Origin of the sequence: Bhargavaea beijingensis (assembly GCF_900101985.1) — a bacterium.
Taxonomy (GTDB): Bacteria; Bacillota; Bacilli; order Bacillales_A; family Planococcaceae; genus Bhargavaea; species Bhargavaea beijingensis.
The window spans coordinates 57,672-102,275 of sequence record NZ_FNAR01000010.1 but is presented as its reverse complement, the minus strand read 5'-3'; the positions used below and the strand labels follow the sequence as shown (position 1 = coordinate 102,275).

General features: G+C 57.4%; 46 protein-coding genes (1 of these 46 cut by a window edge). 37 read left to right on the top strand and 9 right to left on the bottom strand.

The features are described from left to right. Together BLT01_RS09200 and BLT01_RS09195 are read left to right on the top strand one after the other, a co-directional pair. The coding region (locus BLT01_RS09200; RefSeq protein WP_281241505.1) for a sporulation initiation factor Spo0A C-terminal domain-containing protein at window positions 1-273 on the top strand (273 nt) is incomplete at its 5' end. 162 nt (window positions 274-435) lie between these two features. Then, window positions 436-1,155, top strand: coding sequence for a glycerophosphodiester phosphodiesterase (locus tag BLT01_RS09195; RefSeq protein ID WP_176765101.1), 720 nt, complete (start codon window positions 436-438; stop codon window positions 1,153-1,155). A gap of 18 nt (window positions 1,156-1,173) precedes the next feature. On the opposite strand, the gene BLT01_RS09190 is transcribed toward BLT01_RS09195, so the two are convergent. Then, complete coding sequence (locus BLT01_RS09190) at window positions 1,174-1,413, bottom strand: DUF2627 family protein (protein WP_092097381.1); 240 nt, start codon at window positions 1,411-1,413, stop codon at window positions 1,174-1,176. A gap of 130 nt (window positions 1,414-1,543) precedes the next feature. Here BLT01_RS09190 and BLT01_RS09185 point away from each other — a divergent pair, with 130 nt between their 5' ends. The 10 genes from BLT01_RS09185 to BLT01_RS09140 all read left to right on the top strand — a co-directional run bounded on the left by BLT01_RS09185 (window position 1,544) and on the right by BLT01_RS09140 (window position 15,303). Further along, window positions 1,544-3,559 carry a sigma 54-interacting transcriptional regulator gene (locus tag BLT01_RS09185; protein ID WP_092097380.1) on the top strand — a complete coding sequence of 672 codons (2,016 nt, stop codon included), beginning with the start codon at window positions 1,544-1,546 and terminating at the stop codon, window positions 3,557-3,559. A 34-nt stretch (window positions 3,560-3,593) separates the two neighbouring features. Continuing rightward, window positions 3,594-4,691 carry a branched-chain amino acid dehydrogenase gene (bcd, locus tag BLT01_RS09180; RefSeq protein ID WP_092097379.1) on the top strand — a complete coding sequence of 366 codons (1,098 nt, stop codon included), beginning with the start codon at window positions 3,594-3,596 and terminating at the stop codon, window positions 4,689-4,691. A 45-nt stretch (window positions 4,692-4,736) separates the two neighbouring features. Next, a complete protein-coding gene (gene lpdA / locus BLT01_RS09175) occupies window positions 4,737-6,164 on the top strand; it encodes a dihydrolipoyl dehydrogenase (protein WP_092097378.1) in 1,428 nt (475 codons plus the stop codon). A 20-nt stretch (window positions 6,165-6,184) separates the two neighbouring features. Then, the gene (locus BLT01_RS09170; RefSeq protein WP_092097377.1) at window positions 6,185-7,192 is read left to right on the top strand and encodes a thiamine pyrophosphate-dependent dehydrogenase E1 component subunit alpha; all 1,008 of its coding nucleotides are present in this window, start codon (window positions 6,185-6,187) and stop codon (window positions 7,190-7,192) included. Next, window positions 7,192-8,175 (top strand): alpha-ketoacid dehydrogenase subunit beta, encoded by a 984-nt coding sequence (locus BLT01_RS09165; RefSeq protein WP_092097376.1) that lies wholly within the window; start codon window positions 7,192-7,194, stop codon window positions 8,173-8,175. Before BLT01_RS09170 ends, BLT01_RS09165 begins: the two co-directional genes overlap by 1 nt. 20 nt (window positions 8,176-8,195) lie before the next feature. After that, complete coding sequence (locus BLT01_RS09160; protein WP_092097375.1) at window positions 8,196-9,536, top strand: dihydrolipoamide acetyltransferase family protein; 1,341 nt, start codon at window positions 8,196-8,198, stop codon at window positions 9,534-9,536. A 344-nt stretch (window positions 9,537-9,880) separates the two neighbouring features. After that, complete coding sequence (locus tag BLT01_RS09155) at window positions 9,881-11,572, top strand: methylmalonyl-CoA mutase family protein (protein ID WP_092097374.1); 1,692 nt, start codon at window positions 9,881-9,883, stop codon at window positions 11,570-11,572. Then, a complete protein-coding gene (gene scpA / locus BLT01_RS09150) occupies window positions 11,569-13,725 on the top strand; it encodes a methylmalonyl-CoA mutase (RefSeq protein ID WP_092097373.1) in 2,157 nt (718 codons plus the stop codon). Before BLT01_RS09155 ends, scpA begins: the two co-directional genes overlap by 4 nt. Then, window positions 13,722-14,792: a methylmalonyl Co-A mutase-associated GTPase MeaB gene (gene meaB / locus BLT01_RS09145; protein WP_092097372.1), complete on the top strand. Its 1,071-nt coding sequence runs from the start codon at window positions 13,722-13,724 to the stop codon at window positions 14,790-14,792. Before scpA ends, meaB begins: the two co-directional genes overlap by 4 nt. Window positions 14,793-14,862: 70 nt before the next feature. Next, the gene (locus BLT01_RS09140; protein ID WP_092097392.1) at window positions 14,863-15,303 is read left to right on the top strand and encodes a BrxA/BrxB family bacilliredoxin; all 441 of its coding nucleotides are present in this window, start codon (window positions 14,863-14,865) and stop codon (window positions 15,301-15,303) included. Window positions 15,304-15,363: 60 nt separating this feature from the next. On the opposite strand, the gene prli42 is transcribed toward BLT01_RS09140, so the two are convergent. After that, on the bottom strand, window positions 15,364-15,459 hold the full coding sequence (gene prli42 / locus BLT01_RS15215; RefSeq protein WP_176765100.1) for a stressosome-associated protein Prli42: 96 nt from the start codon (window positions 15,457-15,459) through the stop codon (window positions 15,364-15,366). Between the two features lie 128 nt (window positions 15,460-15,587). Here prli42 and mce point away from each other — a divergent pair, with 128 nt between their 5' ends. From mce to rnz, 5 genes are all read left to right on the top strand, one after another. Next, window positions 15,588-15,998, top strand: a complete 411-nt coding sequence (mce, locus tag BLT01_RS09135) for a methylmalonyl-CoA epimerase (protein WP_092097371.1) — start codon at window positions 15,588-15,590, stop codon at window positions 15,996-15,998. Between the two features lie 8 nt (window positions 15,999-16,006). Next, window positions 16,007-17,554, top strand: a complete 1,548-nt coding sequence (locus BLT01_RS09130) for an acyl-CoA carboxylase subunit beta (protein WP_092097370.1) — start codon at window positions 16,007-16,009, stop codon at window positions 17,552-17,554. Between the two features lie 64 nt (window positions 17,555-17,618). Beyond that, window positions 17,619-18,740 (top strand): M20/M25/M40 family metallo-hydrolase, encoded by a 1,122-nt coding sequence (locus BLT01_RS09125; RefSeq protein ID WP_092097369.1) that lies wholly within the window; start codon window positions 17,619-17,621, stop codon window positions 18,738-18,740. 131 nt (window positions 18,741-18,871) lie between these two features. Further along, window positions 18,872-20,083, top strand: a complete 1,212-nt coding sequence (locus BLT01_RS09120) for a DNA polymerase IV (RefSeq protein ID WP_092097391.1) — start codon at window positions 18,872-18,874, stop codon at window positions 20,081-20,083. Window position 20,084: 1 nt separating this feature from the next. Continuing rightward, the gene (rnz, locus tag BLT01_RS09115; RefSeq protein ID WP_092097368.1) at window positions 20,085-21,026 is read left to right on the top strand and encodes a ribonuclease Z; all 942 of its coding nucleotides are present in this window, start codon (window positions 20,085-20,087) and stop codon (window positions 21,024-21,026) included. Between the two features lie 209 nt (window positions 21,027-21,235). Here rnz and namA read toward each other — a convergent pair whose 3' ends face one another. Beyond that, complete coding sequence (namA, locus tag BLT01_RS09110) at window positions 21,236-22,258, bottom strand: NADPH dehydrogenase NamA (protein WP_092097367.1); 1,023 nt, start codon at window positions 22,256-22,258, stop codon at window positions 21,236-21,238. A gap of 46 nt (window positions 22,259-22,304) precedes the next feature. After that, window positions 22,305-23,114: a pyrroline-5-carboxylate reductase gene (proC, locus tag BLT01_RS09105; protein WP_092097390.1), complete on the bottom strand. Its 810-nt coding sequence runs from the start codon at window positions 23,112-23,114 to the stop codon at window positions 22,305-22,307. A gap of 391 nt (window positions 23,115-23,505) precedes the next feature. Between proC and BLT01_RS09100 the strand changes: the two genes are divergently transcribed. The 7 genes from BLT01_RS09100 to BLT01_RS09070 all read left to right on the top strand — a co-directional run bounded on the left by BLT01_RS09100 (window position 23,506) and on the right by BLT01_RS09070 (window position 30,737). Then, on the top strand, window positions 23,506-24,453 hold the full coding sequence (locus BLT01_RS09100; protein WP_092097366.1) for an MBL fold metallo-hydrolase: 948 nt from the start codon (window positions 23,506-23,508) through the stop codon (window positions 24,451-24,453). Then, window positions 24,440-25,195 (top strand): SDR family NAD(P)-dependent oxidoreductase, encoded by a 756-nt coding sequence (locus tag BLT01_RS09095; RefSeq protein ID WP_092097365.1) that lies wholly within the window; start codon window positions 24,440-24,442, stop codon window positions 25,193-25,195. Before BLT01_RS09100 ends, BLT01_RS09095 begins: the two co-directional genes overlap by 14 nt. 139 nt (window positions 25,196-25,334) lie before the next feature. Further along, window positions 25,335-25,874 carry a hypothetical protein gene (locus tag BLT01_RS09090; protein WP_092097364.1) on the top strand — a complete coding sequence of 180 codons (540 nt, stop codon included), beginning with the start codon at window positions 25,335-25,337 and terminating at the stop codon, window positions 25,872-25,874. A 4-nt stretch (window positions 25,875-25,878) separates the two neighbouring features. Then, complete coding sequence (locus BLT01_RS09085) at window positions 25,879-26,439, top strand: hypothetical protein (RefSeq protein WP_092097363.1); 561 nt, start codon at window positions 25,879-25,881, stop codon at window positions 26,437-26,439. A gap of 140 nt (window positions 26,440-26,579) precedes the next feature. Next, window positions 26,580-27,806 carry an argininosuccinate synthase gene (locus BLT01_RS09080; protein WP_092097362.1) on the top strand — a complete coding sequence of 409 codons (1,227 nt, stop codon included), beginning with the start codon at window positions 26,580-26,582 and terminating at the stop codon, window positions 27,804-27,806. Further along, on the top strand, window positions 27,803-29,194 hold the full coding sequence (argH, locus tag BLT01_RS09075) for an argininosuccinate lyase (protein ID WP_092097361.1): 1,392 nt from the start codon (window positions 27,803-27,805) through the stop codon (window positions 29,192-29,194). The genes BLT01_RS09080 and argH overlap by 4 nt, the downstream gene beginning before the upstream one ends. Window positions 29,195-29,483: 289 nt before the next feature. Then, a complete protein-coding gene (locus BLT01_RS09070; RefSeq protein WP_092097360.1) occupies window positions 29,484-30,737 on the top strand; it encodes a Y-family DNA polymerase in 1,254 nt (417 codons plus the stop codon). A 254-nt stretch (window positions 30,738-30,991) separates the two neighbouring features. On the opposite strand, the gene BLT01_RS09065 is transcribed toward BLT01_RS09070, so the two are convergent. Next, window positions 30,992-32,416, bottom strand: a complete 1,425-nt coding sequence (locus BLT01_RS09065; RefSeq protein WP_092097359.1) for a vWA domain-containing protein — start codon at window positions 32,414-32,416, stop codon at window positions 30,992-30,994. A 110-nt stretch (window positions 32,417-32,526) separates the two neighbouring features. On the opposite strand from BLT01_RS09065, the gene BLT01_RS09060 reads away from it, so the two are divergent. From BLT01_RS09060 to BLT01_RS09045, 4 genes are all read left to right on the top strand, one after another. Further along, on the top strand, window positions 32,527-32,859 hold the full coding sequence (locus BLT01_RS09060) for a YolD-like family protein (RefSeq protein WP_092097358.1): 333 nt from the start codon (window positions 32,527-32,529) through the stop codon (window positions 32,857-32,859). Window positions 32,860-33,177: 318 nt separating this feature from the next. Beyond that, window positions 33,178-33,888 carry a cytochrome c biogenesis CcdA family protein gene (locus BLT01_RS09055; RefSeq protein ID WP_092097357.1) on the top strand — a complete coding sequence of 237 codons (711 nt, stop codon included), beginning with the start codon at window positions 33,178-33,180 and terminating at the stop codon, window positions 33,886-33,888. 51 nt (window positions 33,889-33,939) lie between these two features. Then, on the top strand, window positions 33,940-34,269 hold the full coding sequence (locus tag BLT01_RS09050; protein WP_092097356.1) for a thioredoxin family protein: 330 nt from the start codon (window positions 33,940-33,942) through the stop codon (window positions 34,267-34,269). Further along, window positions 34,262-34,777, top strand: a complete 516-nt coding sequence (locus BLT01_RS09045; protein WP_092097355.1) for a CcdC family protein — start codon at window positions 34,262-34,264, stop codon at window positions 34,775-34,777. Before BLT01_RS09050 ends, BLT01_RS09045 begins: the two co-directional genes overlap by 8 nt. 44 nt (window positions 34,778-34,821) lie before the next feature. On the opposite strand, the gene BLT01_RS09040 is transcribed toward BLT01_RS09045, so the two are convergent. Next, the gene (locus BLT01_RS09040; RefSeq protein ID WP_176765102.1) at window positions 34,822-35,262 is read right to left on the bottom strand and encodes a DUF2621 domain-containing protein; all 441 of its coding nucleotides are present in this window, start codon (window positions 35,260-35,262) and stop codon (window positions 34,822-34,824) included. A 117-nt stretch (window positions 35,263-35,379) separates the two neighbouring features. Here BLT01_RS09040 and BLT01_RS09035 point away from each other — a divergent pair, with 117 nt between their 5' ends. The 5 genes from BLT01_RS09035 (at window position 35,380) to BLT01_RS09015 (ending at window position 37,502) form a co-directional block, all read left to right on the top strand. Next, window positions 35,380-35,601 (top strand): DUF1659 domain-containing protein, encoded by a 222-nt coding sequence (locus tag BLT01_RS09035; RefSeq protein WP_092097354.1) that lies wholly within the window; start codon window positions 35,380-35,382, stop codon window positions 35,599-35,601. A 39-nt stretch (window positions 35,602-35,640) separates the two neighbouring features. Next, complete coding sequence (locus tag BLT01_RS09030) at window positions 35,641-35,859, top strand: DUF2922 domain-containing protein (RefSeq protein WP_092097353.1); 219 nt, start codon at window positions 35,641-35,643, stop codon at window positions 35,857-35,859. 82 nt (window positions 35,860-35,941) lie between these two features. Next, window positions 35,942-36,070, top strand: coding sequence for a YvrJ family protein (locus tag BLT01_RS09025; protein ID WP_008298335.1), 129 nt, complete (start codon window positions 35,942-35,944; stop codon window positions 36,068-36,070). 99 nt (window positions 36,071-36,169) lie between these two features. Next, a complete protein-coding gene (locus tag BLT01_RS09020; protein ID WP_092097352.1) occupies window positions 36,170-36,766 on the top strand; it encodes an SCO family protein in 597 nt (198 codons plus the stop codon). Between the two features lie 49 nt (window positions 36,767-36,815). Next, entirely contained in the window at window positions 36,816-37,502 is a 687-nt protein-coding gene (locus BLT01_RS09015) for a lytic transglycosylase domain-containing protein (protein ID WP_092097351.1), read from the top strand. 48 nt (window positions 37,503-37,550) lie between these two features. On the opposite strand, the gene BLT01_RS09010 is transcribed toward BLT01_RS09015, so the two are convergent. After that, window positions 37,551-37,802 (bottom strand): GlsB/YeaQ/YmgE family stress response membrane protein, encoded by a 252-nt coding sequence (locus BLT01_RS09010; RefSeq protein ID WP_092097350.1) that lies wholly within the window; start codon window positions 37,800-37,802, stop codon window positions 37,551-37,553. A 574-nt stretch (window positions 37,803-38,376) separates the two neighbouring features. Between BLT01_RS09010 and acnA the strand changes: the two genes are divergently transcribed. From acnA to BLT01_RS08995, 3 genes are all read left to right on the top strand, one after another. Continuing rightward, complete coding sequence (gene acnA / locus BLT01_RS09005) at window positions 38,377-41,109, top strand: aconitate hydratase AcnA (RefSeq protein WP_092097349.1); 2,733 nt, start codon at window positions 38,377-38,379, stop codon at window positions 41,107-41,109. Between the two features lie 159 nt (window positions 41,110-41,268). Continuing rightward, window positions 41,269-41,694: an acyl-CoA thioesterase gene (locus BLT01_RS09000; protein ID WP_092097347.1), complete on the top strand. Its 426-nt coding sequence runs from the start codon at window positions 41,269-41,271 to the stop codon at window positions 41,692-41,694. After that, window positions 41,694-42,011, top strand: coding sequence for a hypothetical protein (locus BLT01_RS08995; RefSeq protein WP_092097344.1), 318 nt, complete (start codon window positions 41,694-41,696; stop codon window positions 42,009-42,011). Before BLT01_RS09000 ends, BLT01_RS08995 begins: the two co-directional genes overlap by 1 nt. 14 nt (window positions 42,012-42,025) lie before the next feature. Here BLT01_RS08995 and BLT01_RS08990 read toward each other — a convergent pair whose 3' ends face one another. Together BLT01_RS08990 and plsY are read right to left on the bottom strand one after the other, a co-directional pair. Then, complete coding sequence (locus tag BLT01_RS08990) at window positions 42,026-42,322, bottom strand: HesB/YadR/YfhF family protein (protein WP_092097388.1); 297 nt, start codon at window positions 42,320-42,322, stop codon at window positions 42,026-42,028. Window positions 42,323-42,358: 36 nt separating this feature from the next. Beyond that, window positions 42,359-42,961 carry a glycerol-3-phosphate 1-O-acyltransferase PlsY gene (gene plsY, locus BLT01_RS08985; protein WP_092097341.1) on the bottom strand — a complete coding sequence of 201 codons (603 nt, stop codon included), beginning with the start codon at window positions 42,959-42,961 and terminating at the stop codon, window positions 42,359-42,361. A gap of 264 nt (window positions 42,962-43,225) precedes the next feature. On the opposite strand from plsY, the gene parE reads away from it, so the two are divergent. Further along, window positions 43,226-44,604 carry the 5' portion of a DNA topoisomerase IV subunit B gene (gene parE, locus BLT01_RS08980; RefSeq protein ID WP_092097387.1) on the top strand. Its footprint extends 586 nt past the window's final position, so 1,379 of the gene's 1,965 nt are visible here — the first part of the coding sequence; it begins with the start codon at window positions 43,226-43,228; the stop codon falls past the right edge of the window.

Here is a 44,604-nt window from a genome sequence, read left to right as displayed (position 1 = left end):
GAAGCGATCACGATGGTGTACCACGATGTCGACCTGCTCGGTTCTGTCACAAAAGTCCTGTATCCAGAAATCGCCGAGAAGTTTAACACGACGCCTTCCCGTGTGGAAAGGGCGATCCGCCATGCAATCGAAGTCGCCTGGAATCGGGGGAACTATGAAGTCATTTCGAAAATGTTCGGCTATACGGTCCACCATATGAAGAGCAAGCCGACCAATTCGGAATTCATTGCAATGGTCTCTGACCGGCTCCGCCTGGAATTCATGACCGCTTAAAAGAAAACCGCACTCATACCGGCACTTGCCGATCCGAGCCGTCCGTAACATCCGGACGGCTTTTTCCGTTTTATAGAGATAGCAGGGGTTGCAAGGACAGAGCCGTTTTCAATCTTGACTTCAGGGGAAAAGGCGGATAGGATGCGAGAAAGGATGAAATACATGAGAAAAGTATATGCGCATCGGGGGGCTTCCGGGTACGCGTTCGAAAACACGCTCAGGGCATTTGAGAAAGCGGTCGGTATCGGGGCGGACGGCATCGAAACCGACCTCCAGCTGACCAAGGACGGTGTGCCGGTCATCATCCACGATGCCGACTTATACCGGGTCACCGGCATGCGAAAGTTTATTACAGAATTGACACTTGAAGAGTTGAGGGAACTGAATGTCGGCCGGAACCGGTGGAAGCGGCTGTTCGGCAAGCCGGTGATGACGTTCCGTGAATTTATGAAGTGGGCAAACGCAGCCGGGACTCCTCCTCTCAACCTTGAACTGAAAGAAACGTTCCTGGACCGTCCTGAAGCAGTTGAACAGGTGGTCTTGGCAGTAAAAGGTTACCCGGATGTTCATTTTTCCTCTTTTCATTACCCACTGCTGATGCGGGTGAAGCAGACCGATCCGGGTGCTGAGACAGCGCTGATCGTGACCAGGAAATCACGCTGGGACCAGCTCGGGGTATATGAAAGCGCGGACGGATTCCACATTCATAAACGCCTCTGGTCCGGAAAATACCTCAACGCTATCGAGCGGGAAGGAAAATTCGCCCGAGTCTATGCCGTTGACGGAACTGAACCGTTCATCCCGAAACCTGAATCCTTCATCCGCGGATGGATCACCGACTTTCCGGACGCGGTCAAAAAAGCGATGCAAAAAGGTTCCTGACACAAAGTCAGGAACCTTTCAGCTTTTCCTTTTAAAACGGTCTTTCGGTATTTTGCCGTTCCGCTGATCCCTTCTGAACAGGAATCCTGCGAAAAATCCGATGCAGAGAATCAGGATGACAAGTCCGAACAGGAATTGGAGCCAGACGGGGAATCCGGATGCACGGACGCCGAACAGCGCATCACGCATCAATTTGATCCCCCATGCAGCACCGATGCCCGGAATAAGCAGAACGATGAAGGCGGCGAGCCGCTGCATGATGATCTCTCCCTTTCTATCGAGTTTATTTTCCTTTTGGAGATGAGGATTGTCAAGGAGACTGCAATCGGGTATGATGAAGTTGATTATGCAAATCATTGCACAAATCTCACGAAGGGCCTGAAGGATTTTGCAGAATGTACTGGTCGTAGGGGCCGGCGCTGGCGGCACCGCCATTTTAAAGCTTCTTCTGCAACTGGATTACATGAATGTCGCAGGAATTGTTGATCCGAATCCGGAAGCCCCTGGAATCCGGCTGGCAGAGGTAAACGGCATTCCGCACGGCGAAAACTGGCGCCCTTTCCTTTCAAATGATCTCCATATGATTTTCGACGTAACAGGCGAGCAGGGTGTTTTCGGCGAACTTCTTAAGGCCAGGCCGGCCCATGCCGTCCTGATTCCCGGGACCATCGCCAAACTGCTCGTCAGCCTGCTTGAGGAAAATTCCGATTACATTGAGCAGCTCCGTTCGGAAACAGCACGAAACAAAATGATTTTTGATTCTCTCGACGAGGGCATGATCGGAATTGACAAAGACGGAATGATCCGGTTCTTTAACCGGAGCGCGTCCCTCATTACCGGCACGCCGGTGCGAAGCGCGCTCGGCCGCCACATCCTTGACGTCATTCCGGACAGCAATCTCCCTCATGTCGCCAAGACCGGGATTCCGGAACTGAATCGGGAGCTGACCCTTTCAAACGGTACCCGTGCCGTGACGTCCAGGCGGCCGCTCAGCGATCCTTCCGGCAACCGGGCCGGTGCATTTGCTGTTTTCCGCGATGTTTCCGGTGTGGTCGAACTCGCAGAGGAAATCACGAACCTGAAAGAGATCCAGTCGATGCTGGAAGCGATCATCCATTCAAGCGACGATGCCATTTCCGTCGTGGATGAACATGGTCGGGGTATCATGATCAACCCGGCCTACACCAGGCTCACCGGACTTACGAAGGCGGATGTCATCGGGAAGCCGGCCTCGGTCGATATTACCGAGGGTGAAAGTATCCATATGAAAGTGCTTGAAACCGGACGGCCCATCCGCGGGGTCAGGATGCGAGTCGGCCCTGCGGCCAGGGAAGTCGTCGTCAACGTGGCACCGATCCTTGTGGGCGACAAGCTGAAGGGAAGCGTCGGCATCATCCACGACCTGACGGAAATGCGGGAGCTTGCCGATGAACTCGATCATGCACGCCGGATCATCCGCTCGCTTGAGACACGGTACACGTTCGAGGACCTGGTCGGGGATTCGACGGAAATGCAGCTGGCGATCCAGCAGGCCAGGCTGGCTGCCACACTGCCGCTCCCGATCCTCTTGCGGGGGGAATCGGGGACAGGCAAGGAAGTGTTCGCACAGGCCATCCATCACGAAGCGGGGCGCGGGAACTTTGTCCGTGTCAACTGCTCGGCGATCCCGGAAGAACGTTTGTCGAGGGAACTTTTCGGTTCCGAGGAGCTCTCGGCGGACGGGAAAAACGAAGTCACCGAAGGCCTGTTCGAAGAGGCACATGGCGGCACTTTGTTCATCGATGAAATCGGCGAACTGCCCCAAGATGTCCAGGTGACCCTACTGAGGGTGTTGGAGGAACACGAATTTTACCGGACAGGCGGCAGCCGGCCCGTCCCTGTTTCTGTCAGGGTCATCGCCGCCACCAACCGGAACCTCGAGAAATTCATGACGGAAGGGAAGTTCCGGGAAGATCTGTTCCACCGGCTGAACCGGATGCCGATCCACATCCCTCCGCTTCGCCAGCGAAGGGGCGACATCAAGCTTCTGGCGGAAAAACTGCTCCCGAAGCTGAATCAGGACCTTGGCCGCGCCGTCACGGAGATTTCCGAGGACGCCGCCTCCCTGCTCAGGCATCACAACTGGCCGGGCAATGTGCGGGAGCTTGAAAACATCATCAGCCGGGCGCTGATCTTCATGCAGCCGGCAGACAAAACACTCGGGAAACCCGACCTTTCCGCTGTTTTTCAGGCAGAGGGGGGCGGGGCGGCGGGCACTCTGGCCGAACAGCTGGATGCCCATGAAAAATTAATTTTAAAGGAAGCGCTTACAACTTGCGGGGGGAACAAGTCCGATGCAGCCAAGCAGCTCGGGATCTCGGTCCGCACGCTTTACTACAAGCTTGAGAAGCACCGGCTCGTTTGAGACCGGGTACATGATCATAAGGAGGAGAAAGAAGATGGAACTGTTTAAATACCTCGAGGAAAGCGATTATGAACAAGTGGTGTTCTGCCACGATAAAACGTCCGGCCTGAAGGCGATCATCGCCATCCACGACACCACGCTCGGCCCGGCACTCGGAGGTGCCCGGATGTGGACGTATGCGACGGAAGAGGAAGCAGTCATCGATGCGCTCCGCCTGTCAAAAGGCATGACTTACAAAAACGCAGCAGCCGGCCTGAACCTTGGCGGCGGCAAGACCGTCATCATCGGCAATCCGAAAACGGATAAAAATGAAGAGATGTTCCGTGCATTCGGGCGCTACATACAGGGGCTGAACGGACGATACATCACGGCAGAGGATGTCGGCACGACAGAGGAAGACATGGACATCATCCACCAGGAAACGGACTTTGTCACCGGTATCTCCCCGACCCATGCCGGTTCTTCGGGTAACCCCTCCCCGGTCACGGCCTATGGTGTCTACCGCGGGATGAAAGCTGCTGCAAAGGAAGCGTTCGGAACCGACTCCCTGGAAGGAAAGACGATCGCCGTCCAGGGCGTCGGCAATGTGGCATTCGCGCTCTGCCGCCATCTGCATGAGGAAGGCGCGAAACTCATCGTGACGGACATCAACGAAGAGTCTGTTCGCCGCGCAGTGGAAGAATTCGATGCGGAAGCGGTCGGCATCAACGACATCTACGGCGTGGAGTGCGACATCTATGCGCCTTGCGCGCTCGGCGCGACCATCAACGACGAAACGATCCCTCAGCTCAATGCGAAAGTCATCGCCGGCTCTGCGAACAACCAGCTGAAGACACCGGAACACGGTGACCGCATCCATGAAATGGGCATCGTTTACGCACCCGACTACATCATCAACGCAGGCGGCGTCATCAATGTGGCCGATGAGCTGGAAGGGTACAATCCCGAACGGGCGATGAAGAAAGTCGAGAAGATCTATGACACGATTGCAAAAGTCTTTGAGATCTCGAAGCGCGACGGCATTCCTTCCTATGCTGCGGCTGACCGCCTTGCAGAGGAACGGATCGCCAACGTTGCAAAATCGCGCAGCCAGTTTCTCCGGAACGGCAAGGATACACTCCACCGCCGCTGATGGCTGACCGATTCCGCACCATTAAAGGATAAAGGAGGCCATCCAATGGCTCTTGAATATGATGTCGTCATTCTCGGGGGAGGGACCGGCGGCTACGTTGCCGCCATCCGTTCCGCACAGCTGGGGCTGAAGACGGCGGTCGTCGAAAAAGGGAAACTGGGCGGCACATGCCTGCACCGCGGCTGCATCCCATCCAAGGCGCTGCTCCGCAGTGCCGAAGTCTACCGGCTTGCCAAGGACGAGTCGGAATCATTCGGTGTGATGACCGGAGAAGTGACGCTTGCATTCGACCGGGTGCAAAAGCGCAAGCAGTCGATTGTCGACGGTTTGCACAACGGCGTTCGCGCTCTCATGAAAAAAGGGAAAATCGATGTCTACGAGGGAATGGGCAGGATTCTCGGGCCATCCATCTTCTCGCCGATGCCGGGGACCATTTCGGTCGAATATGAAGACGGAAGGGAAAACGATATCCTTATTCCCCAGAACGTCATCGTCGCCACCGGCTCCAGGCCGCGCACATTGCCAGGACTGGAAATCGACGGCACGGGCATCCTCACATCCGATGAGGCGCTTGCCCTCGAAAAACTACCCGCTTCCATCGTGATCATCGGAGGCGGTGTCATCGGGATCGAGTGGGCTTCGATGCTGAACGATTTCGGGGTGGACGTCACGGTCATCGAGTACGCGGACCGGATTTTGCCGACCGAGGACGCGGACATTTCCCGCGAGATGGAGAAGCTTCTGAAAAAACGCGGCATCCGATTCGCCACGTCGGCCGAAGTGCTTCCCGACACCCTGAACAAGCAGGAAGGCTCCGTCTCCATCGAGGCGAAGGTCGGCGAAGGGACGGAAACGTTCACCGCGGAAAAAATGCTGGTCTGCGTCGGACGCCAGGCCAACACGGAAGGCATCGGCCTGGAAAACACCGATATCGAGCTTGACCGCGGTTTCATCAAAGTCAAGAACACCTACCAGACAAAAGAGTCCCATATCTATGCGATCGGGGACGTGATCGGCGGCCTCCAGCTGGCCCATGTGGCGTCCCATGAAGGGATCTCCGCGGTCGGGCATATCGCGAGAACCGACGCGCATCCGGTCGACCCTGACATGGTGCCGCGCTGCATCTACTCGAGCCCGGAGGCGGCTTCTGTCGGTATTACGGAACAGCAGGCCAAGGAGCGCGGATTCGATGTCAAAGTCGGCAAATTCCCGTTCAAGGCGATCGGGAAGGCGCTTGTCCACGGGGAATCCGACGGCTTCGTGAAGATCGTCGCCGACAAGGCCACCGACGACATCCTCGGCATCCATATGATCGGGCCGCATGTCACCGACATGATCTCCGAGGCGGGCCTCGCGAAAGTCCTCGACGCCACGCCTTGGGAAGTCGCGTCCCTTGTCCACCCGCATCCTTCCTTGAGCGAAGTGATGGGTGAAGCGGCACTTGCCGTCGACGGCAAGGCCATCCATATGTAATCAAAGGGGGAAACCGAAAGATGACCAACAACCGTCATGAACAGCTGGGACTCTCCAATGAAGATGTCCTGCGCATGTACGAGACGATGCTGACCGCACGCCGGCTGGATGAGCGGATGTGGCTTTTGAACCGATCCGGCAAAATCCCGTTCGTCATTTCCTGCCAGGGACAGGAGGCCGCTCAAGTCGGCGCCGCATTCGCGCTGGATACGGAAAAAGACTATATCGCACCGTACTACCGCGACATGGGCGTCGTCCTCCATTTCGGCATGACGCCGAAAGACCTGATGCTGAGCGCGTTCGCAAAAGCCGAAGACCCGAACTCCGGAGGCCGGCAGATGCCGGGCCACTTCGGCCAGAAAAAGAACCGCATCCTCACCGGATCTTCTCCGGTGACCACACAGCTGCCGCATGCAGTCGGCGTGGCTCTGGCGGGCAAGATCAAGAAAAAGGATTTCATCACATTCGTGACGCTCGGCGAAGGCTCCTCCAACCAGGGGGACTTCCATGAGGGCGCCAACTTTGCGGGAGTCCACAAGCTGCCGACCATCATCATGGTGGAAAACAACAAATATGCCATCTCCGTTCCTGTCGAGAAGCAGCTAGCCTGTGAACATGTATCCGATCGCGCGGTCGGATACGGGATGCCGGGCCATACGGTGGACGGCACCGATCCGCTTGCCGTCTACGAAGTCGTCAAGGCGGCCGCCGACCGGGCGCGTGCCGGCGAAGGCCCGACGCTCGTCGAAACGATCTGCTACCGCCTGACCGCGCACTCTTCGGATGATGACCACCGCGCGTACCGCTCGGAGGAAGACCTGAAGGCCGAGCGGGAAAAAGACCCGATCCCGCGCTTCGCGGCTTACCTCAAAGAAGCGGGCGTGCTGGATGACGGGACGGAAAAGGAAATGGAAGACCGCGTCAAGCAGGCGGTCAACGAAGCGACGGATTACGCGGAAGCGGCTCCGTACGCGGAACCGGAAAGTGCTCTGAAATACGTTTACGCGGAACAGGGAGGGGATGAATGATGGCGGTACGGTCCTATATCGATGCCATCACGCTCGCGATGAAAGAAGAAATGGAGCGTGACGACAACGTCTTCATCCTCGGCGAGGACGTCGGGAAAAAAGGAGGCGTCTTCAAGGCGACGCAAGGCCTCTATGACCAGTTCGGCGAAGAGCGCGTCATCGACACGCCGCTTGCGGAATCGGCGATTGCGGGGGTCGGGATCGGTGCCGCCATGTACGGCATGCGCCCGATTGCGGAAATGCAGTTTGCCGACTTCATCATGCCGGCGGTCAACCAGATCATCTCCGAGGCGGCGCGCGTCCGTTACCGGTCGAACAACGACTGGAGCTGTCCGATCGTCGTGCGTGCCCCGTTCGGCGGCGGCGTCCACGGGGCGCTCTACCATTCTCAGTCGGTGGAAGCGATCTTCGCCAACCAGCCGGGGCTGAAAATCGTCATCCCTTCGACGCCCTACGACGCCAAAGGGCTTCTGAAGGCAGCCATCCGTGACGACGATCCGGTGCTGTTCTTCGAGCATAAGCGCGCCTACCGCCTGATCAAGGGCGAGGTTCCGGATGAAGATTACACCATTCCGATCGGGAAGGCGGACATCAAACGCGAGGGCGAGGATATCACGGTCATCACTTACGGCCTAGCGGTCCACTTCGCCCTGCAGGCAGCCGAGCGGCTAGCGGAGGACGGCATTTCCGCACATATCCTCGATCTCCGGACCGTTTACCCGCTTGACCGGGAAGCGATTGTCGAAGCGGCCTCGAAAACCGGCAAAGTGCTCCTCGTCACGGAAGACAACAAGGAAGGCAGCATCATGAGCGAAGTCGCGGCGATCATCGCGGAAGAGTGCCTGTTCGATCTGGATGCACCGATCCAGCGGCTTGCCGGGCCGGATGTGCCGGCGATGCCGTACGCACCGACAATGGAGAAGTACTTCATGATCAATCCGGACAAGGTCGAGAAAGCGATGCGCGATCTCGCAGAATTCTGATACGGACGGAGGGCTAACAAGTGGCGAAACAAACCATCACCATGCCCCAGCTGGGCGAAAGTGTGACCGAAGGCACCATTGAACGCTGGCTCGTGAAACCGGGCGATACGGTCGAGAAATACGACCCCCTCGCCGAGGTCAATACGGATAAAGTGACGGCTGAAATCCCGTCTTCCTTCTCCGGAACCATCAAGGAACTCATCGCCGGTGAAGGAGAAACCCTCGAAGTCGGGGCAGCCGTCTGCACGATCGAAACGGAAGATGCAGCATCCGCAGAAACCGAAGCCGCGCCGGCCGAAGGTGAACCGGCAAACGAAATGCCGGCTGCAGGATCCGACAAACCGGAAAACCTTTCGGGCAGTGCCGGATCGTCGGCCCCTGCCAAAACCGGCGGTCCGGGAGTGAGGTATTCACCGGCGGTGCTCCGGCTATCCCAGGAACACGGCATCGACCTTTCGCAGGTGGAAGGTTCCGGCCGCGGCGGCCGGATCACCCGCAAAGACCTGACGAAGCTGATCGAATCCGGGACGATCCCGAAAGAAACGGCTGCCCGTCAGCCTGAACCGGCAAACGTGCAGGGCGCCGGGCCGAAACCGGAAGCCGCACCTGCCCGGGCCAAACAGCCGGAGCAACAGGCCGCGGGCGTCCAGACGGCTGCAGGGGACACCGAGATTCCGGTATCCGGCGTACGACGCGCCATCGCAAACAACATGCTGCGCTCGAAACACGAAGCGCCGCATGCATGGACCATGATCGAAGTGGACGTGACCGGCCTCGTCCAATACCGCGATTCCATCAAGAACGACTTCAAGACAAAAGAAGGCTTCGGACTGACCTACTTTGCCTTTTTCGTGAAGGCAGTGGCCCAGGCATTGAAGGAATTCCCGATGATGAACTCGATGTGGGCGGGCGATAAGATCATCCAGAAAAAAGCGATCAACATCTCGATTGCCGTCGCGACGGAAGATGCCCTGTTTGTGCCGGTCATTAAAGATGCCGACGAAAAGACGATCAAAGGCATCGCGCGGGAGATCAAGGAACTGGCGGACAAAGTCCGCTCGGGCAAGCTGAAGTCCGAAGAAATGCAGGGCGGCACGTTCACGGTGAACAACACCGGTTCGTTCGGTTCCGTCCAGTCGATGGGCATCATCAACTACCCGCAGGCTGCAATCCTCCAGGTGGAATCGATCGTCAAGCGCCCGATCATCATGGAAGGCGGCATGTTCGCGGCACGCGACATGGTCAACCTCTGCCTGTCCTTGGACCACCGAGTGCTGGATGGCCTGGTGGCCGGACGGTTCCTGGCGCGGGTGAAGGAAATCCTTGAGAACATTTCCAGTGAGAATACGTCGGTTTACTAATATTGAAACGGCAAGGCTCACCGGATTGAACCCGGGTGCGCCTTGCCGTTTTTCCGTTATGGAGTTCATTGAAATCGTTGGTCTCGGCAACCGTTGGCGGCGGCAGAGATATCAGCCACTTTCAGCAGGATATCGAGCAGTTCCACGCGGATATATCACTCCGGCAGTGTGTCATCGTTGCAGCTGCTAAAGCGCATTCGAAACCGTCCGCGTCGATCTGTTTGAATCCGGCACGATTTCGCTTGTTCAGTCAGACAACGCGATTGATTAGCATTCCATCTTTCAAGCGATCGGGTTCTCCGGTAGAATGAAAATAAGCACTATTCACATTGGGGGAGAGGCACATGACCATCGACACGATGAAACAGACATCGTTTGAACAGCCCACCGTGGGGGACTGGAGTAAAGCGGCCGAAGCTTCGCTAAAAGGGAAACCGCTTGCATCACTTGAAACCAAGACACCTGAGGGGATCACGCTGAAGCCGCTCTACACGGCGGAGGATCTTCCGGAAGGCCAGGAAGACCGGGTCCGTGCCATCCGGGACGGAATCGGAAAAACGGACTGGATGATTCTCCAGGAGACAAGGGAGGCGGACCCTGCCAAGTACCTGGAAAAGGTGAAATCCTCGCTGGGCAGGGGAAATGGGGCCGTCGTCTATGCAGGCGGGTGGGAAAAGGAAGCGGACGCAGAAGTGCTGGCCGCCCTGGCCGCACTGATCACGGAAGTGCCCGTTCACGTGCGGTGCCGGCCGGACGATCCATTTCTTGCCGTATTCGGCAGTGTGCCGGAAAACAAGAGGCGGCTGGTTGCGGGTTATGCGGACGTGGACCGGTCTGCTGACCTGTCCCGGCGCTTCCCGTTGCTCCGGACCATCGCCGTGGATACAGGTTCCGTACATATGAAAGGGGCGGATGCGGTGACAGAACTGGCTGCGGCCCTTTCCGAAGCAGCAGAAATCGCGGGGGAAGAAGATGATTTCGACCAAATGGCTAGGAAGCTATTCTTCGCTTTTGACGTCGACACGCACTTTTTCACGGAGATTGCCAAACTGCGTGCGTTCCGGCTGCTGTTCAGGTCGTTTGCTGCCGCCTACGGTGTGGAGGAGCCGGTGCATGTCCCGGTCATCGCCCGGACGTCCCTGCGCACCCACACGCTCGCCGATCCGTATGTCAACCTGCTCAGGAGCGGCAATGAGGCCTTCGCTGCCGCAATCGGCGGCGCCGATGCCATCACGGTCGCCCCTCTCGACACGCTGACGGGGAGCACGGGCTTTTCCGAGCGGGTCGCGAGGAATGTCCAGCACATCCTCAAGGAGGAAGCGCATGCGGACCGCGTACTTGATCCGTCCGGGGGCTCGTACTACATCGAGTCGCTGACCGGCTCCCTGTACCGGAAAGCCTGGGAGCTGTTCCTGCAATTCGAGAAACAGGGCGGCATCACGGCCATCACTGCGGACGGCACGCTGGACCGGATGCTTGCGGATAAAAAAGAAGTGCGCATCCGCCGTCTGGCTGTACGGAAAGAGTCGCTGATCGGGACGAACATCTATGCAGATCCGGCAGAGGCGATCCGGCAGCCGGATGGATCCGACGGAGCGGAAGGCCGTTTTGCCGAGCCATTCGAGGCCATCCGGTCCTCCCTTCAGGGAAGCAAGGTCCACCTGATCCGCTACGGCAGCCTGAAGGCCGTCAAGCCGGTGGCCGATTTCGCGGCGGGCGTGCTTGCCGTCGGCGGCATCCGCCCGGAGCTGTCTCCGCTAGTTGAAACCGTGGAAGAGGCATTGGGTTATATGGCGTCGGAACAGCCGGTGTACGCGATCTTCTGTGCGCCTGCCGACCAGGCGGAAGAAGCGGTGCGGGCGGTGCTTGCCGGCAAACCCGATTTGACTGTTCTCGATGCGGCGGGCCGTTTCCCGGAAGAAACCGAGGCATCGCTCCGGGAAGCCGGCCTTCAAGGATTTTATTACAAAGGTCAGGATATCCTGGACAAGCTGGCTGAAGTGAAAGGGATTGTCAAAGGGGGAATGCAGCAATGAACAAACCGGACTTCACAAAAATCGACCCGGAACAAGTCCTGCAAGGGAGCGCGCACCAGGCTGCGGACGGGGCGCCTGCAGAATCGTATGAGGGGATCGGAATCCTCCCGTCCTATACCGGAAAAGACCTGGACGGGCTCGGCCATCTGTCAGACATGCCGGGCATCGCTCCGAACACACGCGGCCCTTATCCGACGATGTATGTGTCCAGACCGTGGACCGTCCGCCAATATGCCGGATTCTCAACTGCTGAGGAAAGCAACGCGTTTTACCGCCGGAACCTGGCGATGGGCCAAAAAGGCCTTTCCGTGGCGTTCGATCTTGCGACACACCGCGGATATGACTCCGATCATCCGCGGGTCTCTGGAGATGTCGGGAAGGCCGGGGTTGCCATCGACTCGGTCGAAGACATGAAGATCCTCTTTGACGGGATTCCTCTGGACCAGATGTCGGTGTCGATGACGATGAACGGCGCGGTCCTCCCGGTCATGGCGTTTTATATCGTGGCGGCAGAGGAACAGGGCGTCGCGCCTGAAAAGTTGTCCGGAACGATCCAGAATGACATCCTGAAAGAATACATGGTCCGGAACACGTACATTTATCCGCCGGAGATGTCGATGCGGATCATCGCGGATATTTTCGGGTACACCTCGAAGAACATGCCGAAGTTCAACTCGATCTCGATTTCCGGCTATCATATGCAGGAGGCAGGCGCGACAGCGGACATCGAGCTCGCCTACACGCTCGCGGACGGGCTGGAATACGTCCGGACCGGACTCAAGGCCGGCATCGACATCGATTCGTTCGCCCCGCGGCTCAGCTTTTTCTGGGCGATCGGCATGAACTACTTTATGGAAGTCGCCAAGATGCGGGCGGCACGCCGGATCTGGGCACAGATGATGAAGTCATTCGAACCGAAAAATCCGAAGTCGCTTGCGCTCCGCACACATTCCCAGACGTCGGGCTGGAGCCTCACCGAGCAGGATCCGTTCAACAACGTCACCCGGACGCTGATCGAAGCGAACGCGGCTGCGATGGGCCATACCCAGTCGCTCCACACCAATGCGCTGGATGAGGCGATCGCCCTCCCGACCGACTTCTCGGCACGGATTGCACGCAACACGCAGCTGTTCCTCCAGGAGGAAACCCAGATGACGAACGTCATCGACCCGTGGGGCGGCTCCTACTATGTCGAGAAGCTGACAGGGGAACTGATGGAAAAGGCATGGGATCTGATCGAAGAGATCGAGGAGCTCGGCGGGATGGCCAAAGCGATCGAAACCGGACTGCCGAAGATGAAGATCGAGGAAGCCGCGGCACGCCGCCAGGCCCGGATCGACTCCGGCTCCGAATCGATCATCGGCGTGAACAAATACCGTCCGGAACAGGAGGACCCGATCGAGATCCTCGACATCGACAATACCGAAGTGCGGCGCAAGCAGATCGAGCGACTTGAGAAGATGAAAGCGGAGCGCGACGATGCCGTCGTCCGCATGGCGCTCGACAAGCTGACCGAAGCGGCCCGCAGCGGAGAAGGCAACCTACTCGCCCTCGCGGTGGACGCGGCCCGCGCCCGTGCGTCAATCGGGGAAATTTCCGACGCGATCGAAAAAGCGTCCGGCCGGCATAAGGCTGTCATCCGTTCCATCAGCGGTGTCTACAGCTCGAACTTCACCGATGCCGAGGCGATCCAAGAAGTCATGGAAATGACCGGTGAGTTCCTGGAAAATGAGGGGCGCCGTCCGCGGATCATGGTCGCCAAAATGGGGCAAGACGGACATGACCGCGGCGCCAAGGTTGTCGCGACCGCGTTTGCGGACCTCGGCTTTGACGTCGACATCGGCCCGCTTTTCCAGACACCGGCCGAAACGGCGCTGCAGGCGGCGGAAAACGATGTCCATGCGGTCGGCGTGAGCTCGCTTGCCGCGGGGCATAAAACGCTAATTCCCGAGCTGATCGAAGAGCTCCGGAAAATCGGGCGGGAGGACATCGTCGTGTTCGCCGGCGGCGTCATCCCGGCGAAGGATTATGACTTCCTGTACGATGCGGGCGTAGCCGCCATCTTCGGACCGGGCACCGTCATCCCGGTTTCCGCTCAGAAAGTCATCGAAGCCATCTACCGCAAGCTCGGCTACGAGGAAGCCGTCGATTGACGGAACGGGAAAAACAGGCCCAAACGCGGACCGAAGGCGGCATTCCGCCGCATGACGGCATGTCCGCGGGCCCGAGGAAGCGATTCGTCAAAAAGCGCCGGCCGATCCCTGCAGAAGAACTGGCCGAAGAGATCCGGTCCGGTTCCAGGCTCGCGTTGGCAAAGGGAATCACCCTGCTGGAAAGCCGGGCGCCGGAGGACCGGAAAGCCGCACAGGATCTCCTCCTCGGCCTGCTTCCGGATTCCGGAAAGAGCATCCGGATCGGCATCACCGGGGTGCCCGGCGCCGGCAAAAGCACCTTCATTGAATCGTTCGGCCTCACGCTTGCAGACGCGGGCCACAAAGTGGCAGTGCTTGCGATCGATCCGAGTTCGACCGTGACCGGGGGGAGCATTCTCGGCGACAAGACGAGGATGGAAGAACTGTCCCGGCATCCGAACGCATTTATCCGCCCGTCGCCGTCATCGGGAACACTCGGCGGCGTCCACCGGAAAACGAGAGAAACGATGCTTCTCTGCGAGGCGGCGGGATACGACGTCATCCTCATCGAGACGGTCGGTGTCGGCCAGAGCGAGACCGCGGTCAGAGGCATGGCGGACTTTTTCCTGCTTCTTGTCCTGACAGGAGCGGGGGACGAGCTACAGGGAGTCAAGAAAGGCATCATGGAACTGGCGGATGGCATCATCATCCACAAGGCGGACGGGGACAACATCATCCCTGCGAAGCGGACAGCGAGGGAGTACAAGCAGTTTCTCCGCATGCTGCAGCCGGCCACTCCGGGCTGGCAGACGACCGTCCATCCCGTATCGTCTCTTGCCGGGACAGGACTGGAGGACGTATGGGAGACGGTCCTCGGCTTCCGGGACAGCATGTCCGCTTCCGGAGAGTGGGACAGAAGGCGCCGGGATCAGCTGAGAGCCTGGTTCCGCCAGTCGATCGAAGATCATCTGATCGACTCGTTTTATGCATCAGAAGGCAGGAAACAGGAAGTCGGTCGCCTCGAGGACAGAATTCTTGACGGCCGACTGACCGTGACGGCGGCCGTCGAGGAATTATTCCGCGGCTGAAACCCGGGTTTTGCAGGAAAGCCCCCGACCTGTTATGATTTTCTTGGATAAACCGAAAGGGGATGCAGTCATGAACATGGATATGAACCTGTTTATGCAAGATATGATCCGCCAGGCGCGGAGTGAAATGGAAGCTTCCGGCTACGAGCAGCTGAAAACGCCGGAAGAAGTGGATGCGGCAATGAAGCGTGAAGGGACCACCCTCTTCATGGTCAATTCGGTCTGCGGATGCGCGGGCGGTATTGCGCGTCCTGCAGCGATGCATGCGGTCCACTATGACAAGCGTCCGGATCAACTGGTGACAGTGTTTGCGGGCCAGGACAAGGAAGCGACCGCACAGGCCCGCATGCATTTCGGCGATGACCACCTTCCGTCTTCCCCGTCCTTCATCCTCGTGAAGGATGGGAAAGTGGTCGGCGAAGTGCCGCGCCATGAAATTGAAGGCCATGACCCGATGTCGGTCGTCGTCAACCTCCAGGGCCTGTTCGAGGAGTTTTGCGAAGAAGTCTGATCCATAAAAAATCGCAGCAGCCGTTTGACGGGCGCTGCGATTTTTTATGTTTGTTCCGGGTCAGATGAACAGGCTCAGTCCCATGGCAATGGTCGACAGAAGCATAAGTGCGACCATGGTATAGATCGCGATTTTCTGAAATTTTTTATTGCTCAATTTTATTCTGGCTCCTTCACTTCTGATGGGTCCATTTTAATGAAATCTCGTCGTTTGCGCAATATATAGAGTTTTGCGCCCTGAAACGGTACAATTGTAATCGGATACATGAAAAGGGGGCAAGGGAAATGGAGAAGGTCGACCACATCGGCATCGCGGTTAAAAACCTCGATGCCGTCCTTCCATACTACACGGACACACTCGGCATTCGGCTCATGGGAATCGAGGACGTTCCGACACAGGGCATCAGGGTCGCATTCCTGGATGCGGGGAATGTGAAGCTGGAGCTTCTGGAACCGGCATCGGAAACGGGCGCCGTCGCCAAGTTCATCGAAAAGCGGGGGGAGGGCGTCCATCACATCGCATTCGGCGTGACCGGCATCCAGGAAAGGATGGACGACCTGCGCGAGAACGGTGTCCGGCTCCTGTCCGACGGTCCGGTGCCCGGTGCCGGCGGCGCGCAGGTAGCCTTTATGCACCCGAAATCCTCATACGGCGTTCTCTATGAACTGTGCGACAAATCCGGAAATCAGGAGTGAATATCGTCATGGATATCTATGAAAAAATCAACGAACTATATGACAGAAAACGAGAGATCGAGCTCGGCGGAGGGGACGACAAGATCGACCGCCAGCATGAAAAGGGGAAACTGACCGCACGCGAGCGGATCGACCTGCTGCTCGACAAAGGGACATTCGTCGAACTGAATCCGTTTGTCACCCACCGGACCCGGGACTTCGGGATGGACAAGATGAAGGGACCGGGTGACGGCGTCGTGACCGGATACGGAAAAGTGAACGGCCGCCCTGTCTACCTGTTCTCGCAGGACTTCACGGTCTTCGGGGGCGCGCTCGGTGAGATGCACGCGATGAAGATCGCGAATGTGATGGACCTCGCCGCGAAAAACGGCGCGCCGTTTATCGGGCTGAACGACTCGGGAGGCGCGCGGATCCAGGAAGGTGTCGTTTCGCTGGACGGCTATGGGGAGATTTTCTACCGGAACGCCGTATACTCCGGCGTGATTCCGCAGATTTCCGTCATTCTCGGGCCTTGCGCGGGCGGCGCCGTTTATTCGCCGGCAATCACCGATTTCGTCTTCATGACCGACAACACGAGCCAGATGTTCATCACAGGACCGAAAGTCATCGAGACGGTCACGGGCGAGAAGATTTCCTCCGAGGATCTCGGCGGTTCCAAAGTACATAACGCCATCAGCGGGAACGCCCATTTCCGCGCGGCCAGCGAAGAGGAAGTTCTTGCGGATGTCCGCAGGCTCCTTTCCTATCTGCCGCAGAACAACGAAGAAATGCCGCCGCGGCTTGAGGCCGATGCGGCAAACGACGACCGTCCGGAGCTCGTGGACATCGTCCCGTTTGAGACGATCCGCCCGTATGACGTCCGAAAAGTGATCGACCAGGTCGTCGATGCGGATTCGTTCATGGAAGTCCAGCCGGAATTTGCCCGGAACATCGTGGTCGGGCTTGCCCGCATCAAGGGGGAGACGGTCGGCCTCGTTTGCAACCAGCCGAAAGTCATGGCAGGCGGCCTCGACATCGACTCGTCCGACAAAGCGGCGCGCTTTATCCGTTTCTGCGACTCATTCAACATCCCGATCATCACGTTCGAGGACGTGACCGGATTTTTCCCGGGCATCAAGCAGGAGCACGGGGGCATCATCCGCCACGGCGCGAAAATCCTGTATGCCTACTCCGAGGCGACGGTCCCGAAAATGACCGTCATCCTGCGGAAAGCATATGGCGGCGCTTATGTCGCACTCAACTCTAAATCCATCGGTGCCGACATCGTGTACGCCTGGCCGAATGCCGAGATCGCCGTCATGGGTCCCCAGGGCGCCGCAAACATCATCTTCGCCAGGGAGATTGCCAACAGTGACGACCCGGAAGCCACACGCGCCGCGAAAATCGAGGAATACAAAGAGAAATTCGCCAACCCGTACGTCGCGGCAAGCCACGGCATGGTCGACGATGTCATCGACCCGCGCGAGACCCGCATCAAGCTGATCCAGGCGCTTGAAATGATGCGCAATAAGAAAGAAGAACGTCCGAAGAAGAAACACGGGAATATTCCGTTATAATGAATACAGGAAGCGCACCGGTTTTTTTGCGGTGCGCTTTCGGAGTTGACAGGAGGCATGCTGAATGGAAAATAAACGGCTGATGGACGAATTCATGGAACTGGTACAGATTGATTCTGAAACGAAGCATGAAGGGGAGATTGTCGGCATCCTGAAGGAGAAAATGGAAGCACTCGGCTTCGGTGTGACGGAAGACGACTCGGCGGCACGTTCCGGACACGGGGCGGGCAACCTGATTGCGACGAAAAAGGGCAACGCGGAAGGTGCCGACGCCATCTACTTTACGTGCCACATGGACACGGTCGTCCCCGGCAAGGGAATCAAGCCGCAATTGAAGGAAGACGGCTATATCTATTCGGACGGAACGACCATCCTCGGCGCAGATGACAAAGCGGGCATTGCCGCGCTGTTCGAGATGATGCGCCGCATCAATGAGGAAGGCATCCCTCACGGCGACATCCAGTTCATCATCACGGCGGGAGAAGAAAGCGGCCTGCGCGGCGCAAAAGAGATGGATCCGAAAGCCATCCGGGCGGATTATGGCTTCGCGGTCGATTCCGATGGCAAAGTCGGCGGAATCGTGACGGCCGCCCCGTTCCAGGCAAAACTGAAAACGGTCATCCGCGGCAAGACCGCACACGCCGGCGTGGCTCCGGAAAAAGGCGTATCCGCAATCACGATTGCAGCCAAAGCGATCGCCAACATGTCGCTCGGCCGGATCGACTCAGAGACGACCGCCAACATTGGCCGGTTCGAAGGCGGCCAAGCCACAAACATCGTCTGCGACGAAGTGCAGATCCTATCGGAAGCGCGCTCCCTCAACAAAGACAAACTCGACGAACAGACCGCCCATATGGTCCGCACATTCGAACGCCAGGCAAGCCTCATGGGGGGCTCCGCCGAGACGGACGTCCAGCTGATGTATCCGGGCTTCTCGCTCGGCGAGGAAGACCAGGTCGTGAAAACGGCGATGGACGCAATCCGGCGCATCGGCCGCGAGCCGGAGCTCATGACAAGCGGCGGAGGCAGCGACGGCAACATCTTCAACGGCTTCGGTGTCCCGACCGTCACACTTTCCGTCGGATACGAGGAAATCCATACGACGAGCGAACGGATGCCGGTCGAAGAACTGGAAAAGCTGGCGGACCTGCTCGTTGAAATCGTGAAAACGGCCTCGAAGCAGTAAGCAGGCCGTTACAGAATCGGGGTTCCATGCATTCAATCCCGGAACAGAAAGACGGGCCCCGCGCCCGTCTTTTTCTTTTTCGCCCCTCCGTTGATATAATGAAGAGAGCATTTTACACCGGAGCGATGAACATGATTGAAAGCAGGCCTAAAAAAGGCAGGATCATTTTCCATATCGATATGAACAGCTTTTTCGCATCCGTCGAGCAGGCCCACGATCCTTCCCTGAAGGGGAAGCCGGTGGCGGTTGCCGGAAATCCGAAGGAGCGCAAGGGAATCGTCGTCACCTGCTCGTATGAAGCGAGGGCACACGGGGTCTACACGACTATGCCGGTCTGGGAGGCCCGCCGGAAGTGCCCGGACCTGATTGTGGTCCCGCCAGACCATAACCGTTACCGGGACGCATCGGATGCGATGTTCAGCCTGCTCCGGACTTACACCGGACTGATCGAGCCGGTGTCGATCGACGAGGGCTATCTGGACGTATCGGATGTGGAATGGCCGGGGACGGCCGTCGAGCTGGCGGAAGAGATGCAGCGGAGGATCCTGACGGAACTGGATCTGCCGTGCTCGATCGGGATTGCCCCGAACAAGTTTCTGGCCAAGACGGCATCCGACATGAAAAAGCCGATGGGCATCACGATTCTGAGAAAACGGGATGTGCCGGCCATCCTCTGGCCGCTCCCGGTCATCGAGATGCACGGCATCGGCAAAAGCACGGAAGACAAGCTGCGGTCACTGAAGATCGAAACGATCGGTGATCTTGCGGCCGCGGAAGAAGGTTTTCTGAAAGAGCATCTCGGAAAGCGGGGCATCCACCTGAGGCGGAGGGCGAACGGAATCGATTCACGGCCGGTCGACCCGGAGTCCGTCCACGAGCGCAAAAGCGTCGGCGGTTCCGTGACGCTGCCCGTCGACGAGACGGATCCGCTCGAGCTCAAGAAAACGCTCCGGAAGCTGGCTGAAAAAGTGGCTTTCCGCCTTGACCGCAGGGAGCTCGCTGGCGACCTCGTGACCATCCAGATCCGGGATGCGGATTGGGTGAACCACTCGAGAAGCAGGACGCTCACCAATGCCGTTTATACGGCCGATGCCATCTTCAGAGAAGCGGAACTGCTTTTTGACCGGCATTACGGCGGGCAGCCGGTGCGTCTTCTGGGGATCACCGTCGGCCGGGTCATCGACCGCTCCGAGACGACCGAACAGCTGTCGATCTTCAACTATGAAAAACACGCAAAACAGGAGCCGGTCCTGAAAATGATCGGCGAGCTGGAATCGAAGTTCGGAAAAGGCGCCGTCACAAGGGGCATCTCCGGACCGAAATCCGGCGGAAGGCAGGGTTGACATGCACATTCAATTTTTGGGGACGGGTGCGGGCATGCCGTCCAAGCAGCGGAACACGAGCTCCCTCGCACTGAAGCTCCTCGAGGAACGGGGCAGCTTCTGGCTGTTCGACTGCGGGGAGGCCACCCAGCACCGGATGCTCCACACCACACTAAAACCGCGGAAGCTCGAGAAAGTCTTTATCACGCACCTCCACGGGGACCATATTTTCGGCCTCCCGGGGATGCTCGGTTCAAGGGGATTCCTGGGAGGATCCGGACGCCTTGATCTATACGGGCCCAAAGGACTCCGGGAATGGATCGACGTCACCCTCCGGATCAGCCGGACCCATCTCAACTATGAGCTGGTCGTCCATGAAGTCGAGGAAGGGACCGTTTTTGAGGACGAGTCATTTATCGTCCGGGCGTTGTCTCTTGATCACGTGGTGCCGTGCTTCGGCTACCGGGTCGAGCAGAAACCGCTGCCCGGAAAACTCCTTATGGACCGGGTCAGCCGGGCCGGTGTGCCGAAGGGTCCGCTTCTCCGTAAGCTGAAAGAAGGCAGGGACGTCACCCTAGGGGATGGGACACTAGTCAAAAGCGGGGATGTCACCGGCCCGCCGCAGCCCGGATTCACGGTGGCGATCCTTGGCGATACCCGGTTCACGGCCAATGCCGTCGAACTGGCGCAGGATGCGGATGTCGTCGTCCACGAAGCGACGTTCGACAGGGAGTCGGCCCATCTTGCCGGGCCATACGGGCACTCCACAATTGTGGACGCGGCAAAGACCGCCCACCTCGCGGGAGCCCGCTCCCTGGTCGCCAATCATATCAGCGCGCGCTTCCTCCCGGAGGACGCGGAGCACCTGGCGGCCGAAGCGGCAGAGGTTTTCTCTCCTGTTGAAATCGCGGAAGACTTTGCGGAATATGAATGGAAAAATGGAGTGCTGAGAAGGATTAATTAATTTCTGTGGTTCCGCGTAATGATCGATATTTTTTATGAAGTGCGCGATATATATACGGAACTGCTCGATATCGGGTCGAAAGCAAACGATATCGCCTCTGCAAAGAAACAGATATATCTGCGGTAAATTGCGCGAAAACCAGCCCGTTCTTTTCCCATAAAACCAAAAAACGTGATCCCCGCTGAGGGATCACGTTTTTTCAATCATCTTCAGTTCCACCCGCGTCCATATTGGACCGGCGGCTGGATGTCCGCGCCGAGTTCTTTGGCGGCGCGCCTTGGCCAGTATGGGTCACGGAGGAGTTCGCGTCCGAGGAAGACAAGGTCTGCGCGCCCGTTTTGCACGATTTCTTCCGCATGCGCCGGCTCCCCGATCAGCCCGACCGCGCCTGTCATGATGCCTGCGCCGCTCCGGATGGTCTCGGAGAACGGGACCTGGTAGCCGGGGTAGGGGCTGATCCTGGCCGGGACGACGGCGCCCGAGCTGACATCAATCAGGTCGACGCCCTGTTCCTTCATCCATTCGGCCATCTGCACATAATCTTGCGGCGCCATGCCGCCGTCGGTATAGTCGCTCGCAGAAACCCGGACGAATAGGGGACCGTCCCATACGCCGCGGACCGCGTCGATGGTTTCCCTCACGATGCGGTAGCGGTTTTCCGCGGTGCCGCCGTAACGGTCTGTCCGCCTGTTCGACAGCGGGGAAAGGAACTCGTTCAGCAGGTAGCCGTGCGCCCCGTGCAGTTCGATTACATCAAAGCCCGCTTCCTTGGCCCGCATCGCCGCATCGCGGAAAGCCGAGACGGTTGTTAGGATGTCATCTTCGGTCATTTCCTTCGGGGTTTTGTATCGGTCGTTGAAGGCGATGGCGGAAGGGGCGAAAATGTCCCCGTCCGTCTCCGATTTCCTTCCCGCATGCGCCAGCTGGATGCCTGCAGCGGCTCCGTGCTGCTTGATCAGGCGGGTGAGGTGCCTCAGCCCTTCCACATGACCGTCCTCCCAGATGCCGAGGTCCTCATTTGAAATCCGGCCCGCGGGCTGTACCGCGGTCGCCTCGACGATGAGGAGCCCGGCCCCTCCGACGGCGCGAGACGGATAGTGGACAAGATGCCAATCCTGGACTTTTCCGTCCTGTTCCGGGCAGGAATACATGCACATCGGCGACATGACAATCCGGTTGCGGAGGGTCACGCCCCTGATTTCAATCGGTTCGAACAGCTTTACCAAAACCATCACCCTTTTCCGATAGAATTCTTTACCATTCTATCAATCGGGCCGGTCACTGTCCGGTCGCAAGCTCACGGGAGCGGTTTTCCGCCGCCCGGATGCAGGATGCGACCGCTCTATGGAATCCGGCATCATCAAGTGCCCGGATTCCCGCTGCCGTCGTGCCGCCCGGGCTCGTTACATGCTTTCTGAGTTCCGAAGGCTCGGACGTGCGCCGCTTCAGCATCGCGGCCGCACCCTCGAGCACCTGGATGATCAGGTCGCGCGCATCCGTTCCGCAAAGTCCCGATGTGATCGCCGCTTCCTCCAGGGCCTCTGCGAAATAATAGACGTAGGCCGGGCCGCTTCCCGCCAGAGCCGTGATGAGATGCAGCTCATCTTCCTCGACTTCTTTCACAAGGCCGACCGAGCCCAAAAGCGACAGAATGGTTTCACGCACGTTGTCGCGGACTGCGTCATTCATCGCGACACCCGTGGCGGCAAGGCCGATTGTGGCGGAGGTATTCGGCATGGACCGGGCGACCGGGCGTCTGCCGAGCGTTTCTTCGAACAGGCTGATCGGGATGCCGGCCATGACGGAAAGGACGGCCGCCGATGGATCAAGCTGTTTTGCGACCTGCGCCATCGCCTGGCGGGCGTCTTTCGGCTTGGTCGCGAAAACGGCCAATTCCGCCTGGCTGATTTCCGGATCGCCGCTTTTGACCGGCGTAATGCCGTAGTTGTCCCTGAGTTCATCCAGGCGCGCCCGGTCCGATTTGTTCATGACGTAAACCGAGGCCGGCTCCATCGCGCCGCTTGACGTAATCCCCGCAATGATCGCCTCCGCCATCGAACCGGCGCCGATAAATAGTACGTTTCTCATTCCGATCCTCTCCTCCGGCAAAAAATAAAAAATGCGTTTTCGTCCATCCATGATGTGCATCATGAAAAGGACGAAAACGCATCGGTTTCCGCGGTACCACCTTTGTTCGCCGGACTGGCCGGCGCAGCTCTTCCCCCTTTAACGCAGCGGGATACGTCCATGTTTCCATGGCGGCTCGGAAGCAGGTTCGGGGCGGGAGAGGGGATGCGGCTCTCAGCCGGTGACCGCATTTTCTGTGCGCCATCACCGCCCGTACTGGTCTTCGTCGGAGCGTCCGTTCATTTGATTATTGCGATTATACGCATTCTTTCCTGCCAAAGTCAACAGGTGACGGCGGGCGGGTGCTTGTGTAAAATGGATGAATCACCATTCATTTTCCGGAGGGGATCCGATGACTATCCATAAGATCACGATGCCGACGCCGTTTGCGGTCGGCGATGTCAATGCCTACTTATTGAAAGGAGACGCGCTGACACTCTTTGATGCCGGCACGAATACGGATGCATCCTGGGAAGCGATGCTTGCCGGTTTGAAGGAAGCGGGCGTACGACCTGAAGAGGTGGAACAGGTGGTGCTCACCCATCACCATCCCGACCATGCAGGGCTGGTCGACCGTTTCGGGAACGCGCGGCTACTCGGCCATCTATACAATGACCCGTGGCTTCGGCGCGATGAGGAATTTTTCCGGTATCATGACCAATTTTACATGGACCGGCTGACCGAAGAAGGGGTTCCGGAAGAATATCTGAAGTGGGTGGGGAAAATGAAGCGTCCTGTTGATTTCATGGGCAGCCGGCCGCTCGACAGTTTCCTTGAGGAAGGATATCCGCTCCCGGGACATCCTGGATGGACTGTACTTGAAACACCAGGCCACGCGCGGAGTCACCTCGCCTTTTTCGATGAACGGTCGGAGACGGTCATCGGGGGAGATCTGCTTCTTGCAAAAATCTCTTCCAATCCGCTGATTGAACCTCCACTCGACCCCGGAGCGGCACGGCCGAAGTCTCTCCTTGAATACAATCGCTCCCTCCGCAGGATTGCGGAACTCCCTGTGGACACGGTCTATCCCGGCCACGGAGAAGCAGTCCGGGACATCGCTCCGCTCATTCATCACCGGCTCGCCCAGCAGGAAGAACGGGCGATGAAAGTGCTCGGCATGCTGGAAGAGGGGCCGAGGACCATCTTCCAACTGACCCGGCAACTGTTTCCTTCCATGTACCGTAAAGAGCTTGGCCTGACCTTATCCGAAACGATCGGCCAGACCGATTGGCTCGTCTCCAAAGGGCTCGCAACCGAGACCCTTGGAGACGACGGGGTGTTCTACTATGGGAAAGCGTAAACGAGTGCTCGTCACCGGAGCCACCGGGGGGATCGGCCGTGCCGTCGTCTCGGCACTGCTGCGTGAAGGGCATCTTGTGCTGGCGGCAGGCAGAAACAGCAGGATTCTGGAGGAAATTCATGCGGAGGGTGCAGGAGTGATCAGAGCGGACTTGACGACCGGCGAAGGACTGGACCGCGTCGCCTCCGCAGCAGGCGCACCGGATGTATTCATCTCGGCTTCCGGTGTCGGGACATTTCTCCACGCACACGAACTGCCCGATGAACTTATCGACCGGATGATGGACGTGAATGCGGCATCCCCGATGAAACTGCTCCGGCGGATCCTGCCGGGGATGATGGAGCGGGGCAGCGGCCAGATTATTTTCATCGCCTCCGCGGCAGGGAAGATCCCGACGAAAAAAGCCTCAGCCTATGCCGCATCCAAAGCGGCCCTTCTCGGGTACGCAGACGCCCTCCGCCTCGAGATGGCGCCGTACGTCATTAGCGTCACGTCGATTAATCCCGGGCCGGTCGACACCCCGTTCCTCGATATCGCCTCTCCGGTTTCAGGCTACCGGGAGTCGATGGCCGGCTACCTGACACCGCCCGAAAAAGTCGCGGAGACCGCCATCGGAGTGATCGGACGCCCTGTGCGGGAAGTCGACCTGCCGTGGTATATGGCGGCCGCCTCACGGTTGCACGCCGTCGCGCCGGGTCTCACCGAGCGGCTCGGGCGGAGCTTTTTCGAGAAAAAGGAATAGCGGAAGGACCCAAACACGTCCCGGGAATCCGGGGCGTGTTTGGCATTTCCGGAAATGTGGAAGAGACTGTCGGGCCTTGCCGGGAAGCCTTGTAACATATAGGCTTTCCGCCCGTCTACTGAAGGGAAGGAGGGATCAGATGCGGAAATGGATCATCTGTGCGGCAAGTGCCATGTTCCTCGGGGCCTGCGGGACCGGTGGAACTGCCTCGCCGGATGCGGACCGGCTGTCCGTGCCTGTGGAAGAGATGGAGAAAACCGAAGGGTTCATTCTGGAGACGGAAGACGGCGGGGTGCTGGTCAATGATGTATTTTATTCGCTGGATGAAAACACCCACCTTGTCAGCCTGGGAAACGGCTCTGAAAAGGAATTGCCCCCTGACGGCCTGGAAGAAGGCATGAGGGTGACGGCCTGCCATTCCGGCAGTGTGGCGCTTTCTCTGCCTGCCAGGGCCTATGCGGATGTGTTTGTGGTGCACAAAGACCAGGAAGCGGCACAGCAAGCGGAAGCGTTCCGGGCCTTTCTGGATGCGGAGGAAGAAAAGCCCCTGCTGATCAATCAAGCGGAATTCGGACAAAAGAAGATCCGATTTGATTACACAGCCGTCTCCAACCGGGGATACCGGGTGGTGCTGGACACTGATACACATGAGTATTCGAAAGAACCGATTGAGGAGTGATGGAATGAAGAAGTTATCGATTTGCGCAGCCGCGACGTTTTTCCTCGCCGCCTGCGGCACCGGCGGCGGAAACGGGGAGCAGGGGGCAGGGAACGAACCCGGGGATGCCCTTTCCGTTCCGGTGGAAAACTTGGAACACACGGAAGGCTTCATCACGGACATCGACGGCGGCCGGGTACTCGTGAACGATACATACTATACGATTGACGAAGAGTCCCACTTCGTCAGCATCGGTGACGGCAAGGAGCGGGAACTGGAAATGGGGGACCTGGAAAAGGGCATGCGCGCCGATGTCTATCATTCCGGCATGACGGCCAAGTCGTTCCCGGCCCAGGGCCATGCCTCGGTATTCGTCGTGCCGGACGATGAGCTGCCGGTCCGGCAGACAAAGGCGTTCCAGGCGTTTTTGGAAAAAGAGGGGGATGAATTTATCATCCTCGGCCAGCCGGAACTCGGTGAAGACAAAATCCTGTTTGACTACACGATCGTTTCCGCCAGTGAAACCTATGCGGTCGAACTGGATGTCGAGAATCATGACTACACAAAAGAACCGAAAAACAAATGATCCAAGCGGCCATTGTGCCGCTTTTTCTATTTTTCCTAAAATGTATAAACATTTGCTTGCGCCGATTATTATTCCATGTTATGATTCTCTCATGAATAAAACATGTATATTATGAATAAACATACACGGAGGGATTCACTATGGGTAAAAAAGTCGTTCTCGCCTACTCGGGCGGTCTGGATACATCGGTTGCCATTGCTTGGCTCAAGGAAAAAGGGTATAACGTCGTTGCGGTCTGCCTCGATGTCGGTGAAGGAAAAGACCTGGACTTCGTCAAAAACAAAGCGCTAGAGGTCGGTGCGTCCGAAAGCTACATGATCGACGCGAAAAAAGAGTTCGCCGAGGAATTCGTCCTCACTTCGCTCCAGGGGCATACAATGTATGAAAACAAATACCCGCTCGTCTCCGCGCTGTCGCGCCCGCTCATCTCGAAAAAGCTCGTCGAGATCGCGCACGAAACCGGCGCGACAGCCGTGGCACACGGCTGCACGGGCAAAGGGAACGACCAGGTCCGCTTCGAAGTGTCGATCAATGCGCTGGATCCGTCCCTTGAAGTGATCGCGCCGGTGCGCGAGTGGAGCTGGTCCCGCGAGGAAGAGATCGAATACGCAAAAGAGCGCAACATCCCGATCCCGATCAACCTTGACAGCCCGTATTCGATCGACCAGAATTTGTGGGGCCGTGCGAATGAATGCGGCATCCTCGAAAACCCGTGGATCGCGCCTCCGGAAGATGCCTATGACCTGACGGCTTCCATCGAAGATGCACCGGACACAGCGGACGTCATCGAACTCGAATTCGTCAAAGGGGTGCCGGTATCGCTGAACGGCGAGAAAAAGGAACTGCATGAATTGATTCTCGAGCTCAATGAGCTGGCGGGCAAGCACGGCATCGGCCGCATCGACCATGTCGAGAACCGCCTCGTCGGCATCAAGTCCCGTGAAGTGTACGAGTGCCCGGCGGCGATGACGTTGCTGACGGCGCACAAAGAGCTGGAAGACATCACGCTCGTCAAGGAACTCGCGCACTTCAAGCCGGTCATCAGCAAAAAGCTGACGGAACTCATCTATGAAGGCCTCTGGTTCTCGCCGCTCACCAAGGCGCTCCAGGCATTCCTGAAAGAAACCCAGCAGTTCGTCAACGGCACTGTCCGCGTCAAGCTATTCAAAGGCCACGCGATTGTCGAAGGCCGAAAGTCCGATAACTCGCTCTACGACGAAAAGCTCGCGACCTACACGAAGGAAGACGAGTTCAACCATGCATCCGCCGTCGGATTCATCGAGCTGTGGGGCCTGCCGACAAAAGTCCACGCGTCTGTCAACAAAACTGCCGAATCCCAAAAGCAGCCGGAGAAGGTGCAGTCATGACCGAAAAGCTCTGGGGCGGACGTTTCCAGAAAAGCGCCGAAGAATGGGTCGACGAGTTCGGCGCGTCGATCGGCTTCGACCGGGAACTCGTCCTTGAGGATCTCGAAGGCAGCACCGCACACGTGAAGATGCTCGGCAAATGCGGCATCCTGACGGAAGAAGAGACAGAAACGATCCTCGGCGGCCTCGAAAAACTGAAAGAACAGGCGGAGGCGGACGAGCTGGAGTATTCCGTCGAGCTCGAGGACATCCATCTGAATCTCGAGAAAAAGCTTACGGACGACATCGGCCCGGTCGGCGGCAAGCTCCACACCGGACGAAGCCGGAACGACCAGGTCGCGACCGATATGCACCTTTACCTGAAGGAGCGCACAATGGAAGTCATCGCGCTTACGGAAGACTTCCAGAAGGCCATCCTCGAGCAGGCGGAAGCCCATGTTGAGACGCTGGCGCCGGGCTACACGCATCTCCAGCGTGCGCAGCCGGTATCGTTCGCCCATCATCTGATGGCGTACTTCTGGATGCTCGAACGCGACAAGGGCCGTTTCACGGACTCCCTGAAGCGGGTCGACCTGTCACCATTGGGCGCCGGTGCGCTTGCCGGGACGACATTCCCGATCGACCGCCATTATTCCGCGGAACTGCTCGGCTTCTCCGGCGTGTATGAAAACAGCATGGATGCGGTGAGCGACCGGGACTTTATCGTCGAGTTTTTGTCTGCCTCATCGCTGCTCATGGCGCATCTGTCGCGCCTTGCCGAGGAGATCATCCTCTGGTCCAGCCAGGAGTTCGGCTTTATCGAGCTGGATGATGCCTTCTCGACCGGCTCCAGCATCATGCCGCAGAAAAAGAACCCGGACATGGCGGAACTGATCCGCGGCAAGACCGGCCGCGTGTACGGCAACCTGGTCGGCCTCCTCACGACGCTGAAAGGCCTTCCGCTCGCCTACAACAAGGACATGCAGGAAGACAAGGAAGGCATGTTCGACACGGTCAGGACCGTCACCGGTTCGCTCCGCATCTTCGCGGGCATGATCCGCACGATGACCGTGAACGCGGACGTCATGGAACAGGAGGTCAGCAAAGACTTCTCCAACGCCACCGAGCTCGCGGACTACCTGGCCGCCAAAGGCATGCCGTTCCGCGAAGCGCATGAAGTGACAGGGAAGCTCGTCTTCACCTGTATCCAAAAAGGATGCGTCCTGAAGGATCTGTCCCTTTCCGACATGCAGGAGGAAAGCGCGCTGATCGAGGAGGATATCTACGATGTTCTCGCGCCCGTCGCGGCCGTCCGCCGGAGGAACTCCTATGGCGGCACCGGATTCGATCAGGTGCGTGTGCAGATCGGGAAGGCGAAAGAGTTCCTTGGCCAGGCAATCACAAAATAAAAATGATGATTCGGACCGGAACGCCATCGCGCGTTCCGGTTTTTTCAGGTTAGGGCAGAAAGTGGCGGTGCTCCGTTGTTTTGCGAATTTCCCCTTTTCGAAACACCCGTGAAGCAATTTTGCAACATCTCAAAGCACACGTGCCAACTTTCAGGGCACTTGCCTTCTTTCATCCCATCCCCTCCATTTCCCGAAATTGCCGTTGAATGATTCCCGGCGGTTTGGCTATACTGAAGGAGGGGAACATTTGTTCCGTACGGGATAAATCATCAAAAAGGAGGATGCTCGCATGTATGAAGGGCTGCCGGACCGGACAATCATCTGCCTGGATATGCGGAGTTTTTATGCAAGCTGCGCGGCGGCGGACGAGGGGCTGGACGTTTTAAGGGAGCCGATCGCCATCATCGGGGACCGCGACCGGAAGGGAAGTGTCGTCCTTGCCGCATCGCCCCGTCTCAAGCGGGAGTTCGGCGTGCGGACGGGGCACCGCCTGTATGAGATCCCGGACGATCCGTCGATCCGGCTCATTGAACCGAAAATGGGATTCTACGTCCGGGTGTCGATGGAGATCACCCGCCTCCTCGGCGAATATGTGCCGAAGGAGGCGATCCATGTGTACAGCATCGATGAGGCGTTCGTCGACCTCGGCGGGACGGAGCGGCTGTGGGGGCCGCCCGAGGAGACCGTGAGGCGGATCCGCGATCAGCTGCTTGCCCAGTTCCAGATGCCGGCCGCCATCGGCATGGGGCCGAATATGCTGCTGGCGAAGGTGGCCCTCGACCTCGACGCGAAAAAGACCGGATTCGCCAGGTGGACGTATCAGGATGTTCCCGACAAGCTTTGGCCGGTCGCCCCGCTGTCGGGCATGTGGGGGATCGGTCGCCGGATGGAGCGCCGGCTGAACAGCCTCGGCATTTTCTCGGTCGGCGATCTTGCCCATGCCGACCTTAAGCTGCTGGAAAAGGAGTTCGGCGTCATGGGCAACCAGCTGTACCATCATGCATGGGGCATCGACCTGTCGGAGCTCGGCGCTCCGCTCATCGCCGGGCAGGTCAGCTATGGGAAGGGCCAGGTGCTTTACCGCGATTATGTGAAGCGGGAGGATATCCTTGCCGTCATTCTCGAGATGTGCGAGGACGTGGCCCGGCGCGCGCGGGAGGCGGGCAGGGCGGGACGCACGATCCACCTGTCCGCCGGCTACAGCGAAAACGCGTACGGGGGAGGGTTTTCCCGCTCGAGGTCGCTTGAGACGGCGACCAATTCGACGATGGCGATCTACCGGGTGTGCATGGCGCTGCTTGATGAGTTCCACGACGGACGCCCGGTCCGGCGGCTCGCCCTTTCGCTTTCCAATCTGGAAGAGGAACATTCCATGCAGCTCAGCTTGTTCGAGACGCGGAAATGGGAGGAGCGGAAACTGGGCGCCGCGATGGACGCCATCCGGTCGAAGTACGGCCCGGCCGCCATCCTGCGTGCAGTCTCCTATACGGATGCCGGGACCGCCGTCGGCCGGGCGAAGCTGATCGGCGGGCACAAGATGTAAGGCGGAGCGGCATCCCGGATGGCGTGCCACCGGATGGAGGACGGTTTCGCCATTCGAGGTCCCGGTTTCGCCATTCGCTGACAGGGTTTCGTCATTCGCAGCTCCGGTTTCGCCATTCGCCCGTGAATGACGAAACCGGGGGGCCCAATGACGAGATCAACAGCCCGAATGACGAAACCGGACCGCGAATACAAGCCGCCCGGCCTTTCCCGAAAGCCGAAAACCGGCCATGCCGCAGCATGACCGGTTCCCGCTCAGGATCCCTGTTCTTTTTTTAGCGCTTCCATCCGGGTGCGGTAATCCTCGATCTTTGCATCAATCCGTTCGACTTCCGAGTTGACCGCATTGCGCTTTTCCTCTTCGAGTCCGTCCAGGATGCGAAGGTGGGCTTTTTCCCGTGCAGTGCTCCTGTCATTCAGGGCATCACGCATGGCTTCATCGATCAGGCCTTTTTCCAGCATCAGATCGGCGGCGCCCATGAACCGGTACTTTTCGCTCGTGGCCGCTCGCTTCGCAAGCGTGGCGCGTTCGGAGATGTGGTGAAGGGCCGTCGAGCTTTCCCATCCGTCCGGCGACTGGTAGACGAGGAGGGAGAGGTCGAGGTCGGACGGCAGCCAGTACTCCGTCATGCCGCCTGTCATCTCTTCCAGGCTGTCTGCGCCCAGGTAATTGCCGTTCCCGGCATCCGCCACGGCTTTCAACTGGCTTTCCGCCTCTGCGTCGACCTGGAAGCCGATGATGTCGACGTGGCGGCCGGGGTGGTCTTGGACGAATGCCGCGGCTTCCTTGACCGGGTCGCCGCCGCACGTTTCCGCCCCGTCGCTCACGACATAGAGCGTGATGTCGCCTTCATGCTGCGCGAGGTCCTCGCGCGCCTGGCGGATGGCGCCGGCGAGCGGTGTCCACCCGGCCGCCTGCACGCCGTCAACGGCCGTATTGAACGTTTCTGCGTCATACTTCCCGGATGGGTAGACGTCTTCAATGGTGCCGCAGGAAAGCGCCTTGTCGGCTTCGTTCTGCGTACCGGCATGGCCGTATGCATAAAGAGCCACGTCGCTTTTCTGGCCGATTATCCGGCCGAAGCTCCTCACTGCGCTCTTGGCGGTTTCCATCTTCAGCTGCCCGTCCGCCTCCAGCAGCATGCTGGAGCTGGCATCGAGGAGGATGACAGCCTTTTCGGGAAAGGCCGGCCGCGTTTTCTCTGATTCGACTTCATGGGGTTCCGGCAGGAGCGGCTCGTCAAAGTCGGGCTCGTACTCGGCCAGCCAGCCGACAAGTTCACTATAGGACGGGGTGCCGAGGGTGCCGGCAATTGCACCGAACAGGGCATCGGAATCCTCTCCCGCCGCTTCGGCGGCCGGCTTCACGCTGTCCAAAAAAGCGGAGCGGATGGTTTCCGGCACTTCCCGGCCGTTCCATGTGGAGGCTTCCCCTTCAATCGTGAAATCAGCCGTGAGCTCGCCTGGCGGCAAAGCGGCAAGTTCATCCGCCGTTTCCGCCTGCAAGACGGCGGGGGAGACGGATGCCCCCTGATCCGCTTCCTTCTTATTGTCCGCCTTGTCCGAAGCGGGGGCGGACAAGGCCGCTTCATCCGGCACCTGCTCAGGTAAATCCGTGGTTCCTCCTGAGCATCCCGCCAGCAGGGCGGCGGTCAACAAAGTGATGAACAATGGTTTCACAGTTGTTCCTCCTATTCTGATCTTCAGACTTCTCTACGGAGCGGCGCGCAAAAGGTTTCATCGGGCATACAGGCAGGGAGGAACACATCTTTTCAAGGAGAGTGATGCGGATGATCCGCGACAGAGGGAACATCAAATGGACGGCGATGATGCTCCCGGAGCACCTGAAACTGCTCCGGGAATGGCAGGAAGAGGAGGGCAGGCGGGAGCCGTTCGAGCCGGATCCCCAGCAGATGGAGGAATGGGACCGGATGCTGCATGAAGCGCTCGAGTACGGGATGCCGCTTTCCGTCTCTTGCCGGACACCGGGCGGGGAGAGATGCTGCACGGGAGCGGTCCATCATTTCGATCCGGCATCCGGGACGATCCGGATGGTCGGCGCGGACGGGGAGCCGGCGGTCATCCGGACTTTGGATATCACCGGTATTTCAACAGCCGGATAATTGGGATCCCGGCACTACTCGTTTTTCAGAACGTTTGCCACACTGGATACCTGCCCAGCCATTGAAGGAGGAGCGGAATCCTTGAATGTATCGCCATCGCGCACCGCCTGCAAAACGGATGGCTCGAAGAAAATCAGATCAGGGGAGCGGCACCTGCCTTCCTCTTCACGGGAGTCCGGTGTGTCCTGTCTATCTTCGGATCACTTCGCCGATATCCGCCACACGCCGGACTTGGTCAACAAACTGTCACAGACAGGAATGGCGAAAATGCGATCGGATTCTGATAGTATAAGGACAGCAAGAGAAAGGGGGATTGTGGTGTCGACAGACCTCAACATCCTACTGGCATTCGGAGCGGGGTTCCTCAGCTTCATCTCCCCGTGCACGCTGCCGCTATATCCTGCATTCATCTCCTACATCACCGGCATGTCGCTGGATGATCTGAAATCGGATCGGGGCAAGATGTCTAAAAGCGGAATCCTGCATACGGTGTTTTTCCTGCTGGGCTTCTCGGCCATATTCATCGCCCTCGGGTTCGGCACGTCGTTTATCGGTTCGTTCTTCGTCAAGTATGATGACCTTCTCAGGCAAATCGGCGCCATCTTCATCGTTGCGTTCGGTCTGATGATCGTCGGACTTCTGACACCTGATTTCCTCATGAAAGAGCGGAGAATCCAGTTCAAGAACCGGCCGGCCGGCTACTTCGGCTCCGCGGTGATCGGCCTGGCCTTCGCCGCGGGATGGACACCGTGCAGCGGCCCGATTATCGGTGCCATCATCGCGCTCGCCGGACAAAATCCGGGGTCGGGCATATGGTATATGCTCGCCTACGTTTTCGGCTTTGCCATTCCGTTTTTCGTCCTGTCTTTCTTCATCACGAAGCTGGCAGTCATCCGCAAATACAGCAACATCATCATGAAAGTCGGCGGATGGGTCATGATCTTCGTCGGAATCCTGCTGTTCTTCGACGGCATGACAATGATCATCGGCTGGCTGAGCCCGATCTTCGGAGACTTTCAGGGCTTCTGATCTGATATGATAAAGACATCGTCATTGCCGCAGGAAAGGAGGGATTAGGCAATGGAGCAAATCAATTCGTTCGATGAGTGGCTCGGCACGCTGGAGGAGGAAGGCACACTGCTTCTCTTCGTCAAGACCGACAACTGTTCAGTCTGCGAGGGGCTGCTTCCACAGGTGGCCCCATTAGAAGAAGAGTATGCATTTCCTTTCTATCTGGCTAACGCCGCACAAGTACCTGAACTTGCGGGACAGCTGTCGCTTTTCACCGCTCCGGTAGTACTCTTGTTCAAAGAAGGCCGGGAATTCGCCCGTTTTGCACGTTTTGTCCCGATGGCAGAACTAAAACAGCGAATGGACGAACTCGAGCTGGCGGGTGGGCAATATGAATGAGTTTGTCAACTGGGTCTTCACCGAGATCCCCGCTCCGGTCCTGATCATCGGATCTACTGTGATTTTCGCAATGGCGGGACTCGGCGCGGTGATTATGCGTTCGAGGGCAAGCAAGCAGCCTGCGAGCGCCAAAAAGATCATTCTCCCGCCGATCATGATGTCGACCGGAGCACTCATGTTTCTTTTTGAGCCGTTCCGTGTGGCCTGGCCCCACGTGTTCGAGGCACTCACTGTCGGCATCCTGTTTTCAACTCTCCTTATCCGGACGTCCAAGTTTGAGGAGAGCAGGGGAGAGATCTACCTGAAGCCCTCAAAGGCATTTCTCTTCATCTTGGCCGGCCTGCTCGTTTTGCGGGTTGCAGGCAAACTGATCCTCAGCAGCACGATCGATGTAGGAGAGCTGGCAGGGATGTTCTTCCTGCTCGCATTCGGCATGATTGTCCCATGGCGAATCGCCATGTATGTGAAATTCAAAAAGCTGCAGTCCCGGACAAGGGCCGCAGCATAAAAAAACCGCCATTCTCCGGATAAACGGAATGGCGGTTTTTTGGGTTAGTCCCTGCTGAACTGGTACAGATCCCTGTATGGGGTGTCATCAATCTGCATCTGTTCCAGCTTCTTCTTGAGAAATTTATGGTCACGCTTCGGCGTCGCAAGAATATAGCCGCGGATGATATGGTCCAATTCGATCCGTTTCGCCTTTTCGTGAAGGGCGAGCTGGCCGATTCTTCCGGCGATCTTCTGCTTGGCCACCGGGCGGAACAGTTCCGGAACCGGTGATACCAATTCATTCAGCATCTCCTTGGACTCGGGAGTCCAGAGATGAAGCGACTTGTTGACATAGTATTCTTCCCAATCGAGCGTCGACCGGCCGTCCTCCTTCGGCAGGCGCTTCAGAAACTTGCGGAACATGAAGTATCCGCCGATCGCGAACAGGCTGATCAGGACAACTACCCAGAACAGGATAAACCAGAGAAACCAGCCGTCTAGCAACACACTCACCTCTTTTGCATTCTCCAACAATTATAAAGCCGACGACGACTTTTTTCACCTCCGTTGTATTCTTTTCACCAAATCGCCCTATGTAACGGGTGAAAGGGGGGAGAAAACATGGCAAACATCGTCTTCAAGAACGCATCCATCCGGCTCCACTTTGACGCAGGGTTTGACGGGGAAGGCAAACCGGTCGTGAAGCTGAAAACCTACCGGAATGTGTCCGGCTCGGCGGATGCGGAAGCCCTGGCGGCAGCAGTCGGTGCACTCGGCAACCTTTCGGATTATCCGTACATCGCAGCCGAAAAGGTAGAAACAGCGGAAATCACTGAATACTGATTGCCCGGATCCGGGAGATCATAGAAGGAGGGATGGAGAATGGATCAGACGTTGGAACTCATTTTCAAGACGGCCGGCGGCAAGCGGATGACCCTCACGGTCGATGCGCCCAAAGAAGGGCTCACGGAAGCGGAGGTGCGCCAGGCGATGCAGGAAGTGATCGGCAGCGGCGTATTCGGCACGGACGGTTACCCGGTCGAGTCGGCGGAGGCCGCCCGTATCGTATCCCGCGGGGTGACGGACATCATCACCGCCTGATTTCTGGGCTTCCCGGCTTTGCCGGGGAGCTTCTTTTTGATCCGGCAGGAACGATACCAGCATGGGAAAGGAGGACACCTGCATGCAAGAGTGGATGACGTTCATCCAGGATCTCGGCTTCCCGATATTCGTATCGTTTTACCTGATGCATCGGGTAGAGACAAAATTGACCGCTATTCATGACGCGCTCGTGTCGCTTAAAGCGGGGTAGTTCATCGGATTGTCGGAAAAACGGGATCGCCACTGTTGAAGGCGGTCCCCGCATCCGATAAGATGAAGGTGAATAGACGAAATAAAGGCGGTATTACTGATGAAAAAACTCATCTCGGCCACAGCGCTGGTCATCTTGGCCGCACTGGTGCTCGGCGCCTGCAATGCAGGAAAGTTCAAAGGGGATTTTTCGTGGGAGGTCACGCCGTTTGAATACACGAACCAGCACGGCGAAAAGCTTTCTCTGGAAGACCTGAAAGGCCAGCCGTGGCTCGCACAGTTCGTCTTTACCAACTGCAACTCGGTGTGTCCGCCAATGATGTTCAACATGGCGGAAGTCCAGGACCACTTGGCAAAAGCGGGAATCGAGGATTATAAAATCGTTTCGTTCAGCGTCGATCCGAAGTACGACACCCCTGAGAAGCTCCAGGAGTATCTAGATACTTTTGAAGTAGCCGATCAGTCAAAATGGGAAATGCTGACTGGCTATACACAGGAGGAGATTTCGGACCTGTCGGTGAAATCATTCAAGCTTCCGGTCATCGATGATCCGAACTCTGACCAGGTCACGCACGGAACTTCCTTCTTCCTTGTGGATCAGGAAGGTAATGCGGTCAAGAGCTATGACGGTTATATGGAAGTGCCGCATGACCTCATCGTCGAAGATATGAAAGCTCTGATCGAGGCGGGATCCTGATGAAAAAAAGCCGGCGCATGCCGGCTTTTTTCATGGAAGGGGAATGAGGATGGACAAACGCAAAATCACAAAAAGCCGGGGAAGGCGACTGCGAAAGGGAAACTGCCTTCTCGCAGCGTTCGTCTTTCTCATCCCTTTATTGATCGTCTTCTACGTATTGACTGCACTGCTTTGGCCGGCGCTCCGGGATGTCCCTCTGATCCGTGAGCTGAATGAGTACACAGCACACAAACCGGACAGGCTATTCGACATCCGGGTGCCGGAGAATTACGTGCCGCTTTATAAAGAAGCGGCGGACGAATACGGGATTCCATGGACCCTTCTGGCGGCACACCATCGGGTGGAGACCCGTTTCAGCACGATGGATCCTCTTGTTTCGCCGGCAGGCGCGGAAGGGCATATGCAATTCATGCCCTGCACATGGGTCGGCTGGTCACATCCGAGCTGCACAGGACTGGGAAAAGGAGAGATTCCCGAAAATGTAAAGACAGATCCTGAAGCCATCCGCCAATACGGAGGATACGGACTTGATGCCGATGGAGACGGGAAAGCGGATCCGTTCAGCTTGGCAGACTCCATTTACAGCGCTGCGAGCTACCTGGCGCAAAACGGGGCGGCGGAAGGCGAGTTGGAGCAAGCGATCTTCCTGTATAACCACAGCGAACAGTATGTGGAGGACGTCATGTCGTTTTACAGGGATTACGAACAGCGGTCAGTCGAATACAGCGGAAATTGAAGGAACCAAAAAAGAGGACCATTTCGGTCCTCTTTTTTGGTTATTCTGTTATGCTCTGCGCATAGCCTTAAGGATAAAGCTGACGATGAACACAAGAATCAGGGCGCCGATCAGAGCAGGGATCAGAGCGATTCCCGCAACGTCCGGACCAAAGTTACCGAAGAGCGCGCCGCCGATCCAAGCACCGATGATACCTGCGATGATGTTACCGATGATTCCGCCAGGGATGTCTTTCCCGAGGATCATGCCTGCGAGCCACCCGATGATTCCGCCTACGATCAGATACATTAAGAATTCCATGTTTCCTTCACTCCTTCTGAAAAATTTTTATAATGCCGTTACAGTACTTTATATATCCAAAAGTGTCCGGGCTAAAACCTAATATGCCCGAAACAAAGTCAAAAAACCTCAGAAAAAAATGGATTCTGAATGATTTTAATATTGAAATATCAATCTCTTTCCTATATAATCAAGAAAAGCAAAAGGAGAGATGGATACGATGAACACGGAACAGATGAAGGTTCTCGACCGCCACGCATTTCTGTTTGCCCTGGTGCACAGTCTGTTCGTCGTTTCCCTTGCCTATGACTTCATCAGCTTCTACTGAAGCCTGCCTGTTCACATGGAAATCCGGCTGCCCTTGATGGATGGCCGGATTTTTCTGCGTCTGATCTTTATATATGGGCGGACGGAATCGGGCTGCATGGACAAGCCCGGTTCTGCCGTTTACCCGAACTTCGTTTAAAGACATTCAATTTACTTATGTTCTTCAATCAATATTATGTAATTTACTTATCGTGCGGAATTCGATAAGATAAGGAAGAGAAAAGTGGATCCATCCGTCTTTTCACGTAGAAACAGAGGAGGAAAAGCAATGGCTAAGAGCACGCAAACAGTTAAAAGCAATCTGCACAACAGCCGCCAGTCGTTCGAGCTGAACGGCAAGACGTATCACTACTATCGTCTGAAGGCTCTGCAGGATGCAGGCATCGCTGATGTATCACGCCTGCCTTACTCCATCAAAGTGCTGCTGGAATCTGTCCTTCGCCAGCACGATGGCTATGTTATCAAAGATGAGCACGTTGAAAACCTTGCAAAATGGGGCACGGATGTAGACCCTTCCGCGGAAGTTCCATTCAAGCCTTCCCGCGTCATCCTCCAGGACTTCACGGGTGTTCCGGTTGTCGTTGACCTTGCGTCGATGCGTCAGGCGATGGCGGATCTCGGCGGCAACCCGGACGAGATCAACCCTGAAATCCCTGTCGACCTCGTGATCGACCACTCCGTCCAGGTAGACCGCTACGGCACGGGCGAAGCACTCCGCCTGAACATGGAGCTGGAGTTCGAGCGCAACGCCGAGCGTTACCAGTTCCTGAACTGGGCGCAAAAGGCATATGACAACTACCGTGCCGTACCGCCGGCAACCGGTATTGTCCACCAGGTCAACCTCGAGTACCTCGCAAGCGTCGTACACGAAATCGAAAACGAAGACGGCACATTCGAAACATATCCGGATACACTGGTCGGCACCGACTCCCACACGACCATGATCAACGGAATCGGCGTACTTGGATGGGGCGTCGGCGGTATCGAAGCGGAAGCCGGAATGCTTGGCCAGCCTTCGTACTTCCCGCTTCCTGAAGTCATCGGTGTCAAGCTGACCGGCGAACTCCCGAACGGCGCGACAGCAACCGACCTTGCACTCCGCGTCACACAGCTTCTCCGTCAGAAGGGCGTTGTCGGCAAATTCGTCGAATTCTTCGGCCCTGGCGTGGCACAGCTTCCGCTTGCGGACCGCGCAACCATCGCCAACATGGCACCTGAATACGGCGCAACTTGCGGCTTCTTCCCGGTTGACGAAGAATCACTCAACTACATGCGCCTGACAGGCCGCGATGAAGACCACATCGCCGTCACGAAGAAATATCTTCAGGAAAACGATATGTTCTTCACTCCGGACAATGTCGAACCGACATACACAGACACAGTCGAGCTTGACCTTTCCACAATCGAGCCGAACCTGTCCGGCCCTAAGCGCCCTCAGGACCTCATCCCGATGTCCAAGATGAAAGAAGAGTTCAACAAGGCAATCACGGCGCCGATGGGCAACCAAGGCTTCGGCCTGGGTGAAAAAGAAATCGACAAAAAGGGCACCGTCGAGTTCGAAGACGGCCGCACAGTCGAAATGAAGACCGGCGACCTGGCGATTGCCGCGATCACTTCCTGCACGAACACGTCGAACCCTTACGTCATGCTCGGCGCTGGCCTCGTCGCGAAAAAAGCGGTCGAGAAGGGCATCCGCCCGCCGGCATACGTCAAGACATCGCTCGCACCGGGATCGAAAGTCGTTACAGGCTACCTTGAATCCGCTGGTCTCGACAAGTACCTTGACCAGATCGGCTTCAACACGGTCGGTTACGGCTGCACAACGTGCATCGGTAACTCCGGCCCGCTTCTTCCGGAAATCGAAAAGACGATCATGGACAACGACCTGCTCGTATCCTCCGTCCTTTCCGGAAACCGGAACTTCGAAGGCCGGATCCACCCGCTCGTCAAGGCAAACTACCTGGCTTCACCTCCGCTCGTCGTCGCTTATGCCCTCGCCGGCACAGTGAACATCGACTTTGAAACAGAGCCGATCGGGCGCGCAGCGGACGGCACGGACGTTTACCTGAAAGACATCTGGCCATCCACTGAAGAAGTGAAGGCTGAAATTGAGCGTACGGTCACACCGGATCTCTTCCGCAAAGAATATGAGCATGTCTTCACGGAAAACGAGCGCTGGAACGCAATCGAAACAACGGATGACTCCCTGTATGACTTCGACCCTGAGTCGACGTACATCCAGAACCCGCCGTTCTTCGAAGGGCTGTCGAAGGAAGCAAGCCCGATCCAGACGCTTGCAAACCTCCGCGTCATCGGCAAGTTCGGCGACTCGATCACGACAGACCACATTTCTCCTGCCGGCGCAATCGGCAAGGATACGCCAGCCGGCAAGTACCTGCGTGAGCGCGGCGTAGAACCACGTTACTTCAACTCCTACGGTTCCCGCCGCGGTAACCACGAAGTGATGATGCGCGGTACGTTCGCGAATATCCGGATCCGCAACCAGATCGCAAAAGGCACAGAAGGCGGCTACACGACTTACTGGCCGACAAAAGAAATCATGCCGATCTACGATGCAGCGATGAAGTATCAGGAAGAGGGCACAGGCCTCGCAGTCCTCGCCGGCAAAGATTACGGCATGGGCTCCTCCCGTGACTGGGCTGCGAAGGGCACGAACCTTCTCGGCATCAAGACCGTCATCGCGGAAAGCTACGAGCGGATCCACCGTTCGAACCTCGTCATGATGGGCGTACTTCCGCTCCAGTTCATGAAGGGCGACAGCGTAGAATCCCTCGGCCTGACCGGCGAAGAGGAAATCAGCGTCAACATTACGGACAACGTGAAACCGCGTGATATCCTGACGGTCACTGCAACCGCTCCGGACGGCTCCGTCAAGGAGTTCCAGGCACTTGCACGCTTCGACTCCGAAGTGGAAGTGGACTACTACCGCCACGGCGGCATCCTTCAGATGGTTCTCCGTAACCGCCTGAAAGCCAACTGATCACTGAAATGATCAACAGCCTGAAGAGCTTCTCCTCTTCAGGCTGTTTTTTTGCCTTTGGAATGAAGCTTCCATTTAACCAGTGCAGGCGAAAAAATCGTGCAGTGCCGGCGGACGAAGCCTGTTGGTTTCCGGTATAATGGCAGAGAGGTGAAGGGAATGTATGTGAACGAAACATCGGTCAAGGTGCGCTACTCGGAAACCGACCAGATGGGCGTCGTCTATCATGCCAATTATCTGGTCTGGATGGAGATCGGCCGGACGTCGCTGATCGAGGACATCGGTTTCCGCTACGATAAACTGGAACAGGAAGGATACCTGTCCCCTGTGATCGACCTGAATATCAGCTATAAAAATGCAATGCGCTACGGCGAGTCGGCGGTCGTCCGCACATGGATCGAGTCGCATGGGCGGCTCCGGACCACATACGGCTATGAGATTCTCCATGAGGACGGCACGGTTGCCGCGACAGGGCAGTCCGTACACACGCTTGTCCACAAGGAAACGTTCCGCCCGGTTGGCCTGCGCAAGGCGGACCCCGAGTGGGACGCAAAATACCGGGAACTGGCCAGGGAGCTTTCCTGATGGCATTCGGGGTCAAGCGCCACGAAGTGGACGAGTGGAAGGAAGCCGTCAGCAGGGGAGAGATCGCTTTCCTGACACATTTCTGGCTGGATGACCGCTTTCCGGGCTGCCGGACCGTCACGAAAGCCGGCTGCGCCGATCTTGAAAAGCTTAAAGCCTGGGGCGGGCAATACGGCCTCCAACCGGAATGGATCGATCACAAAGAGCGCTATCCGCACTTTGACCTGTTCGGTGAAAGGGAATACGAAGTCCTCAGGAAAGAGGGAAGAGAAGACCTGATCAGCCGATTTGGGCTGACCGGCATACAAAAAGCGTGAATCCTCCGCAGGATTCACGCTTTCTCTTTTTCGTATCCGTATTTGGGTTCGTCCAATGCGGCATCATAACCGACAACTAGGTCGTGTCCGTCAAAGTACCATTCGTCATCGGATTCGACAAAGTAAGTGATGCCGCCCGCTTCCGCCGTTGCAGCCGGGCTTTCCGGTTCCTCCGCCGAGAGCCCCAGCGAAAAGCCGGGCTGCAGTCCGGATCCGCCGTAGCGGATGGTGAAGCGGACAAAATCACCGGAATCCAGTCCCATCTCGTCATGAAACCATTTTTGCGCGTCTTCGTTAACTTTGATTTTTATGGAACACACCGCCTTCCGTGGTCTGCCTACAGTATACTAAAGCCACTTGACCTTTGGCTCGGTTCCCGCCTTGATGCGGCCGATGTTCGCACGGTGGCGGTAGAAGATGAAGGCGGACAGAACGAGGACCACGATCAGCAAGTACAGATCACCTGTCCTGATATAGTTGATGATCGCGTAGATCAGCGCGATGACACCCATCGCCATCGAGGTGAGGGAAACGATCTTCGTCAGTTTCAGAATGACAAGGAACGAAGCGATCAGGACGAGGAAAAACGGCCAGCTGTATCCGAGGATGACACCGCCGGATGTCGCAACCGCCTTTCCGCCGCGGAACTTTGCGAACACCGGGAACATATGGCCGATGACCGCAGCGATGCCGAGTGTCAGCGGATGGACACCCGAGTCCGCGAATGCCGGAATCTCAAGAAGGAGAACGGCAGCCGTCCCTTTCAGGATATCCATCAGGGTCACCGCGATGCCGGCCTTTTTGCCGAGCACGCGGAACGTGTTTGTCGCTCCGAGGTTGCCGCTGCCGGACTCCCGGATGTCTTTATTATAGAAAAGCTTCCCGACCCACAGCCCCGAAGGCACAGAGCCCAGTAAATATGCGATGAGCAGCACAACAGCCGTATCCATAGCAAACCTCTTTTCAATTTAAGGGTTGGTCTTAACAGTCAGTCTCAGTTTACATCATCGAGGCCGCCGGCACAATGCCCTGCCGGCCGGACGAAAAAGCAGGAATCCCTGTGAAACATTGCAACGGCGGGCTTTTGTAGTCTACAATGAAGTGCGGGACTCCCGACCCGGCAGTTGGACACACGCCGGCAAAACAAGTACAATAGGAACATATACGAACAAACGTTTGATGGAGGAATCCTCTTGGCCAAAATAACTGAAACCATGAATTACAATGATGATTCGATCCAAGTGCTCGAGGGGCTCGAAGCGGTACGCAAACGGCCGGGCATGTATATCGGCTCGACCGATTCACGCGGACTTCATCACCTTGTCTATGAAATCGTCGACAACTCGGTCGATGAGGCATTGGCCGGATTCGGTGAAGAGATCAATGTCACCGTCCACAAAGACGGCAGTGTCTCTGTACGGGACCACGGCCGCGGCATGCCGACGGGCACACACAGCACGGGCAAGCCGACGACTGAAGTGATCCTGACCGTCCTGCACGCGGGAGGCAAGTTCGGACAGGGAGGCTATAAGACAAGCGGCGGGCTCCACGGCGTCGGCGCCTCTGTCGTGAACGCCCTGAGCGAATGGCTCGAAGTGACCGTGTTCAAGGACGGCAAAAAGTTCCGCCAGCGATTTGAGGGCGGAGGCCATCCTGTCACCACACTGGAGGAAATCGGAAATACCCGCGAGCGCGGCACACTGATCCGCTTTAAACCGGATCCGTCCATTTTCTCGACCGTGAAATACAATTATGAAATTTTGAGCGAACGGCTGCGGGAATCAGCCTTCCTGCTTAAAGGGATGAAAATCACCCTGTCTGACGAAGCCGGCGGGCGAACGGATGAATTCCTTTATGAATCCGGCATCATGGAGTTTGTAGGCTACTTAAATGAAGAAAAAGACACGCTGCATGACGTCGCCTATGTCGAAGGGGAACACGACGGCATCGAACTTGAATTCGCTTTCCAGTTCACTGATGGCTACTCGGAGACGATCTTGTCCTTTGTCAACAACGTCCGGACAAAGGATGGCGGGACGCATGAGACGGGTGTCAAGACGGCCATGACACGCGTATTCAACGAATATGCCCGGAAAACAGGCCTTCTGAAAGAAAAAGACAAGAACCTGGACGGCGCGGATATCCGGGAAGGTATTTCCGCGATCATTTCTGTCCGGGTCCCCGAAACGCTGCTCCAGTTTGAAGGGCAGACAAAAAGCAAACTCGGCACCAGCCAGGCACGCGCTGCGGCGGATGCCGTCGTTTCCCAGAAGCTGATGTATTACCTGGAGGAGAATGCGGAGCTTTCCGCGACCCTCGTCAGGAAAGGAATCCGTGCCCAGCAGGCCAGGGAAGCAGCGCGAAAGGCCAGGGAAGACGCACGCTCCGGCAAAAAGCGGAAGCGGTCCGAAATGTTGCTTTCCGGCAAGCTGACGCCGGCGCAGTCGAGAAACGCCGCAAAAAATGAACTTTATCTGGTCGAGGGCGACTCGGCCGGCGGCTCCGCAAAACAGGGACGGGACCGGACTTTCCAGGCGATCCTGCCGCTTCGGGGCAAAGTCATCAACACCGAGAAGGCCAAACTGGAAGACAT

Bases quoted from the DNA above. Each gene is read 5' to 3' on its own strand.
- BLT01_RS09015 (WP_092097351.1), top strand. From the start codon at position 36,816: ATGGACAAACGCAAAATCACAAAAAGCCGGGGAAGGCGACTGCGAAAG.
- BLT01_RS09010 (WP_092097350.1), bottom strand. From the start codon at position 37,802: ATGGAATTCTTAATGTATCTGATCGTAGGCGGAATCATCGGGTGGCTC.
- BLT01_RS09125 (WP_092097369.1), top strand. From the start codon at position 17,619: ATGGAAAATAAACGGCTGATGGACGAATTCATGGAACTGGTACAGATT.
- scpA (WP_092097373.1), top strand. From the start codon at position 11,569: ATGAACAAACCGGACTTCACAAAAATCGACCCGGAACAAGTCCTGCAA.
- rnz (WP_092097368.1), top strand. From the start codon at position 20,085: ATGCACATTCAATTTTTGGGGACGGGTGCGGGCATGCCGTCCAAGCAG.
- BLT01_RS09085 (WP_092097363.1), top strand. From the start codon at position 25,879: ATGAAGAAGTTATCGATTTGCGCAGCCGCGACGTTTTTCCTCGCCGCC.
- BLT01_RS09190 (WP_092097381.1), bottom strand. From the start codon at position 1,413: ATGCAGCGGCTCGCCGCCTTCATCGTTCTGCTTATTCCGGGCATCGGT.
- BLT01_RS09140 (WP_092097392.1), top strand. From the start codon at position 14,863: ATGAACATGGATATGAACCTGTTTATGCAAGATATGATCCGCCAGGCG.
- BLT01_RS09090 (WP_092097364.1), top strand. From the start codon at position 25,335: ATGCGGAAATGGATCATCTGTGCGGCAAGTGCCATGTTCCTCGGGGCC.
- bcd (WP_092097379.1), top strand. From the start codon at position 3,594: ATGGAACTGTTTAAATACCTCGAGGAAAGCGATTATGAACAAGTGGTG.
- BLT01_RS09060 (WP_092097358.1), top strand. From the start codon at position 32,527: ATGATCCGCGACAGAGGGAACATCAAATGGACGGCGATGATGCTCCCG.
- BLT01_RS09095 (WP_092097365.1), top strand. From the start codon at position 24,440: ATGGGAAAGCGTAAACGAGTGCTCGTCACCGGAGCCACCGGGGGGATC.
- BLT01_RS09165 (WP_092097376.1), top strand. From the start codon at position 7,192: ATGGCGGTACGGTCCTATATCGATGCCATCACGCTCGCGATGAAAGAA.
- BLT01_RS09035 (WP_092097354.1), top strand. From the start codon at position 35,380: ATGGCAAACATCGTCTTCAAGAACGCATCCATCCGGCTCCACTTTGAC.
- argH (WP_092097361.1), top strand. From the start codon at position 27,803: ATGACCGAAAAGCTCTGGGGCGGACGTTTCCAGAAAAGCGCCGAAGAA.
- BLT01_RS09000 (WP_092097347.1), top strand. From the start codon at position 41,269: ATGTATGTGAACGAAACATCGGTCAAGGTGCGCTACTCGGAAACCGAC.
- BLT01_RS09050 (WP_092097356.1), top strand. From the start codon at position 33,940: ATGGAGCAAATCAATTCGTTCGATGAGTGGCTCGGCACGCTGGAGGAG.
- BLT01_RS09070 (WP_092097360.1), top strand. From the start codon at position 29,484: ATGTATGAAGGGCTGCCGGACCGGACAATCATCTGCCTGGATATGCGG.
- namA (WP_092097367.1), bottom strand. From the start codon at position 22,258: ATGGTTTTGGTAAAGCTGTTCGAACCGATTGAAATCAGGGGCGTGACC.
- BLT01_RS09030 (WP_092097353.1), top strand. From the start codon at position 35,641: ATGGATCAGACGTTGGAACTCATTTTCAAGACGGCCGGCGGCAAGCGG.
- BLT01_RS09195 (WP_176765101.1), top strand. From the start codon at position 436: ATGAGAAAAGTATATGCGCATCGGGGGGCTTCCGGGTACGCGTTCGAA.
- BLT01_RS08995 (WP_092097344.1), top strand. From the start codon at position 41,694: ATGGCATTCGGGGTCAAGCGCCACGAAGTGGACGAGTGGAAGGAAGCC.
- BLT01_RS09130 (WP_092097370.1), top strand. From the start codon at position 16,007: ATGGATATCTATGAAAAAATCAACGAACTATATGACAGAAAACGAGAG.
- lpdA (WP_092097378.1), top strand. From the start codon at position 4,737: ATGGCTCTTGAATATGATGTCGTCATTCTCGGGGGAGGGACCGGCGGC.
- BLT01_RS09100 (WP_092097366.1), top strand. From the start codon at position 23,506: ATGACTATCCATAAGATCACGATGCCGACGCCGTTTGCGGTCGGCGAT.
- mce (WP_092097371.1), top strand. From the start codon at position 15,588: ATGGAGAAGGTCGACCACATCGGCATCGCGGTTAAAAACCTCGATGCC.
- plsY (WP_092097341.1), bottom strand. From the start codon at position 42,961: ATGGATACGGCTGTTGTGCTGCTCATCGCATATTTACTGGGCTCTGTG.
- BLT01_RS09080 (WP_092097362.1), top strand. From the start codon at position 26,580: ATGGGTAAAAAAGTCGTTCTCGCCTACTCGGGCGGTCTGGATACATCG.
- acnA (WP_092097349.1), top strand. From the start codon at position 38,377: ATGGCTAAGAGCACGCAAACAGTTAAAAGCAATCTGCACAACAGCCGC.
- BLT01_RS09170 (WP_092097377.1), top strand. From the start codon at position 6,185: ATGACCAACAACCGTCATGAACAGCTGGGACTCTCCAATGAAGATGTC.
- BLT01_RS09045 (WP_092097355.1), top strand. From the start codon at position 34,262: ATGAATGAGTTTGTCAACTGGGTCTTCACCGAGATCCCCGCTCCGGTC.
- BLT01_RS09120 (WP_092097391.1), top strand. From the start codon at position 18,872: ATGATTGAAAGCAGGCCTAAAAAAGGCAGGATCATTTTCCATATCGAT.
- BLT01_RS09155 (WP_092097374.1), top strand. From the start codon at position 9,881: ATGACCATCGACACGATGAAACAGACATCGTTTGAACAGCCCACCGTG.
- BLT01_RS09025 (WP_008298335.1), top strand. From the start codon at position 35,942: ATGCAAGAGTGGATGACGTTCATCCAGGATCTCGGCTTCCCGATATTC.
- BLT01_RS09020 (WP_092097352.1), top strand. From the start codon at position 36,170: ATGAAAAAACTCATCTCGGCCACAGCGCTGGTCATCTTGGCCGCACTG.
- proC (WP_092097390.1), bottom strand. From the start codon at position 23,114: ATGAGAAACGTACTATTTATCGGCGCCGGTTCGATGGCGGAGGCGATC.